This is a genomic window from Kitasatospora sp. NPDC058046 (assembly GCF_042885595.1).
GTDB lineage: Bacteria > Actinomycetota > Actinomycetes > Streptomycetales > Streptomycetaceae > Kitasatospora.
Window position 1 is genome coordinate 1 of sequence record NZ_JBHVRS010000024.1, and the last position, 55756, is coordinate 55756.

At 74.9% G+C, this 55756-nt stretch carries 50 protein-coding genes (1 of these 50 cut by a window edge); 18 read left to right on the forward strand and 32 right to left on the reverse strand.

Annotation, left to right across the window (positions count from 1 at the left end; all coding sequences use genetic code 11):
* Positions 1–162: 162 nt before the first annotated feature.
* From ACFVU7_RS35725 to ACFVU7_RS35745, 5 genes are all read right to left on the reverse strand, one after another.
* Positions 163–501, reverse strand: coding sequence for a hypothetical protein (locus ACFVU7_RS35725; RefSeq protein ID WP_117486557.1), 339 nt, complete (start codon positions 499–501; stop codon positions 163–165).
* Between the two features lie 103 nt (positions 502–604).
* Entirely contained in the window at positions 605–769 is a 165-nt protein-coding gene (locus ACFVU7_RS35730) for a hypothetical protein (RefSeq protein WP_158077733.1), read from the reverse strand.
* A gap of 169 nt (positions 770–938) precedes the next feature.
* A complete protein-coding gene (locus ACFVU7_RS35735) occupies positions 939–2153 on the reverse strand; it encodes a cytochrome P450 (RefSeq protein ID WP_388049508.1) in 1215 nt (404 codons plus the stop codon).
* A gap of 110 nt (positions 2154–2263) precedes the next feature.
* Complete coding sequence (locus tag ACFVU7_RS35740; protein WP_074003623.1) at positions 2264–2497, reverse strand: ferredoxin; 234 nt, start codon at positions 2495–2497, stop codon at positions 2264–2266.
* Between the two features lie 247 nt (positions 2498–2744).
* A complete protein-coding gene (locus ACFVU7_RS35745) occupies positions 2745–4289 on the reverse strand; it encodes an ATP-dependent DNA ligase (protein WP_388049511.1) in 1545 nt (514 codons plus the stop codon).
* 321 nt (positions 4290–4610) lie between these two features.
* Between ACFVU7_RS35745 and ACFVU7_RS35750 the strand changes: the two genes are divergently transcribed.
* The 3 genes from ACFVU7_RS35750 (at position 4611) to ACFVU7_RS35760 (ending at position 8055) form a co-directional block, all read left to right on the forward strand.
* Positions 4611–5090 carry a GNAT family N-acetyltransferase gene (locus ACFVU7_RS35750; protein ID WP_388049514.1) on the forward strand — a complete coding sequence of 160 codons (480 nt, stop codon included), beginning with the start codon at positions 4611–4613 and terminating at the stop codon, positions 5088–5090.
* Between the two features lie 115 nt (positions 5091–5205).
* Positions 5206–6243 carry a CAP domain-containing protein gene (locus ACFVU7_RS35755; RefSeq protein ID WP_388049517.1) on the forward strand — a complete coding sequence of 346 codons (1038 nt, stop codon included), beginning with the start codon at positions 5206–5208 and terminating at the stop codon, positions 6241–6243.
* 231 nt (positions 6244–6474) lie between these two features.
* The gene (locus ACFVU7_RS35760; protein ID WP_388049520.1) at positions 6475–8055 is read left to right on the forward strand and encodes a sigma-70 family RNA polymerase sigma factor; all 1581 of its coding nucleotides are present in this window, start codon (positions 6475–6477) and stop codon (positions 8053–8055) included.
* A 14-nt stretch (positions 8056–8069) separates the two neighbouring features.
* Here ACFVU7_RS35760 and ACFVU7_RS35765 read toward each other — a convergent pair whose 3' ends face one another.
* The 3 genes from ACFVU7_RS35765 to ACFVU7_RS35775 form a co-directional block, all read right to left on the reverse strand.
* Positions 8070–8306 (reverse strand): hypothetical protein, encoded by a 237-nt coding sequence (locus ACFVU7_RS35765; RefSeq protein WP_049659354.1) that lies wholly within the window; start codon positions 8304–8306, stop codon positions 8070–8072.
* Between the two features lie 86 nt (positions 8307–8392).
* A complete protein-coding gene (locus ACFVU7_RS35770) occupies positions 8393–8899 on the reverse strand; it encodes an NUDIX hydrolase (RefSeq protein WP_074003825.1) in 507 nt (168 codons plus the stop codon).
* Between the two features lie 171 nt (positions 8900–9070).
* Complete coding sequence (locus tag ACFVU7_RS35775; protein WP_388049523.1) at positions 9071–10669, reverse strand: M1 family metallopeptidase; 1599 nt, start codon at positions 10667–10669, stop codon at positions 9071–9073.
* A gap of 375 nt (positions 10670–11044) precedes the next feature.
* Here ACFVU7_RS35775 and ACFVU7_RS35780 point away from each other — a divergent pair, with 375 nt between their 5' ends.
* Positions 11045–11929, forward strand: a complete 885-nt coding sequence (locus tag ACFVU7_RS35780) for a carbohydrate kinase (protein ID WP_388049526.1) — start codon at positions 11045–11047, stop codon at positions 11927–11929.
* A gap of 63 nt (positions 11930–11992) precedes the next feature.
* Here the strand turns inward: ACFVU7_RS35780 and ACFVU7_RS35785 are convergent, their stop codons facing one another.
* Complete coding sequence (locus ACFVU7_RS35785) at positions 11993–12520, reverse strand: GNAT family N-acetyltransferase (RefSeq protein ID WP_117486546.1); 528 nt, start codon at positions 12518–12520, stop codon at positions 11993–11995.
* Between the two features lie 241 nt (positions 12521–12761).
* Between ACFVU7_RS35785 and ACFVU7_RS35790 the strand changes: the two genes are divergently transcribed.
* A complete protein-coding gene (locus ACFVU7_RS35790) occupies positions 12762–13703 on the forward strand; it encodes a polysaccharide deacetylase family protein (RefSeq protein WP_388049529.1) in 942 nt (313 codons plus the stop codon).
* 49 nt (positions 13704–13752) lie between these two features.
* On the opposite strand, the gene ACFVU7_RS35795 is transcribed toward ACFVU7_RS35790, so the two are convergent.
* The 3 genes from ACFVU7_RS35795 to ACFVU7_RS35805 all read right to left on the reverse strand — a co-directional run bounded on the left by ACFVU7_RS35795 (position 13753) and on the right by ACFVU7_RS35805 (position 16507).
* Complete coding sequence (locus ACFVU7_RS35795; protein ID WP_049657121.1) at positions 13753–14184, reverse strand: YchJ family protein; 432 nt, start codon at positions 14182–14184, stop codon at positions 13753–13755.
* A 119-nt stretch (positions 14185–14303) separates the two neighbouring features.
* Positions 14304–15848, reverse strand: coding sequence for an FAD-dependent monooxygenase (locus tag ACFVU7_RS35800; RefSeq protein WP_388049532.1), 1545 nt, complete (start codon positions 15846–15848; stop codon positions 14304–14306).
* Positions 15849–15892: 44 nt separating this feature from the next.
* Positions 15893–16507, reverse strand: a complete 615-nt coding sequence (locus ACFVU7_RS35805) for a TetR family transcriptional regulator (RefSeq protein ID WP_049657124.1) — start codon at positions 16505–16507, stop codon at positions 15893–15895.
* 204 nt (positions 16508–16711) lie between these two features.
* Here ACFVU7_RS35805 and ACFVU7_RS35810 point away from each other — a divergent pair, with 204 nt between their 5' ends.
* A complete protein-coding gene (locus tag ACFVU7_RS35810; protein ID WP_375874991.1) occupies positions 16712–17113 on the forward strand; it encodes a cytochrome C oxidase subunit I in 402 nt (133 codons plus the stop codon).
* 93 nt (positions 17114–17206) lie between these two features.
* Here the strand turns inward: ACFVU7_RS35810 and ACFVU7_RS35815 are convergent, their stop codons facing one another.
* Positions 17207–18829, reverse strand: coding sequence for a ubiquinol-cytochrome c reductase cytochrome b subunit (locus ACFVU7_RS35815; RefSeq protein WP_074003822.1), 1623 nt, complete (start codon positions 18827–18829; stop codon positions 17207–17209).
* Between the two features lie 408 nt (positions 18830–19237).
* Between ACFVU7_RS35815 and ACFVU7_RS35820 the strand changes: the two genes are divergently transcribed.
* The 3 genes from ACFVU7_RS35820 (at position 19238) to efeB (ending at position 23231) form a co-directional block, all read left to right on the forward strand.
* Positions 19238–19564, forward strand: coding sequence for a hypothetical protein (locus ACFVU7_RS35820; protein ID WP_049657126.1), 327 nt, complete (start codon positions 19238–19240; stop codon positions 19562–19564).
* 242 nt (positions 19565–19806) lie between these two features.
* A complete protein-coding gene (efeU, locus tag ACFVU7_RS35825) occupies positions 19807–21897 on the forward strand; it encodes an iron uptake transporter permease EfeU (RefSeq protein WP_388049535.1) in 2091 nt (696 codons plus the stop codon).
* Positions 21897–23231, forward strand: coding sequence for an iron uptake transporter deferrochelatase/peroxidase subunit (gene efeB, locus ACFVU7_RS35830; RefSeq protein WP_388049537.1), 1335 nt, complete (start codon positions 21897–21899; stop codon positions 23229–23231). The genes efeU and efeB overlap by 1 nt, the downstream gene beginning before the upstream one ends.
* 54 nt (positions 23232–23285) lie before the next feature.
* On the opposite strand, the gene ACFVU7_RS35835 is transcribed toward efeB, so the two are convergent.
* Together ACFVU7_RS35835 and ACFVU7_RS35840 are read right to left on the reverse strand one after the other, a co-directional pair.
* Positions 23286–24764 (reverse strand): sensor histidine kinase, encoded by a 1479-nt coding sequence (locus ACFVU7_RS35835; RefSeq protein WP_388049539.1) that lies wholly within the window; start codon positions 24762–24764, stop codon positions 23286–23288.
* On the reverse strand, positions 24761–25441 hold the full coding sequence (locus tag ACFVU7_RS35840; protein ID WP_049654967.1) for a response regulator transcription factor: 681 nt from the start codon (positions 25439–25441) through the stop codon (positions 24761–24763). The genes ACFVU7_RS35835 and ACFVU7_RS35840 overlap by 4 nt, the downstream gene beginning before the upstream one ends.
* Before the next feature lie 198 nt (positions 25442–25639).
* On the opposite strand from ACFVU7_RS35840, the gene ACFVU7_RS35845 reads away from it, so the two are divergent.
* Positions 25640–27178, forward strand: coding sequence for a glutamate synthase subunit beta (locus tag ACFVU7_RS35845; protein WP_388049542.1), 1539 nt, complete (start codon positions 25640–25642; stop codon positions 27176–27178).
* A gap of 51 nt (positions 27179–27229) precedes the next feature.
* Here ACFVU7_RS35845 and ACFVU7_RS35850 read toward each other — a convergent pair whose 3' ends face one another.
* On the reverse strand, positions 27230–28747 hold the full coding sequence (locus ACFVU7_RS35850; protein ID WP_388049544.1) for a hypothetical protein: 1518 nt from the start codon (positions 28745–28747) through the stop codon (positions 27230–27232).
* 249 nt (positions 28748–28996) lie between these two features.
* On the opposite strand from ACFVU7_RS35850, the gene ACFVU7_RS35855 reads away from it, so the two are divergent.
* On the forward strand, positions 28997–29524 hold the full coding sequence (locus ACFVU7_RS35855; RefSeq protein WP_380777567.1) for a YcxB family protein: 528 nt from the start codon (positions 28997–28999) through the stop codon (positions 29522–29524).
* Between the two features lie 29 nt (positions 29525–29553).
* Here ACFVU7_RS35855 and ACFVU7_RS35860 read toward each other — a convergent pair whose 3' ends face one another.
* On the reverse strand, positions 29554–30903 hold the full coding sequence (locus ACFVU7_RS35860; protein WP_388049546.1) for an MFS transporter: 1350 nt from the start codon (positions 30901–30903) through the stop codon (positions 29554–29556).
* Between the two features lie 127 nt (positions 30904–31030).
* Here ACFVU7_RS35860 and ACFVU7_RS35865 point away from each other — a divergent pair, with 127 nt between their 5' ends.
* Both ACFVU7_RS35865 and ACFVU7_RS35870 read left to right on the forward strand, forming a co-directional pair.
* Positions 31031–31786 (forward strand): TetR/AcrR family transcriptional regulator C-terminal domain-containing protein, encoded by a 756-nt coding sequence (locus ACFVU7_RS35865; RefSeq protein ID WP_388049548.1) that lies wholly within the window; start codon positions 31031–31033, stop codon positions 31784–31786.
* 5 nt (positions 31787–31791) lie between these two features.
* Positions 31792–32304: an isochorismatase family protein gene (locus ACFVU7_RS35870; RefSeq protein ID WP_388049551.1), complete on the forward strand. Its 513-nt coding sequence runs from the start codon at positions 31792–31794 to the stop codon at positions 32302–32304.
* Between the two features lie 58 nt (positions 32305–32362).
* Here ACFVU7_RS35870 and murQ read toward each other — a convergent pair whose 3' ends face one another.
* A complete protein-coding gene (gene murQ, locus ACFVU7_RS35875) occupies positions 32363–33268 on the reverse strand; it encodes an N-acetylmuramic acid 6-phosphate etherase (RefSeq protein ID WP_074003611.1) in 906 nt (301 codons plus the stop codon).
* Positions 33269–33415: 147 nt separating this feature from the next.
* On the opposite strand from murQ, the gene ACFVU7_RS35880 reads away from it, so the two are divergent.
* Positions 33416–33592: a hypothetical protein gene (locus ACFVU7_RS35880; RefSeq protein ID WP_387971145.1), complete on the forward strand. Its 177-nt coding sequence runs from the start codon at positions 33416–33418 to the stop codon at positions 33590–33592.
* Positions 33593–33622: 30 nt separating this feature from the next.
* Here the strand turns inward: ACFVU7_RS35880 and ACFVU7_RS35885 are convergent, their stop codons facing one another.
* Both ACFVU7_RS35885 and ACFVU7_RS35890 read right to left on the reverse strand, forming a co-directional pair.
* On the reverse strand, positions 33623–34303 hold the full coding sequence (locus ACFVU7_RS35885) for a DUF6445 family protein (RefSeq protein ID WP_074003610.1): 681 nt from the start codon (positions 34301–34303) through the stop codon (positions 33623–33625).
* A gap of 118 nt (positions 34304–34421) precedes the next feature.
* On the reverse strand, positions 34422–35069 hold the full coding sequence (locus ACFVU7_RS35890; RefSeq protein WP_388049554.1) for a TetR/AcrR family transcriptional regulator: 648 nt from the start codon (positions 35067–35069) through the stop codon (positions 34422–34424).
* A 195-nt stretch (positions 35070–35264) separates the two neighbouring features.
* Between ACFVU7_RS35890 and ACFVU7_RS35895 the strand changes: the two genes are divergently transcribed.
* A complete protein-coding gene (locus tag ACFVU7_RS35895; protein WP_388049557.1) occupies positions 35265–36710 on the forward strand; it encodes an MDR family MFS transporter in 1446 nt (481 codons plus the stop codon).
* Between the two features lie 28 nt (positions 36711–36738).
* Positions 36739–37662, forward strand: coding sequence for a mycothiol conjugate amidase Mca (mca, locus tag ACFVU7_RS35900; RefSeq protein ID WP_388049559.1), 924 nt, complete (start codon positions 36739–36741; stop codon positions 37660–37662).
* Between the two features lie 113 nt (positions 37663–37775).
* Here mca and ACFVU7_RS35905 read toward each other — a convergent pair whose 3' ends face one another.
* Entirely contained in the window at positions 37776–39263 is a 1488-nt protein-coding gene (locus ACFVU7_RS35905; RefSeq protein WP_388049562.1) for a PHB depolymerase family esterase, read from the reverse strand.
* Between the two features lie 200 nt (positions 39264–39463).
* Here ACFVU7_RS35905 and ACFVU7_RS35910 point away from each other — a divergent pair, with 200 nt between their 5' ends.
* Complete coding sequence (locus ACFVU7_RS35910; RefSeq protein ID WP_388049565.1) at positions 39464–40027, forward strand: PaaI family thioesterase; 564 nt, start codon at positions 39464–39466, stop codon at positions 40025–40027.
* A 128-nt stretch (positions 40028–40155) separates the two neighbouring features.
* Here ACFVU7_RS35910 and ACFVU7_RS35915 read toward each other — a convergent pair whose 3' ends face one another.
* From ACFVU7_RS35915 to ACFVU7_RS35925, 3 genes are all read right to left on the reverse strand, one after another.
* Entirely contained in the window at positions 40156–41154 is a 999-nt protein-coding gene (locus ACFVU7_RS35915) for a YdcF family protein (protein WP_387971158.1), read from the reverse strand.
* Between the two features lie 72 nt (positions 41155–41226).
* Positions 41227–42189 carry a prolyl aminopeptidase gene (pip, locus tag ACFVU7_RS35920; RefSeq protein ID WP_388049568.1) on the reverse strand — a complete coding sequence of 321 codons (963 nt, stop codon included), beginning with the start codon at positions 42187–42189 and terminating at the stop codon, positions 41227–41229.
* 130 nt (positions 42190–42319) lie between these two features.
* Positions 42320–43018: a TetR/AcrR family transcriptional regulator gene (locus ACFVU7_RS35925; protein WP_388049571.1), complete on the reverse strand. Its 699-nt coding sequence runs from the start codon at positions 43016–43018 to the stop codon at positions 42320–42322.
* Between the two features lie 124 nt (positions 43019–43142).
* Here ACFVU7_RS35925 and ACFVU7_RS35930 point away from each other — a divergent pair, with 124 nt between their 5' ends.
* Positions 43143–44708 (forward strand): MFS transporter, encoded by a 1566-nt coding sequence (locus ACFVU7_RS35930; protein WP_388049573.1) that lies wholly within the window; start codon positions 43143–43145, stop codon positions 44706–44708.
* Positions 44709–44784: 76 nt separating this feature from the next.
* Here ACFVU7_RS35930 and ACFVU7_RS35935 read toward each other — a convergent pair whose 3' ends face one another.
* The 8 genes from ACFVU7_RS35935 to ACFVU7_RS35970 form a co-directional block, all read right to left on the reverse strand.
* The gene (locus tag ACFVU7_RS35935) at positions 44785–45606 is read right to left on the reverse strand and encodes a lysophospholipid acyltransferase family protein (RefSeq protein WP_388049576.1); all 822 of its coding nucleotides are present in this window, start codon (positions 45604–45606) and stop codon (positions 44785–44787) included.
* A complete protein-coding gene (locus ACFVU7_RS35940) occupies positions 45603–46439 on the reverse strand; it encodes a GNAT family N-acetyltransferase (RefSeq protein ID WP_387824381.1) in 837 nt (278 codons plus the stop codon). Before ACFVU7_RS35940 ends, ACFVU7_RS35935 begins: the two co-directional genes overlap by 4 nt.
* Before the next feature lie 381 nt (positions 46440–46820).
* Complete coding sequence (locus tag ACFVU7_RS35945) at positions 46821–48200, reverse strand: serine hydrolase domain-containing protein (RefSeq protein WP_388049579.1); 1380 nt, start codon at positions 48198–48200, stop codon at positions 46821–46823.
* 140 nt (positions 48201–48340) lie between these two features.
* Positions 48341–49666, reverse strand: a complete 1326-nt coding sequence (locus ACFVU7_RS35950) for a M1 family metallopeptidase (RefSeq protein ID WP_049658093.1) — start codon at positions 49664–49666, stop codon at positions 48341–48343.
* A 47-nt stretch (positions 49667–49713) separates the two neighbouring features.
* Positions 49714–53676 (reverse strand): Pls/PosA family non-ribosomal peptide synthetase, encoded by a 3963-nt coding sequence (locus ACFVU7_RS35955; protein ID WP_388049582.1) that lies wholly within the window; start codon positions 53674–53676, stop codon positions 49714–49716.
* A gap of 392 nt (positions 53677–54068) precedes the next feature.
* Positions 54069–54935 (reverse strand): NmrA family NAD(P)-binding protein, encoded by an 867-nt coding sequence (locus ACFVU7_RS35960; protein ID WP_388049585.1) that lies wholly within the window; start codon positions 54933–54935, stop codon positions 54069–54071.
* On the reverse strand, positions 54932–55420 hold the full coding sequence (locus ACFVU7_RS35965; RefSeq protein WP_181970462.1) for a hypothetical protein: 489 nt from the start codon (positions 55418–55420) through the stop codon (positions 54932–54934). The genes ACFVU7_RS35960 and ACFVU7_RS35965 overlap by 4 nt, the downstream gene beginning before the upstream one ends.
* Positions 55421–55534: 114 nt before the next feature.
* Positions 55535–55756 carry the end of a MarR family winged helix-turn-helix transcriptional regulator gene (locus tag ACFVU7_RS35970; RefSeq protein WP_049656412.1) on the reverse strand. 300 nt of this gene lie beyond the right edge of the window, so the window shows 222 of its 522 coding nt (coding positions 301–522); the start codon falls outside the window, past its right edge; it ends in the stop codon at positions 55535–55537.

Here is a 55756-nt window from a genome sequence, read left to right on the forward strand (position 1 = left end):
CCCCGGGGGCCGCGCCCGCGCCGCCGCGTCGGGGGGCGCCGGCCCCGCGCCCCCGGGGGGCGGTGCCCCGGGCGCCCCGGGCCCGGGGGCGGGCCCCGGGCGCGCCTGTCGCCGGAGGCTCGGGAACCCCGGGCGTCGAGGGGCCTGGGGTTCCTGGTGTTCCTAGGGTTTCGGCGGCGCCGGGGCACCCGCGCCCCGGCCGGCCTTGACGCCGTTCACCATCGCCTGGTGGATCGCCCGAGCGGTGGTCTCGTCCTGCGCCGGCACCGGGCTGCCGGTGACCGTGTACCAGTCCAGCGCGCCGGTGTACTGGACGGTCAGCCTCGCCTCGCCGTCCACCCAGGTGGTGTGCACGGTGAGGTCGCCGGAGATCGGGCCGATCTCGGTGGTGGTCACCCCGCCGGGGCCGCTGATGATCGATTGGGTGGTCCAGGTCGCCCACGACGTGCGCGGGTCCGCGGGCGGCTGGGCCTGGCGGTTTCCTTGGTCGTGTTCGGTCATGCGCCTATCCTCCCCCGCGGGTGGCCCGCCGCCGGAGCAGCGACACCTGCGGTCGCGGCGACCGCCCGGCGGCACCGGGCGGTCGAGTCGGTACGGCGGACGGTCAGCCGGGCTGGCCGGGCTCGTCCAGCATGGGGGCGCCCTCCGCCTGGGAGGTGTCCTGTGCGTGCAGGTTCTGCATCGAGGGGACGCCCTCCTCGGGGTCCGCGGCGCGGATGTCCTCGTCGTCCTCGGTACTCACCTTGGACCGGTCACTCATGTCGGTCATCGCGGGCTCCGTCTCCTCGGCCGGTCCTGGCGCGCCGGGCCGGAGGCGCGGCGGGACCGGTGGTGGCTCTTCGCCCCTCCAGCCTGCCTCCGCCCCGGCGCGAGGGCCAGCCGGGTGACCCGGGAAGCGCCCCGCGGACCCCACCCGGGCGTCAGGAGACCCCCGGGCGTCACCAGGCGACGGGCAGCGACCGCATGCCGTAGATGAACGCGTCGGTGCGGAACGCCAGCTCGTCGCGCGGGACGGTCAGCCGCAGCCCCGGCAGCCGCCGGAACAGCGTGGCCAGCGCGATCTGGAGCTCGGCGCGGGCCAGCGGCTGGCCGAGGCACTGGTGCACGCCGAAGCCGAAGGCCATGTGCCGCCGGGCGTCCCGGTCCAGGTCCAGTTCGTCGGCCGGCAGCCGGTCGGCGCCGCCGAACACCGCCCCGTCCCGGTTGGCGGTGGAGAGCATCGCTACCACGCCCTCCCCGGCCCGGACGGTCGTACCGCCCAGCTCCACGTCCTCCAGCGCCACCCGGAGCACCCCGGTGTGGATGATGGTGAGGAGGCGCAGCAGCTCCTCCACCGCGCCGGGCACCGCGGCCGGGTCGGCCAGCCTGGCGATCTGCTCGGGCCGGTCCAGCAGCAGGGCGGTGGAGAGCGAGATCATGTTCGCGGTCGTCTCGTGCCCGGCGACCAGCAGCAGGAAGCCGGTGCTGGCGACCTCGCGCGGGGTGAGGTCGTCGCGGACGGCGAGCCGGCTGAGGATGTCGTCCCGCGGCTCCTCCCGCTTGCGGGCGGTCAGCGCCTCCAGGTACTCCAGCATCTCGTCCCGGGCCGCCAGGAGCTCCTCGAACGGCCTGGTGTTGCTGAGCAGCGTCCGGCTGATGCCCTGGAAGAACTCGTGGTCCTCGTACGGGACTCCGAGCAGCAGGCAGATCACCAGCGAGGGGACGGGCAGCGCGAAGTCGGCGACCAGGTCGGCCTCGGCGCGGCCCGCGGTCATCCCGTCCAGCGCCTCGTCCACGATCCGCTGGATGTCCGGGCGCATCGCCTCGACCCGTTTGACCAGGAAGTCCCCGGTGACCATCCGGCGCAGCCGGGCGTGCTCGGGGTCGTCGAGGTTCAGGAAGTTCGGGTTCTCGCCGATCCGGTCCCGGCTGCCGGCGATCAGCAGCGGGAAGGTCGGGTGGCGCAGGTCCGCGCTGAACCGGCGGTCGGACAGGATGGCGCGGACCTCGGCGTAGCCGGTGGCCAGCCAGCAGGACTCGCCCCCGGGCAGCTCGGCGCGGCTCAGGTTCGCGGTGGCGGCGGCCTCGGTGTAGGCGGGCGGCGGGCCGAACGGGCAGCCGGCGGAGTGCCGGGCCGGCAGCGGGACGGCGGGCACGGTGGGTGTGCTCGTCAAGGCGGGGTCTCCTTGCGTCGCGATGGTTCTCCGGTGGGGGGTGGGGTTGCCGGACGTCCGCCGGTCCCGGGTGCGGTTCCGGTCCGCGGCCGGCCCGGACCGGCGTACGGTCAGCCGTCGACCGAGGCGGCCCCGGCCTCCGCCGGCCCGTCCTCGACCACGGTGATGGCGCCGCCCGGGCAGAGCTGGGCGGCCAGCCTGAGATCCTCGAACTGGTCGGGCCTGAAGGCGGTCTGACGGAGCCTCACCAGACTGTCGTCGTCGTCCTGGTCGAAGACCTCGGGAACGTTCGTGACGCACATCCCGGAGCTGCAACAGCGGTCCCGGTCGACACTCACCCGCATGGTCGGGCACCTCTCGCCAGTGCGCCGCCGGCTGCCCGGCGGCCGCCTCTCGTTGTCATTGCCAACCTAACCGCCGCTACTCCGTCCACGGAGGGCGCGGTGGCGGGATCGCCGAGAATGGCCGATTCGGCTCCCGTCGGAGCCGCCGGAGCGGCGCCGGAGGTTTGAACCGGCATCACCCCAACAAGCCTGTACCGTACGGTGGTTCACGGCCTCCGGGCGCTGCCCGTAGCCGCCCGCTCCCGGCTCAGAGCCCCTCGGCGGCGGCGATCTCCCGCACGGTCGCGACGGTGTCCGCCTCGGCGGCGTCCTTGTCCGGCCGGTAGCGCACCACCCGGGCGAAGCGCAGGGCGAGCCCGGCCGGATAGCGGGAGCTGCGCTGCACCCCGTCGAAGGCGATCTCGACGACCAGTTCCGGCCGGACCCGCACCGTCCAGGCGTCCCGTCCGGTCTCCCGGGCCAGCAGTTCGACGGTCTGCCGGGCGAGCGTCTCGTCGGTCAGGCCCTTGAAGGTCTTGCCGAGCATCACCCACGGGCCCAGCCCCGGCTCGCCCGCCGCCCGGGCGCCCAGGTGCAGGTTGCTGAGGAAGCCGCGCCGCCGCCCGCTGCCCCACTCGGCGGCCAGCACCACCAGGTCCAGGGTGTGCCGGGGCTTCACCTTGATCCAGCCCGCGCCGCGCCGCCCGGCCGCGTACGGGGCCGACGGGTCCTTCACCAGCACGCCCTCGTGGCCGAGCGCCAGTGTGTCGCGGAAGAAGGCCAGCGCCCGGTCGCGGTCCCCGGTCTCGGTGCGGGCCACCCGCAGGCCGTCCGGCACCGCCTCGGCCAGCGCCGCCCAGCGCTCCCGGCCGGGACGGTCCACCAGGTCCTCGCCGTCCCGGTGCAGCAGGTCGAAGAAGTAGGCGTCGAGCGGGACCTCGGCGCGCAGCCGGTCCGGGTCCCGCCGGGAGGCGGTGCGCGCGGCGGTCTCCTGGAACGGGCGCGGCCGGCCGTCCGGACCGAGCGCGATCGCCTCGCCGTCCAGCACCGCCGAACGCAGCGGCAGCGCCAGCGCGGCCTCGACCACCTCGGGGACGCGGGCGGCGATGTCCTCCAGGCCGCGGGTGAACACCGCGACCTCCCCGCCCTCCCGGTGCACCTGCACCCGGATGCCGTCCAGCTTCCACTCCAGCGCGGCCGGACCGGTGCGCTCCAGCGCCGTCGCCACGTCCGGCGCCGAGGCGGCCAGCATCGGCCGCACCGCCCGCCCCACCTCCAGCCGGAACGCCGCCAGCGCCGCCTCCCCGCCGGTCAGCGCCGCCTCCGCCACCGCGCGCGCCGACCCCCGGAACATCAGCGCCCGCCGCACCGCCGCCGACGGCACCCCCGCCGCCCGCGCCACCGCGTCCCCGACCACCGCGTCCAGCGCCCCCTGCCGCAGGTCCCCGACCAGCACCGCCCGCAGGAACCCCTGCTCCTCCGCCGTCGCCCGCGCGAACAGCCCGTGCAGCAGCCGCCGCCGCTCCGCCTGCGCCCCGGCCCCGTGCACCCCCGCGATCCGCTCCAGCTCCGGCTCCACCTCCCGCACCCCGAGCGAGGCCTCCGCCGCGGCCCCGGGCAACCCCCGCAACGCCGCCGGCCCGATCCCGGTCCGCAACCGCTGCGACTCCCCGGACAGCAACGCCACCGCCGCCGCCCCCTCCACCGGCCCCAGCCCCCGCAGACAGCCGGCCAACAGCCCCGTCTTCGCCCGCCGGCCCGCATCCGCCGCCACCTCCCGCGACACCGACGCCAAGCTCGACAACCCCGCCACACCACCACCTCCACCCCCCTCAGCATCCGCCCCCACCCCCACCCCCGCACCCGCGCAGCCGTCGCCCAGCCGGGCCCGGCCCGGCCCCCGTGTTCACCCGCTCGCGTGCCGATCGGGCCGGTGTCCGAGGCCGCCCCTGCCCCCGCCCCGGGCGGGTTGGGCTGATCGGGGCGGTGCTGCGTCCGGGGGTCCCGGCCGGGGAGGCAAGGCGCCGGAGTGGCGTAGCGGGTACGTGCTCTTGGCCGGGGCGGTGATCCGCGGCGGGGCGACGGGGCGTCATGCTGGGTGGCTCGTACCGCCCCCTGAGTGATGGAGACCGAGATGAACGACACCTCCACGGCCCGTTGGAGCGTCGGCGTGCCCGAGGCCGGTGACTACCCGGCTTGGCGTGAACTCTTCCGTGGGTACTGCGAGTTCTACCGGGTGCCGATTCCGGAGGAGAAGGCCGAGCTGGTGTGGTCCTGGGTGATGGATCCGGGGCACGAGGTGGCGGGGCTGCTGGTGCGGGACGCGGACGGACGGCCGGTCGGGCTGGCGCACTACCGGCCGTTCTCGCGGCCGTTGCACGGGGCGGTCGGGTGCTTCCTGGACGATCTGTTCGTGGCGCCGGAGGTCCGCGGCGGCGGGGCGGTGGACGCGTTGTTGGGCCGGCTGCGGGAAATCGCGGCGGAACGCGGGTGGAACACCGTCCGCTGGATCACCTCTGAAGACAATTACCGGGCCCGTGGAAAATATGACAAGGTCGCCAATCAGACCAGGTTCATCACCTACGACATGGCTCCGGAGGCACCGGCCGGCTGAGACCGCGGCCTGGCCTCCGGACATTCGTTCGGAATTTCTGTTATCGGCGCCCCGCCGGGAGGTCTCCCATGTGTCGACACCCGACCAGTCGACCCGGAACAGAAAGCGTGGCCACGTGAACAGCGACGACAGGACGACCATCCTCCCGGCGAGCGGGGGCGGCGCCGGCAGCGACAGCGGGCACGGGGCCCGCGGCCGCTCCGGTGGCCGGGCGGCGCGGCGGGCTGCCGAGCGGCACGCCGGCCGGGGCCGCCGGGCGCGGCGGGGCGGCGGGATCGTGCCGGTGACCGCGGTCGTCGTCGCCGTGGCCGGGACGGGGCTGTTCGCCGCGCTGGCCGGCGCGGGCTACGCGGCGTACGGCGGCAAGCAGACCGACCGCGACATGGCGGGCCAGTCGCTGGCCGCCGACATGCTGATCTCGGCGGAGCTGGGCACGCACGACGGCATCCAGGTGCCCGGCGCCGGGGGGACGAACCCGGACGTTCCGCTGCCGGCCACCCCCACCGCGGCCGACCCGGCGGCCACCCAGGGCGCCTCCGCCACGCCGACCGCTCCGGCCTCCCCGACGGCTTCGGCCGCCGCCTCCCCGACGGCCGTCCCCACTCCCACGGCCTCCACGGGCAAGGCGACCCCGACCGCCGCCGGTGCCTCCACCGCCGGCCAGGGCACCGCCAAGCGGGGCATCCCGGGGATGCCGGGGGGCGGCAGCTTCCCGGGGAGCGGGGGCATGCCTGGGGGAGGGGGCGTCCCGGCCGGCGGAGGCGCGGCCCCGTCGTACGCCCAGCAGGTCGTCGACCTGGTCAACGTCGAGCGCGGCAAGGCCGGCTGCGGGCCGGTCAGCGCCGAGCCCCGGCTGACGAGTGCGGCCCAGTCGCACAGCGACGACATGGCCGACCGCAACTACTTCGACCACGCCAGCCCCGAGGGCAAGCACGCCGACTACCGGATCGAGGCCGCCGGGTACAGCTGGAGCACCTGGGGCGAGAACATCGCCCGCGGCCAGAAGGACCCGGCCGCCGTGATGGACTCCTGGATGAACAGCCCCGGCCACCGGGCCAACATCCTGAACTGCGCGTTCAAGCAGCTCGGCGTGGGCGTGCGGACCGGCAACAACGGCCCGTGGTGGACCCAGGTGTTCGCCTCCCCGGCGTGAACCGACCCTGGTCCGGCCCCATTCGGCCCCCGTTCGGCCCCGCTCCGACCGTGGTCCACGCCTGATCGTCCCGGCTTCCGCTCCTGCCCAGGCCCGGTCTGACCCCCAGACCGGGCCCGCCGATCCGGGCCGATTTTCCGATTCCGTGCACATTGTTGTTATCTGATCACTCCCCACGGGTCTCCGAGGAGGCAGCGGCGGACGGATACACGGCAACACGGAGTGCGGACCATGAACGCTGAGGTGCAGAACAGGACCGGGACCACCCTGGTGCTCGCGGCGCAGGCAGGTGACCGGCAGGCTCGGGAGGCGCTGGTCGCCGCCTGGCTGCCGCTCGTCTACAACGTGGCCGGCCGTGCCCTCGGCGGCCACGCCGACGTGGACGACGTCGCGCAGGAGACCATGATCCGGGCCCTGGACGGCCTGGACGGGCTCCGCGACCCGGAGTCCTTCCGGTCCTGGCTGGTCGCCATCACCATGAACCAGGTGCGCCGTCGGCACGCCGCCGGTCAGCAGCAGCCGACCGTCGGCGGCCTGGACGAGACCTGGGAGGTCGCCGACCCCCGGGCCGACTTCACCGACCTCACCATCCTGCGCCTCGGCCTGTCCGGCCAGCGCCGCGAGGTGGCCGAGGCCACCCGCTGGCTGGACCCCGACGACCGCGAGCTGCTCGCCCTCTGGTGGCTGGAGGCCGCCGGCGATCTGACCCGCGCCGAACTCGCCGAGGCCCTCGACCTGAGCCCGCAGCACACCGCCGTGCGCGTGCAGCGGATGAAGAAGCAGCTCGAAGCGGGCCGCATCGTCGTCCGCGCGCTCTGCGCCTACCCCCGCTGCCCCGGACTGACCGAGCTCACCGCGGGCTTCGACGGCACCCCGAACTCGGTCTGGCGCAAGCGCATCGCCCGTCACATCCGGGACTGCGCGGACTGCGGCGGCCTCGGCCGGGACCTGTTCCCGGCCGAAGGGCTGCTGGCGGGCCTCGCCCTGGTGCCGATCCCGCTCGGCTCGCCCGTGCTGCTGCACTTCCAGCACACGGCGGCCGCCGTCGCCTCCTCGGCCGCCACCGGAGCGGGCTCGGGCGCGGGAGCCGGGGCCTCTACCGGTACCGGCGCGCACGCGGCGGCGGGAGGGCACGGCGGCTGGGCCGGCACCGCGGCCCGCAAGGCCGTCCTGGTGAGCGGCGCGGCCGCGGCGGTCGCCGTGACCACCCTCGCCCTGGTCTGGCCGCAGGCCGGCGAGCCGCCGCGGCCGACGGCACCCGAGCCCACCGCCCCGGCCGCGGCCCAGGACGTCCCGACGGCCGCCGCCGCACCCGCCGCCACCGCCCCGACACCGGTGCCGACCCCGCTGCCCGCGGAGAGCCCGACGCCCACGGCGACGGCCACACCGACCGCGACCCGCACCGCCACCGCGACACCGCAGCCCAACGCGGAGCGCCAGCTGGTGGACCTGGTCAACGCCGAACGCGCCAGGGCCGGCTGCGCCCCGCTGCGGATCGACCCCCGGCTGCACGGCTCGGCCCAGAAGCACGCGGACGACATGGCCACCCGCGGCTTCTTCGACCACGTCAACCCGGACGGCGTCCGGACCGAGGCCCGGATCACCGCCGCCGGCTACCGCTGGTCCCAGTGGGGCGAGAACCTCGACCGGGGCCCGACCACCCCGGCCGCCGTCTTCGCCCGCTGGATGGACGGCGGAATCCACCAGTCCAACATGCTCGACTGCGGATTCAAGGACATCGGGGTCGGCTTCGCCACCAACGCGGCCGGCACCCCCTACTGGACCCAGGACCTCGGAGCACCGATGTCCTGAGCCATGGGCGGGGACTACGCCGGAGTGGCCGCCACCAGGCCGTTCGCCGACCCGGTCACGTAGCCCGTGGCATCCCCGAGGACGCCGCCCGCGTCACCGACCTGCCCGGGCACCAGGTCCGGAGCGCTGCTCAGCGGCCCGGGCAGTCCCTCCTGCCCGCCCACGGCACTGGCGTGCGCGCTCGGCGCGGTGAGGGAGGCCACGACACCGACGGCGATCGAGGCGACGGCAAGCATGCTGCGCTTCTTCATGGCCGGTCCAACGACGCTGCGCCGGAAGGGTTACGGCGCGGCGTGCCCGAGCGGCGTGCCCCACCGGCGTGCCCGAGCGGCGGTCCTCAGTGATGCCAGGGCAGCTGGACCGGATCAGTGGGGACACGCCCGGCCACCAGCTCGGCCGCCAACCCGGCCAGGCCGAGCGGGTAGACCGTCTCGCCGGTGGCCGCGAGGTCGGTGACGGACCACCAGCGATGGCCGGCGTGGTACGTGCGCTCGTTCGCCTCCTGGCCGCTGACGTCGACCTGGTGGCCCGTGACGCGAAGCCGGAAGAAGACGTCCCGGAAGATCCCTTCGGCCCAGCCGACATCCGCGTATCCGGAGGTCTCCGCGACGGCTGACCGCAAGGCCTCCGGCTCCACGGACAGGCCGGTCTCCTCGCGAAGCTCGCGGGCTGCCGCCTCTGCCAGGGTCTCCCCGTCCTCGACACCACCGCCGGGCGTGCACCATCCGTGACCGCTCTCGGGAGCGTCCGGGTCGACATGGAACTTCAGCAGGAGCAGGCGGTCCAGCTCGTCGATCAACAGGACACGGGCGGATTCGCGGCGGTAGCTTCCCTGATCGGACATGCCGGCAGCGTAACCCTGGACGGCCCGCGAGCCGACCGGGACTCTGCCGGGCGGCGGGCGGGCCGTGGGAACCACCATGGCCCCACCCGCCCCTGCCGGTCAGGGGCGTGCGAGCCGCGACCGGACGCACGGCGGCGCGCCGGGCGTGCACCAGCAGTCCCAGCCGCGCCGTCAGAGCGTTCCGGAGCCCCGCGCCACCGCGGGCCCGCCCGCCTCCGCGGCCCCACTCTCCCAGAGCGACGCCCCGGGAACCGGTGCCCCGGGAGCCCCCGGAGCCGCCCCCGCCAGGCCCACCGGGCCCACCACCCAGTCCGGGTGACCGGGCATCGGCGGCGTCCGCAGCCCGTACAGCCAGTCGTCGAGGAAGCCCCGCAGGTCCTGGCCGGACACCGCCGAGGCCGTCCGCACGTAGTCCTCGGTGGTCGCGTTCCCGGACCGGTAGGTGCGCAGGAACGCCCGCTCGATCCGGTCGAAGGCGGCCGCCCCGACCTTCTCCCGGAGCGCGAACAGCACCAGCGCGCCGCCCGTGTACCGCTGGCTGTCGAAGAGGTCGGCGGCGGTGGGGGAGGCGACCGGCCCGGAGTCGTGCCGCCACTGGTCGCCCAGCCCGTAGAGGTAGCGCATCCGGTCGGTCAGCGTGGTGTAGCCCCAGGCGTCCGGCCATCCGCGCTCGTAGCGGTACAGCAGTCCGTAGAAGTCGGCGTGGCCCTCGTTGAGCCAGAGGTCGGACCACCTGGCGGGGGAGACGCTGTTGCCGAACCAGGAGTGGACCAGCTCGTGCATCATGTGCGAGCCGATCGCCGGCTCCGCCTGCCGCAGGAAGTTCGGCTTGTAGAGGGTGAGCGTCTGGGTCTCCAGGCCGGTGAAGGCGAACGCGGCCGGATCGTCCGTGTTGGCCGGCAGGAGCCCGTACGTCTCGAACGGGAAGGGCCCCAGGTGCGCTTCGGCCCAGGCGAGCTGGCCGGGGGTGAGGGCGAGCGCGGGTTCCAGTTCGGCGGCGCGCGCGGTCGGCACGACGTCGCGCAGCGGCAGGCCGTGCGGGCCGGTGCGCTCGCGCACGGTGTAGTCGCCGACCGAGACCTGGACCAGCTCCGTGGCCATCGGCTCGCGGGACACGTACCGGCGGGTGGTGCGGCCGTCGCCGCGCCGTTCGGTGGCCGTCAGCTCGCCGTTGGCGACGCCGCGGAGAGCGTCCGGGGCGGTCACCGAGATGGTGAACCGGGCCTTGTCGCTGGGGTGGTCGTTGCACGGGAAGACGGTGTGCGCGCTGTTCGGCTGGCCGGCCACCGCGAAGCCGTCCGGGGTGGGGACCCAGCCGGTGTGCGGCAGCGCGGCGCGCGGGTCGGCGGTGTACTCGACGGTCAGTCGGGCGACGGCGCCCGGGCGGAACGGCCTGGCCGGAGTGACCGTCAGCTTCTCGTCGTGGGCGGCGAAGCCCGCCGGCCGCCCGTCGACCCGGACGGCGCGCACGGCCAGGCCGAGCGCGTCCAGGTCCAGCCGGGCGAGCGCGCGGTCGGGCCGGACGGTGAGCACGGCCGTGCCGTCCACCGTCCGGGGCCCGGCCCGGTAGTCGAAGGCCAGGTCGTACCCGAGCACCCGGTACCCGGTGTTCCCGAGCGAGGGGAAGACCGGATCGCCCAGCCCGTCGGCGGCGCCGGCCGTCGGCACGCTCGCGGACAGCAGCACCGCGCTGAGCGCGAGTGACGGGACGAGACGGGCGCGGGGCCTGAGAAGCCTGAAGGGCCTGAGGAGGCCGAGGGGCCTGGACAAGGGTGATCACCGCACTTCACGAGCGGGAGCGGAGGCGGAGCCCCCGGGACGGGGAGAGCCTGGCCCACGGATGCTAGTGGACCGTCGGGCCGGCGCGGGCGCGATCGGTGCGGTCCGCCGGCGCGGCGTGGTGCGACGGTGGACCACGGCCCCGGCGACACACCGTGTCCCCCGGACGGCCCACGGTGATGGCGCGGCGCCCGTACGCGGTCTAACGTCAGGAGTGCATCGTCCCCTGACGGACGAGCCACGGCCGTCGGAAAACCTGGCCAGGTCCGGCGGCCGTACTTTCCTGCCCGGGCGCCGTGCGCCCGGAGGCACCCCGTAGGCTTGGCGGTCGAGACGACGCCCGCGTACCGGATGCCAGGAGCCGCCGTGACCAGCCCAGCCTCGCCCGTTCTGGTGATCGGCGAGTGCGTCGCCGACATCGTCCGAACGAGTGACGTCCCGGACCGGGTGCACCCCGGCGGCAGCCCCGCGAACGTCGCGTACGGCCTCGCCCGGCTGGGCCGACCGGCCACCCTGCTCACCGAACTGGGGCCGGACGCCAACGGCCGGCTGATCCGGCGGCACCTGGAGTCGGCGGGGGTGCGGGTCCGGGCCGCCGAGGTCGCCCGGACGCCCTCGGCGGTGGTGGAGCTGGACGGGCAGGGGCGGGCCCGCTACACCTTCGACATCCACTGGACGCTCCCGCCCACCGAACTCGCCGAGCCGCCCGCCGCGATCCACCTCGGTTCGATCGCGGCGGTGACCGAGCCCGGCGCGGGTTCGGTGCTGGCACTGGTGGAGCGCTGGCGCGGGCACGCGCGGATCAGCTACGACCCGAACGTGCGCCCGGCGCTGATGGGCGACCGGGCCGGGGCCGTCCGCCGGGTCGAGCGCTGGGTGGCGCTGAGCGACCTGGTCAAGGTCAGCGACGAGGACCTGGACTGGCTCTACCCGGGCGAGCGGCCCGAGGCGGTCGCCGAGCGCTGGCTGGCCCTCGGCCCGGCCGTGGTCGCGGTCACCCTCGGCGCCGAGGGCGCGTTCGCCCGCACCGCCGGGGGCGAGCGCGCCGAGGCCGCGGCCCTTCCGGTACCGGTCGCGGACACGGTCGGCGCCGGCGACGCCTTCATGGCCGCCTTCCTGCACGCCCACGCGTCCGGCGCCGATCTCGCGGTCTGCCTCACCCAGTCGGTGACGGCGGCGGCGCTGACCGTCGCGCGCCCGGGCGCCAACCCGCCCTCGGCGGCCGAACTCGCCGCCGCCCTGACGGACTGACCGAAGCCCTCCCGGCGCGTCGGCGCGGTGTGAACCCGGTCCGTTCCCTCCGGGCCGACGCGGCTACTCGACGGGGGCGAGGTCCTTGCCGTACCAGACCTGGGCGTACGGCCCGCTGCTGTAGGCGGGGATCTCCCGGTACCCGTTGCGCAGGTAGAGCGCGCGGGCCTCGACCAGGTCGAGGCGGGTGTCGAGGACGATCCGCTCGGCGCCCAGGGAGCGGGCGGCCCGGTCGACGGCGGCCAGCAGCACGGCGCCGCCGCCGGTGCCGCGCAGGCCGGGCCGGACGAAGACCCGGGTGAGTTCGACGGTGGCGGCGTCGAGTCGCCGCAGCCCGGCGCAGGAGTGGGCGGCGCCGTCGTGGCGGCCGATCAGGAAGTGGCCGTCCGGGGCGGCGAGGTCGTCGCTGGGGGAGTCGGCCAGGCCGGACTCCAGCTCCTCGGGTGTGCCCTCCCGGTCGAAGTGCAGGCGGTAGTAGCGGTTGGCCACGTCGTAGTAGTACTCGCGCAGCAGATCCAGGGCCTCGGGGGCGGTCACATCGGCCGTGGTGACGGTCCAGAGGTCGGAGCGGCGGGGCGCGGTGTTCGTCATGCGCGCATGATCCGATTCGGGGGCCGTCGCCGCAATCGGTTTTCCCGGCGGCCCCACCCGGCCCGCTCCGCCCCGGCCGTCGGACCGGCGGTCACCCGGTCGCCCCGCCACCCGGGCAAAGGAACGGCAAGGACCCGGTGCGTCGTTGCCCCGCACGGGTGACGCGGGGGTTGGCGGTGGTGCACGGCAGGGGAGCAGTGCACCTATGAACAGACCATCAGTTTGTCGTAATAATGGGGGTTTGAGGGGAAGCCAGCACCACCGGGGCGGTGTACGGACCGGCCTGCTGGCCGCCGTCTGCCTCTCCGCCGTCCTCGCCGGCTGCGCCGCTCCGGCCGCTCCCGCCGGGCCGAAGGCCGCCCCGGCGCCCGAGGCGAACGGGGCGCCCGAGGCGAACGCGGCGCCCGCCGCCCCGGACGCCGACCACGCCGGCGCCCCGCCCCTGGCGGAGGAGGCGAACAGCGCCGAGGCCGTGGCCCGTCAGGAGGCGGCCGCGCAGCACTGGGGCCTGGAGCGCCCGCCGCTGAAGGCCCCGCCGCGTCCGGCGACCAAGCCCGAGCTCACCCCGGTGCAGGGCGTCAAGCTCGCGGACGGCCGCCCGCCCGTCGTCTTCCGGGTGCCGACCGACGACAAGGTGGTCTTCCTGACCGTCGACGACGGTGACGAGAAGGACCCCGAGTTCTCCCGGATGGCCGCGGACCTGGGCATCCCGCTCAGCACCTACGTCTCCGACTACCTCGCCCGCGAGAACTACGGCTACTTCCGCGACCTGCACGCCCAGGGCGTGGAGATCAACAACCACACGATCAACCACCGCAACCTGAAGGTGCTGGACTACGACACCCAGCGCGAGGAGATCTGCACCCAGCAGGACCAGCTGGAGAAGCAGATCGGCGTCCGCCCCCGGCTGTTCCGGCCGCCGTACGGCGAGTACAACGACGACACCCTGCGCGCGGCGGCCTCCTGCGGGGTGCAGGCGGTGCCGATGTGGAACGAGGAGGCCTTCCCGGACCACATGGAGTGGCGCTACGACGACCGGAAGCTGCACCCGGGCGACATCATCCTGACCCACTTCCGGGGCACCGACATCTGGAAGGCCTCGATGCCGGACCTGCTGCGCAAGGTCGTCAACGACGTCACCGCGCAGGGCTTCGCACTGGCCCGGCTGGACGACTACCTGTAGCGGCGGCCCGGAGCGGCCACCCGACCGCGGCCGCCGCGGGTCGGGTGGCTCAGCCGAGCGAGAGGGCGTCCAGGTACACCCAGGCGCCCTCGTGCCGCACGAAGCGGCTGTTCTCGCTGAGCACGCCCTCCTCGCCGCCCTCGGTCCAGTGCGCCCGGAAGGCGACGGTGCCCTGCGCGTGGAAGGCGCCGCCCTCGGTGGTGTCGACCACCTCCAGCCCGGTCCAGCGCAGCCCCGGGTCGAAGTCGACCTCGGCCGGCCGGGTGTCCGGGTGCCAGGTGCGCAGCAGGTACGCCTCGTCCTGCGCGGCGAAGGCGCTGAACCGGGAGCGCATCAGGGACTCGGCGGTGGTGGCCGCCGCCTGGCCCCGGTGCAGCCGGCCGCAGCAGTCGCCGTAAGCGGCGGGCAGGCCGCACGGGCAGGGGGACGAGGGCAGCAGCCGGGGCGCGGCGGCGCGGGGCGCGGAACGACGTCGGGACATGCCGCCATTCTCCCCCACCCGTCCGGCGCCTCCCCGGCGGCCCCGCGGACGGCGGGTACGGGCCCGGCCGCGTCGTCGTGGAACCCGTCGCCGGGGAGCCCGTCCGCGGGTGCGCGTCCTCAGGAGGAGGCGGCGCCGAACCAGGTGCGCAGCGCCCGGGCCAGCCCCTCCCGGTCCGCCCGGTCGGGCCCGGTCGCCCAGGCGACGTAGCCGTCCGGGCGCAGCAGCAGGGCGCCGGCCGGCGGCTGCGGGCAGTCGGCCGTGACGAGGTCGACCCGGTCCTTCCAGCCCGCCGCCGGGTCCGCGAGGCCGAGCCGGCCGCCGGTGAGGTCGACGAGCAACGGGCGTCCGGTGCGGGCGAGTTCGGCGATCCGGGCGGGGCCGTTCGGGGTGGTCGCCGCGAGCTCCGGCACGAACCGCCCGGCCAGCGGGTGCGGGCAGCCGACGTCGTGGCGGACGTCGCTGCCGGCCATCAGCGCGGCGATCCGGCCGAGGTTGTCCGGGTGCGCCAGCAGCTCGTCGAACAGGGCGCGCACCGCGGTGGTCCCGGGGCCGGGGGCCATCAGGGCGGTCTGGGCCTGGGAGTGCATGAACACCCGCTCGCCGACCGGGCGGCGCTCGTTCTGGTAGCTGTCCAGCAGGCCGGGCGGGGCCCAGCCGTGCAGGTCGGCGGCGAGCTTCCAGCCGAGGTTGGCGGCGTCCTGGAGGCCGAGGTTGAGGCCCGGGCCGCCGGTCGCGGCGTGCACGTGGGCGGCGTCGCCGACGAGCAGGACCCGGCCGTCGCGGTAGCGCTCGGCGAGCCGGGTGTTGTGGCCGACGGTGCGGCGCGGGGTGAACGGTCCGGCGGTACGGGCCGGGGCGAGCGGCAGGTCGGCGCCGGTCACCCGGCGGACGCTGGCGCGCAGCTCGTCCAGGGTGAGCGGGGTCCGCTGGTCCACCGGCGGGCCGCCCCACTCCATGGTGGCGATCATGACGGCGTCCGGGCCGAACGGGGAGATGACGAACACGCCGTGGTCGGTGCGGGTGTGGGTGAAGACGCGGAACGGGGTCGGGCAGCCGGGCAGCAGGACGTCGCCGTTGTCGGTGGTGCGCACCCCCTCGGGCGGCAGCACGTGTGCGACGCGGGAGACGGGGTCGGGCGAGGTGACGCCGGGGAAGCCGATCCCGGCGAGCTTGCGGACGGTGCTGCGGCCGCCGTCCGCGCCGACCAGGTAGCGGGCGCGCAACTGTCCGGCGCCGTCGGGTCCTTGGACGTCGACGGTCACCCCGGTCGGGTCCTGGCGCAGGCCGGTGACCTCGCGGTCGCGGCGCACGGTGACGCCCAGGTCGAGGAGGCGTTCCTCCAGTACCTCCTCGATCCGGTGCTGGGGTACGGGCACGGCGTGCAGCGGGTTCCGGTCGAGCCGGTGCAGTTCCAGCGGGAAGGCGCCGAACACGAAGCGCGGTACGGGCCGCGGCGCGCCCGGGACGCCGCTGAGCGGCTGGTACAGGCCGCGGTGGTCGAGCAGCCGGAGCACCTGGCCGACCAGCCCGTTGGCCTTCTGCTCGCCCGAGCGCGCGGGCAGCCGGTCCAGGACCACCGGCCGGATTCCGGCCAGCGCCAGTTCACCGGCCAGGAACAGCCCGACCGGGCCGGCGCCGACGATGACGACATCGCTGTTCATCTCAAGTCCCCGTTCATGTCGAATGCCCCTCGGATGCGGTGGGGTCACCGTGACGAAGGATCGGGCAGCCCGGCCGCCAGCTGGCGCAGCGCCTCGGTGAGCAGCGGCTGGAACGGCACCACCGGGTCGGCGGCCAGGTAGTGCTCGTTGGCGGCCTGCAGCGCGGAGAGCGCGGCCGAGGCGACCAGGTTCGGGTAGAGGTCCCGGTCGGCGTCGGTCCCGGTCCGGGCGGCCACCGCCGCCGCCAGCTCCCTCCGGACCCCGGCGCTGTCGCGGAGCAGTTCGGCCTGGAGCGCCGGTTCGCGCAGCAGCAGCCGCACGGCGGCGGTCCAGCGCGGGTCGGGTTCCTCGGGCGCGCCGACGTACGGTGCGACGAGGGAGCGGGTCAGCGCCTCCCAGAGCGGCTCCTGCGCCGGGCGGGCCCGCAGCTCCCCGGCGGCTTGCAGGACCCGGTCGCGGTGCCGGGAGACGATCGCCTCGGCCTTGCTGGAGAAGTAGTTGTTGTAGGTGCGCGGGGAGACCCCGGCCGCGGCCGCGATGTCCTCCACCCGGACGTTCTCCAGCCCCCGCTCCACCGCGAGCCGCAGTGCGGCCCAGCCCAGTGCCTCCCGCGTCGCGGCCTTCTTCCGTTCCCGCAGGCCGGGCTGGTCCTTCGTCATGGCCACCACTGTCCCGCGAAAGGTGCGCGGTGCGCAATAGTGCGCGGCACGCAAGTTTTTCCCGGCCGCGCGGGCTGTGGCGAGCCGCCCGCCACCTGCGGTTTGTCGCTGGTAGTAGTTGCCTGGTCGCGGAGCGATCCCCGTCGGGAGCCCGACCCCGCAGGCTTTCCGGCGGGACGACTCGACAGGACTGGAGGAGCGGTCATGGGTGGCAGACAGCGTCCGCCGAGAGCGCGGACGCCCCGGCAGGGCAGGCCCGCCGGCGTCGGTGCCCGGGTGAACTCCCGGGCGGAGTTCGCCCGCATCGAGGGGTTCCTGGCCTGGGAGGCGGAGGTCGCGGCGGCCGAACGGGACGCCCGCGCGTTCGTCGCGCAGTTCCCGTGGCTGCCGGCGGCGGAGCGGGAGAGCCTCGAACAGGCCTACGCCGCCGACCGGTTGCGCTACGCCGAGGAGGTCGTCGACCGCGCGGTCGAGCGCTGCCGCCGGCTGGCCGCCCGGTACCGCGTCGAGTGCCGCCGGATCTGCGCCCGCTGGGCGGCGCTCTGCCTCTCCGTCACCGTGACGGCGGCGCTGTTCGCCGTGGTCCCGGCCGTCCTGCGCGGCTGAGCGGCCCGGGCCCGCCGTCGACGGGCCCCGGCACGACGAGGGCCCGCCGCACCGTTCCCGGTGCGGCGGGCCCTTTCCAGCTGCGGGAGGGGATCAGTGGTGGCCGTGGCCGCTGCCGATCTCCTCGTGCTCCTCGACGGTGGGCTTGGCGATCTGGCTGTACTCGCCGTAGAAGCCGCGGGAGAGCTTGACCCGCGCGCGGGTCCACAGCCCGGCCTTGCGGGCCACGCCGTTCTCGTCCACCTCGGGCGGCAGCTCGGAGGGCTGCGGCTGGTCGTGCGAGGTGAGGGTGTAGAGCCGGCCCTTCGGCAGCGGGGCGTGCACCTCGACGAACTCGCCGTGCTGGAGGCGGTTGATGACGCCGGTCTCCCGGCCGTGCAGCACCTTCTCCTTGTCCCGCCGCTGGAGGCCCAGGCACCAGCGCTTGGTGATCACGAACACGACGACCGGCACGGTGAAGAAGCCGATCCGCACCGCGTAGGTGATCGCGTTGATCGAGAGGTGGAAGTGGGTGGCCAGCAGGTCGTTACCGCCGCCGGCCAGCAGGATCAGGTAGAGGCTGATCCAGGCCGCGCCGAAGGCGGTGCGGACCGGGGCGTTGCGCGGCCGGTCGGCGATGTGGTGCTCGCCCCGGTCCCCGGTGATCCAGGCCTCCAGGAACGGGTAGCACCAGATGGCCAGCAGGACGGTCGGGAAGACCATCAGCGGGACGAACACCCCGAGGTTGAGGGTGTGGCCGCCCCAGACGCTGATCTCCCAGCCGGGCATCACGCGGATCAGGCCCTCGGAGAAGCCCATGTACCAGTCGGGCTGGGCGTTGGTGGTCACCTGGTCCGGTCGGTACGGGCCGTACATCCAGATCGGGTTGACGGTGGCGATCGCCGCCATCACCGAGACCACGCCGAAGACCAGGAAGAAGAAGCCGCCCGCCTTGGCGGTGTAGACCGGCAGCAGCGGCATGCCGACCACGTTGCTGTTGGTCCGGCCGGGCCCGGCGAACTGGGTGTGCTTGTGGTAGAAGACCAGGATCAGGTGCGCCGCCAGCAGGCCCACCATGATCCCGGGGATCAGCAGGACGTGGACGGTGAACAGCCGGGGGATGATGTCGTGCCCCGGGAACTCGCCGCCGTAGAGGAAGAACTGCAGGTACGTCCCGACGATCGGGACGGCGAGGACCGCGCCCTCCATGAAGCGGATGCCGGTGCCGGAGAGCAGGTCGTCGGGCAGCGAGTAGCCCATGAAGCCGTCGAACATGCCGAGGATCAGCAGGAGCGCCCCGAAGACCCAGTTGATCTCGCGCGGCTTGCGGAACGCGCCGGTGAAGAAGACGCGCATCATGTGGGTCAGCATCGAGGCGACGAACACGATCGCGGCCCAGTGGTGGATCTGCCGCATCAGCAGGCCGCCGCGCACGTCGAAGCTGATCTTGACGGTCGAGGAGAAGGCCTCGGACATCGGGATGCCCCTGAGCGGGACGTACGACCCGTCGTAGACGACCTCGCCCATGCTCGGCACGAAGAACAGGGTGAGCCAGACGCCGGTGAGGATGATGATGACGAAGGTGTAGAGCGCGATCTCGCCCAGCATGAAGGACCAGTGGTCGGGAAAGATCTTGCGCAGGTTGGCCTTGGCCAGGGAGTAGATGCCGAGCCGGCCGTCCGCCCAGTCGGCGAGCGCCTCGGCCTTGTTGGCGGGGTCGGCGCGCGTGGTGGTCACCGGTCCCGGCTGCGACTGCTGGTCGGCTCTCACGACGGGCTCCCCGGCGTCCGCGGCGTACCGTGCCGGAGGCCCGCCGGCGGGAACGGCGGCCGGCGAAGTGTTGTGATCATGGGACCTCTCGATACGGGCCCGCCGGCGGGACCGGCGCGCGGACCAGCTGTTCCGCTGGGCCCGTTGCTCAGGGTGATGGAGCGCTTACTCTGTCATGCTGTCGGCAGGGGGCCGACTGTGCACGTCCATCGGCCCGTCCGGCCGTGCGTGTCGGGCCGGACGGGGGTTCCTGACGCCCGATCGGCTGGCCGCCGCTCGGCCCAACGGGTGCCGATGCTGCGGTCGGGTGCCGCTGAAGCGTTTCGGCGCGCGCCGCGTCCGGGGGTCGCGAGGTCCGGGGCCTACGCTGCGCCAATGGTGGATCACCGTGAACTCTTCGAGGACGTCACCGAGGCCCTGGCCCGCGCCGGGTTCGACACCGGACCGGGCCCCTCACCGCTGTGGATCGACCGCCACCCCGAGGGCGTGGTGGTCGGCTGGACGCCGGGCGCGGAGCCGGGCGGGCCGCCCTCCCGGGAGGCGCTCGCGGCGCTGAGCGGCGCGGCCGCGGTCGTGCTGCGCGAGTGCGGCTACCTCGTCGCCGGAACGGAGGAGGGTGATCTCCTGGTGCGTTGCGCCGAACCGGTGACGGTGCCGGAGTCGCCCGAGCCGGAGGCGGTGCCGGAGCAGTGGTGGGGGTGACCCCGGGCTCCTGACGGTCCCTCCGGCCTGCGGGTTTGGTCAACACGAGGGCGAGCTCATACCGAACCCTTACCCGAACCGGGGGTGCGGTTGACCTGCGCGGCTCTAAGGTTTGCCTAAGCTAAGCCGTGGCGCCCTGGACCGCAGTGTCCGGGGCGTTCGGCTGTGCCGCCCCGCCGCCACCGCGGCGGGGTCGAGGACAGGTGAACGACCCGGGCCGGCCCGGGGGAGGAGCCCGCCGCATGTGGGATGAGGCGTTTCCCAGCTTCCTGATCGGTCTGCGCGAGGGCCTGGAAGCCGGACTGATCGTGTCGATCCTGGTCGCCACGCTGGTGCGGGCGGACCAGAAGGCCCGGCTGCCCCAGGTGTGGTCGGGCGTCGCGGCGGCCGTCGCGCTCAGCCTGAGCTTCGGCGCGGTGCTCACCTTCACCGCCGCCAACCTCTCCGGCCACGCCCAGGAGGCGTTCGGCGGGGTGCTCAGCCTGATCGCGGTCTGCTTCGTCACCGCGATGGTGTTCTGGATGCGGCGCTCGGCGCGCACCCTCTCCGCCGAGATCAAGGAGAAGGTCCAGGCCTCGCTGGCGATGGGCGCCGGCGCGCTGGTGCTCACCAGCTTCCTCGCGGTCGCCCGCGAGGGCCTGGAGACCTCGCTCTTCCTGTGGACCAACGTGCGCACCGCCGGCGAGTCCACCGGGCCGCTGATCGGCGCGGCCGTCGGCCTGGTGCTCTCGGCCGGGCTCTGCTGGGGCCTGTACCGGCGGGCCCTGAAGATGAACCTCACCCGGTTCTTCACCATCACCGGCGTCGGACTGATCGTCGTCGCGGCGGGCGTCCTCGGCTACGGCCTGCGGGACCTCCAGGAGTCCGGCCTGGTCGGCGGCGGCACCTCGTACGCCTTCGACCTGAGCGGGCACCTGGACGCCTCGTCCTGGTACGCGACGCTGGTCCAGGGCACCCTCAACCTGACCGTCACCATGACGGTGCTCCAGGTCGTCGGCTACGTCGCGTACCTGGGCGTCGTGATGACGCTGTTCGTCGAGGGGGTCCGCAGTGGCGGGCGCGCCCAGGCGGCCCCGGCCGCCGCTCCCGCCGCTCCCGCCGCTCCCGCCGAGGCGAAGCCCGCCGCGGGCGGGGCCGAGGGCGAGGGCGGGGGTACGGCCGGACCGGCGCGGGCGGGCCGGCCGCGCTGGGTGCTGCCGACCGCGGCGATCGCCGTGCCGGTGGTGGTGGCCGGCGTGGTGATCGCGGTCAGCGAGGGCAAGCAGGGCGGCTCCGCCACCGTCGCCGTCTCCGAGCAGGAGTGCGGCAAGGGCTTCGCCGACCCGCGGCCCGGCCAGCAGGTGTTCCAGATGCGCAACACCGGCGACAAGGTCGCCGAGGTCTACCTGGTCGACCCGGGCAGCGGCGCGGTCTACGGGGAGATCGAGGGCCTGGCCCCCGGCACCACCCGCGCCCTGACCGCCACCATCGGCTCCGGCGACTACGCCTGGCGCTGCGTGCCCACCGGCGGCAGGTCCGTCACCTCGGCCGCCGTGCACGTCAGCGGCGCCGCCGTGGTCAAGGCCGTCAAGCCGGTCGCCGAGGAGGACCTCAAGGCCCCGCTGGACAGCTACAAGGAGTACGTCGACCAGGGCCTCGCGACACTCGTGACGGAGAGCCGGAAGCTCCAGGCCGACGTGCGCTCCGGGGACCTCGCCACGGCGAAGGCCGACTGGCTCACCGCCCACCTCCGGTACGCCTCGCTCGGCGCCGCGTACGGCACCTTCGCCGACCTCGACGGCAAGATCGACGGCCGCCCGGACGGACTCGCCGAGAAGGAGCGGGACCCGGGCTTCACCGGCTTCCTGCGGCTGGAGTACGGCCTCTGGCACGACCAGTCCGCCGCCGAGCTGACGCCCGTCGCCGACGACCTGGCGCAGAACGTGGAGAAGCTGGCGCACGACTTCCCCGGCCAGGACTTCGCCCCCGGCGACCTGCCGCTGCGCGCCCACGAGATCCTGGAGAACACCCTCCAGTTCGAGCTGACCGGCGACACCGACATGGGCAGCGGCACCAACCTGGCCACCGCCCAGGCCAACCTGACCGGCACCCAGGAACTGCTGACCCTGCTCCAGCCGCTGCTCGACGAGCGGGACCCGCAGGTGCTCGTCAAGGTGAACGCCGGGATGAAGCGGGTCGGCGACCTGGTCGCCGCCGCCCACCGGCCCGAGGGCTGGACCCCGGTCGACCGGCTGCCCGCCGACGCCCGCCGACAGCTCAACGGCGCCACCGGTGAACTGCTCGAAGACCTCGCCCCCGTCCCCGCCCTGCTCGAGATCCGGAAGGCCGCCTGATGACCGACCACACCGCAGCCACCGGGTCCTGCCCGTTCCCGCACGCCGCTGCCGTCGCCACCGAGGCCGCTGCCGCCGCGGAGGGCGGCTGCCCGGCCGGACCGGCCCGGCGCAGCTTCGTCCGGGCCGCGCTCGGCGCGGGCGCCGGAGCGGCCGTGCTGGCCGGCGGCGGCCTCGCCCTCGCCGCCGGACCGGCCGCCGCCGGGGACGGCACGCAGGAGAAGGCCGGTGCGGTGCCGTTCCACGGGGCCCACCAGGCCGGCGTCACCACGGCCGCCCCCGGCTTCGCGGCCTTCGTCTCCTGCCAGGTGATCGCCCAGGACCGCAAGGGCCTCGAAACGCTGTTCCGGACCCTGACCGAGCGGATCCGCTTCCTCACCGCCGGCGGCACCCCGCCGGACCTCGGCGTCGGCGCGCCGCCCTCGGACAGCGGCATCCTCGGCCCGACCGTCCCCGCCGACCACCTGACCGTCACGGTCGGCGTCGGCGCCTCGCTCTTCGACGACCGCTACGGGCTGGCCAAGGCCAAGCCCGTCAGGCTCGCGCCGATGAAGACCTTCCCGAACGACAACCTCCAGGCCGCCGAACTGCACGGCGACCTCTCGCTGCAGATCTGCGCCGACCGCCAGGACACCGTGCTGCACGCGCTGCGCGACATCACCCGGCACACCCGGGGCGCGCTGCAGATCCTCTGGCGGATCGACGGCTTCCAGAACCAGTCCCGCCCGGACGGCGCCCAGCGCAACCTGCTCGGCTTCAAGGACGGCATCGTCAACCCGGACACCGGCTCCGCGCGCGAGATGGACCGGCTGGTCTGGGTCACCGACGGGACGGGCGAGCCGGCCTGGGCGACCGGTGGCAGCTACCAGGTGATCCGGATCATCCGGATGCTGATCGAGTTCTGGGACCGCGTCACCCTCACCGAGCAGGAGAAGATGTTCGGCCGCCGCCGGGACACCGGCGCACCGCTGGACGGCGCCCGGGAGACCGACGCGCCGGACTACGCCAAGGACCCGGACGGCAAGGCGATCCCGCTCGACGCCCACATCCGGCTGGCCAACCCGCGCACCGCCGACACCGACAACTCGCGCATCCTGCGCCGGGGCTTCAACTACGACCGGGGCGTCGACCGGGCCGGGAACCTGGACATGGGTCTGGTGTTCTGCTGCTACCAGCAGGACGTGGTGCGGCAGTTCGAGGCCACCCAGACCCGGCTGATCGGCGAGCCGCTGGTGGACTACATCTCGCCGACCGGCGGCGGCTACTTCTTCGTCCTGCCGGGGGTGAAGGACGAGGCCGACTGGCTCGGGCGGGGGCTGCTGGCCGCCGTCTGACGGTCGGTTCCACCGCGGGCCCGGCGCTGCCACGCGCCGGGCCCGTCCGCGTGCTCAGCCGTCGGGCCCGTCCGCTCCGTCGGCGCCGAGGGTGAAGCCGATCACCGCGCCGCCGCCCTCGCGGTTGGCGGCGAAAGCCGTACCGCCGTGCGAGCGGGCCACCTCGTGCACGATGGCCAGGCCCAGGCCGGAGCCGGGCAGGCCGCGGGCGGCGGTGGCCCGGTAGAAGCGGTCGAAGACCCGGTCGAGGTCGGCCGCGTCGATGCCCGGGCCGCGGTCGCGCACCTCCACCCGCGGGCCGCGCACCACCACCTCGATCGGGCCCGTCCCGGCGGGGTCGAACTTGGCGGCGTTGTCCAGCAGGTTGCCCACCGCGCGGGCCAGCGCGTCCGGCCGGGCGGTGACCACGGTCGCGTCCGCGTCCACCACGACCTCCCGGTCGCTGCGCCGCCGGGCCTGGGCGGCGGCCTGCCGGACCACGTCGGCGAGCAGCACCTCGGTCGGCTGCTCGTCCGCCCTTCGGTCCGCCGCGAGCGCCACCAGCTCCTCCACCAGCTGGGTCAACTCGCGGGTCTCCTCGACCAGATCGGCCATCAGCGCGGCGCGTTCGGCGGGCGGCAGCCGGTCCAGGCTGGGGAGCACCGAGAGGTTGGTGCGCAGGCTGGTCAGCGGGGTGCGCAGCTCGTGCCCGGCGTCCTGGACCAGTCGGCGCTGGTTCTCCTTGGCGGTGGCGAGCCGGCCCAGCATCCGGTCGAAGGCCCGGCCGAGCCGGCCCACCTCGTCCGTGCCGGCGGCGGGCACCGGGACGTCCAACCGCCCACTGGCGGCGACCAGTTCGGCCGCGTGGGTGAGCCGGACCAGCCGGCGGGTGATCCGTCGGGCGAGCAGTCGGCCGGCCCCGCCGGCGAGCACCGCGACGATCGCCACCAGGGCGACCGTACGGGTCCGCAGGGTGGTCAGCAGCTTCTCGGTGGGCCCGACCTGCTGGATGATCTGGACCGCCCCGCGCCGGCCGCCGAGCGAGACCACGCCGACCCGGTAGGCCTCGCGGTGCTCGTGGCGCAGCCCGATCGAGGTGCGGCCCGGCTGGTCGGCGTGGGCGAGCTCGTGGTCGGACGGGCTCGGCGGCAGGTCGAGCCGGGCGGTGCCGGGCAGCACCGCGCCGTCGGGGTCGAGCGACTGGGTGGTGACCCGGATCGGGCGGACCAGGTCGGCGCTCAGGCCGCTCGGGCCGGCGAAGTCGCCCGGGAAGAGGACCTCCCGCTGGACCTGGCGGCCGACGGAGTCGACGGCGGCGCCGAAGTCGGCGGTCTCGTCGTCCCGGATCAGCCGCGCGGCGGCGTCGTAGCCGAGTGCGCCGATCAGCACCGCGACCAGCGCGGCGATTGCGGCGAAGGCCAGCGCGAAGGTGGTGGGCAGGCCGGGGCGCGGCAGCCGGGGGAGGCGGGGGAGCCTGCCGGTCGGGCGCGGCGGCCGGGGCGTGCGGCGGGCCGGGCGCGGGAACCGGGGGAGGCGGCGGGCCTGGCCGGTCACGGCTCGCGCAGCGTGTAGCCGACGCCGCGGACGGTGTGGATCAGCGGGGCCAGGCCGGGGCGGTCGAGCTTGCGGCGCAGGTAGCCGATGAACACCGCGAGGTTCTTCGAGCCGGGGCCGAAGTCGTAGCCCCAGATCCGCTCGTACAGGGTGGCCTGGTCGAGGACGGCGCCGGCGTGCCGGGCGAGGAGCTCCAGCAGGTCGAACTCGGTGCGGGACAGTTCGAGCTCCTGGGCGGCGCGCCAGGCCCGACGGGCGGGCGGCTCGATCCGCAGGTCGGCGACGGTCAGCACCTCGGTGGCGGACTCCGGCGGACGGCGGCGCAGCATGGCGCGCAGGCGGGCGAACAGCTCGTCCACGTCGAAGGGCTTGACCAGGTAGTCGTCCGCGCCCGCGTCGAGGCCGGCGATCCGGTCGGGCACCTCGACCCGGGCGGTGAGCATCAGCACCGGGGTGCGGTCGCCGGCCGCGCGCAGCCGGCGGCAGACCTCCAGGCCGTCCGGCTCGGGCATCATCACGTCGAGCACCAGGACGTCCGGGCGCTGCTCCGCGAGGACGGCCAGGGTCTGGGTGCCGTCGGCGGCGACCCGCACCCGGTAGCCCTGCAGCATCAGCGCGCGGGCGAGCGAGTCGCGGATGGCCCGGTCGTCCTCGGCGATCAGCACGGTGTGGGTCATGGCGGAGATTCTCCCTGGCGTGCTCACGGCGGTTTCGGGCGGGGGCGGGGTGTCCGGGCCCGCTCCGCGGCCGCTCCGGGGCGGTCCGTGACGGCCGGGGCTGTCGCGGGGTGCTTCGCGGGCGTACGGTGGCCGTACGGTGGCGCGCCGCCGGGTGGGCCGCCTGATCCGAGTCGGCACGCCCTGCCGGAGGCCGCGATGGCAGACCGGATGGCCTTCTTCACCACCCCGCGCGAAGAGCGGGTGCGGCGTGATGCGCGGGAGCGGCTGGGGGACTGGCGGGAGGTGTACCGGCCCGGCCCGCTGCTGCCGGTGGTGGGCGGGCAGGCGGGGCGGTGCATGGACTGCGGGCTGCCGTTCTGCCACAGCGCCTGTCCGCTCGGGAACCTGGTGCCGGAGTGGAACCGGCTGGTGGCGGAGTCGGGGACGGGTTCCGGGGAGGGGGCCGGAGCGGGCGCGGAGGTCGGCGCGGCGGCCGGCGCGGATTGGCGGGCGGCCGCGGCACGGCTGCTGGCGACCAACAACTTCCCGGAGTTCACCGGGCGGCTCTGCCCGGCGCCCTGCGAGAGCGCCTGCGTGCTGGCCATCGACGGCGCGGCGGTGACGATCAAGAACGTGGAACTGGCGATCGCCGACCGGGCGCTGGACGCGGGCTGGGACGGGCCCCGGCCGCCCGACCGCGCCGAGCGCTCCGGTGGGCGGCGGGTCGCGGTGATCGGCTCGGGCCCGGCCGGGCTGGCCGCCGCCCAGCAGCTGACCAGGGCCGGGCACGCCACCACGGTGTACGAGCGGGCCGACCGCGCGGGCGGGCTGCTGCGGTACGGCATCCCGCCGTTCCGGCTGGAGAAGCACCGGCTGGAGCGCCGGCTGGACCAGCTGCGGGCCGAGGGCACCGACTTCCGCACCGGGGTGTGGGTCGGCCGGGACGTCCCGGGCGAGGAACTGCGGGCCGGGTACGACGCGGTGGTGGTCGCGGTGGGCGCGACCGCCTGCCGGGAGCTGCCGGTGCCGGGGCGGGAGCTGACCGGGGTGCACCAGGCGATCGAGTACCTGACCTGGGCGAACCGGGTGGACGAGGGCGACTGCCCGGTCTCGCCGCTGTCCGCCGAGGGGCGGCACGTGGTGATCGTCGGCGGCGGCGACACGGCGGCGGACTGCCTGGGGACGGCGCTGCGCCAGCGCGCCGCCTCCGTCACCCAGCTGGACATCAACCCGCGGCCGCCGCGGGACCGGGCCGACGGGCAGCCCTGGCCGGTGTACCCCAAGGTGTACCGGGAGACCACCTCGCACGAGGAGTCCGGTGCGGCGGAGGCCGGGCCCCGGGTGTTCGCGGCCGCCACCGTCGGCTTCGAGCCCGGCCCGGACGGCCGGCTGGCCGCCGTCCGCTTCGCCGAGGCCGAGCCCGCCGACCGCAGCCCGCGGGCGGGCACCGAGCGGAGGCTGCCGGCGCAGCTGGTGCTGCTCGCGCTGGGCTTCACCGGGCCGGACCCGGACCGGCCGTTGTTCGCCCAACTCGGCCTCGCCACCGGGCCGGAGGGCACCCTGGCCCGGGACGACGGCTTCGCCACGGCGGCGGAGGGCGTGTTCGTCGCGGGGGACGCCGGACGCGGGCAGTCGCTGATCGTCTGGGCGATCGCCGAGGGGCGGGCGGTGGCCGCGGCGGTGGACCGGTACCTGCGGGGGTGGACGGAACTGCCGGCGCCGATCCGGGCCTCGGCGCGGGCGCTCACGGTGTGAGACCGGGAGCACCCGCGCCGGTCGGGGTGGTGAGGGTGGTCGGGGCGGGTGTCAGAACAGCGGGAGGCGGCGGAGGAACACGTCCTCGGCGTTGTTGGTGTCCCCCGGGACGAGGGTGCCGTCGGACGAGGTGAACACCACCGCGGTGCCGAAGGCGTCGGGGAACGGGGCGTACGAGGAGCCGGTGGTCTGGGAACCGTCGCCCGCCACGCTGACCCGCTCGGTGCGGCCGGTCCACAGGTCGCGCCGGAACACGTCCTCGGCGTTGTTGGTGTCGCCGGGGACGAGGTTCTCTGCCGCCGAGCTGAAGTAGACCCACCGGCCGTCCGCCGTCAGCCGGCCGCCGAAGGAGTCGAGGGTGGTCTTCGTCCCGGGCAGGCCGACGCTGACCAGTGTCTCGGTGCCCTGCCGGAGGTTGCGGACGTAGAGCTCGAAGTGGCGGTCCCAGGAGGTCTCGCCGTGGACGACCCAGGAGGAGTAGACGGCATAGCGGCCGTCCGGGCTGATCGACGGGTCGGCCGCGCCCTTGTAGCCGCCGTCGGGGGCCGAGGAGGCCAGGCTGGTCCGCCCGGCGCGCAGGTCGCGGGCGTACAGCGGGTAGAGGCGCGGCTTGAGGAGCTCTGCGCGGGCGTCTGAGCGGGTGTCCGGGCGGGAGTCTGAGCGGGCTTCCGGGCGGAGGGAGTCGGCGGCGACCTCCTCGTCGGAGCCGGCCCTGAGCTCGGCGACGGCGGCCGGGGAGAGGGTGTCGGGCCGGCCCGGGCCGATGAGGTTGGTCGCCTTGGAGATGAAGACGACCGTGCTGCCGTCGCCGCTGATCTCCGGCGATGCGGAGGAGGCATCGGCCTCCTTGCCGTCCGCGCCGACGCTGACCAGGCGGGTGTCGCCGGTCCAGAGGTCGGTGACGTAGATGTTGCCGCCGAACCAGGTGACCGTGCCGGGGGCGAGGTCGCTGCGGTTGGACTGGTAGGCGACGTAGCGGCCGTCCCAGCTGATCGAGGGGACGTCGGACACCCGGTCGGTCTGCGGGGCTCCCGGCGCCTTGCCGACGCTGACCAGCCGGGTCTCGCCGGTCCGGCGGTCGTGGACGTAGACGTCCTGGTAGCCGCGGTTGGCGCCGGGGGCGAGGTTCGTGGCGCTGGAACCGAACGCCACGTAACGGCCGTCGCCGCTGATCGCGGCGTGGTGGGCGGCGCCGTCGGCCTGGACGCCGCCCGGACCGGTGTCGACCCGTTCGGTGCGGCCGGTCCACAGGTCGCGGACGAAGACGTCGACGGCACCGTTGGTGTCGCCGGGCACCAGGTCGGCCGCCTCCGAGGTGAAGACGGCGTAGCGCCCGTCGGCGCTCAGGCCGTGGGCCTGTGAGGCGCCGGTGGCCTGCGCCTGGCCGGGGCCGACGGAGACGCGTTCGGTGCCCGTGCCGCCCGGCCAGGTGGACGGTCGTGTGGTGGACGGTTGTGTGGTGGACGGGGCCGCCTGGGCGGGGGCGGCGACGGTGATGGTGACGGCGGCGGCCAGTGCGGCGGCCGCGAGGGTGCGGGCCGCGCGCAGTGGGCGGCGGATGCGGGTCATCGGGTTCCCTCCCCTGGGATCGGGCCGTGCCGCGTCGGCGGTGGACGCCGAACTCCCCGGCGGCCGGCTCGGGGTGAGCCAACCGCCGGGCGGGGTGGTCGGTCAACGGGTGGGTGCCGGGAGCGGCGCATTCACGCCGGAGGGCCGGGAGGCCGTGGACGCGGTCGCATCGGGTACGTACGGTCTTTGCTACGATCCGGCGAAGCTGGTGTCAGGAGTTGTGCGTACATGGGTCGGAGGGTGTGGGACGTGGGTTCCGACGAGCGGGCGGTGACGTCGGTCGAGGTCCGCTACACCCCGACGGCCGAGGACTTCCGGGAGGCCTTCGCGGCGTGGGAGCGGTGCACGGCGGCCGGACGCCGGTCGCGGCGGGCCGTGTACACGGTGGCCGTCGGCGGGACGGCGGTCGTCGGGCTGCTCGCCGTCCTCGGCGGGACGGTGCTGCGGTTTGTCGCCCTGCTGGTGGCGGTCGTGCTGCTCGTGGTTCTCGCGGGGCCCGCGACGCGGGTGCGGCGGGTGACGAGGACGGCGAGGGAGAAGGGCGAGTTCAGGGTCCTGCTGGACGACCAGGGGGTGGTCGTGAGCACCGAGGCCTCGGTCACCGAGTTCGCCTGGTCGGAGCAGCGGTACTACCTGGAGACGCCCCGGCTGTTCCTGCTGTTGAAGGGCAGCGAGGAGACCGGTGTGCTGACCATGCTGCCCAAGCGCGGGGTCGACGACCTCCGGGGGCTGGGCGAGCTGATCGACCGGCACGCGACGGCGCTCGTCCGGGACTGAGCAGTCGTGGGGTGGGTGCGGCGGGCGCGTCACGGGGTGGGCTCCGGCGCGACCGGCCCGGTGCGGTGCGTCCGCTGGTCGTAGCGCCAGAGTGCGGGGAGCGCGGCGGACACGGCGGCCGAGCTGCCGAGGCAGAGCAGGCCCCCCGTGCGCAGTGCCGCCCGGATGCCCTGGCGGGCCGCGAGCCCGCCCGCCCGCAGGTCGCCCAGGGCCGGCCCGGCGGAGCCGATCAGCATCTCCAACCCGGCTGCTCGGCCCCGGAGTTCGTCCGGAATGGACTGGTTCCAGATGGCGCTGCGGAAGGTGTCGCCGACCCAGTGCGCGCCGCCCGCGACGGTCAGGCAGAGCAGGACGGCCCACAGGCCCGGGGCGAAGGCGGCCGCCGCCGTCGCCGCGCCGACCAGGGCGGCGGAGAGCAGGACCAGCCGGCCGTGCCGGTGCACCCGCTCCGCCCACCCGCCGGTCGCGGCGGCGATCAGGCTGCCGGCCGCACCGGCCGAGTAGAGCAGGCCGAGCGCCCAGGTGGCGTCCAACTCCGCGGCGAGGAACGGGAAGAGCGCGGTGGGCAGGGCGAAGACGGTGGCCGCGAGGTCGGCCAGGTAGGTGCCGACCAGGTCGGGCCGCCGGGCCGCGTACCGGGCGCCGTCGAGGAACTCGGTGAGCTGCGGCGCCTCGGCGTCCCGCTCCGAGGGGACCGGCCGGACCCGGGCGAGCAGGGCGATCGAGAGCAGGAAGGTGCCAAGGTCGACCAGGTAGGCGGCAGGGACGCCGGCGGTCGCGATCAGCAGGCCGGCCGCCGCCGGGGCGGCCACGCCGCCGATGCTCCAGCGCAGGGAGAGCAGGGCGCCCGCCGCCACCAGCTGGTCCTGGGGCACCAGGCGGGGGACCATCGCCTCGACCGAGGGCTGCTGGATGCCCTGGATCGCCGCCGCCACCCCGGCGGCGACGTAGAGCGGCCAGACGGCGGGGGTGCCGAGCAGCGCGTTGGCCAGCAGTAAGGCGCTGAGCGCGGCCAGGGCGACCTCGGTGGCCAGGGTGACGGTGCGGCGGTCGGCGCGGTCGGCGAGGACGCCGCCGTAGAGGCCGAACAGGATGACGGGCACGAGCTCGACCGCGCCGACCGCGCCCACGGCCAGCGGCGAGCCGGTGAGGTCGGCGATCTGGAGCGGGATCGCGGTCATGGTGAAGATCGAGCCGAGCAGGGTGACGGTGCCGGAGGTCCAGGTCAGCCGGAAGTCCCGGGAGGAGCGCCAGGGGGCGGTGTTCGGGAGCAGGCGGGACCGGGGGCGGTCGGGGCTGGAGGTGGGGTTTGGTCCGGAGGTCGGGTTCTGGTCGGGGCTTGGGTCGGGTCCGGAGGTGGGGTTCGGGTTGGAGGTCACGAGGGGTGGGATCCCTTCGCGGTCGTCGGCGTCGCGACGGCCGTCCTTATCGCTGATAAATTCCAGCTCGGGAACTTATCGGCGATAAGGTGGGTCTGGCAAGCGGATAACCCAGGAGGGCGATCGGATGGCGCTGCAACGCGACGAGGTTGTGCGCACGGCGCTGCGCCTGCTCGACGAGGAGGGCATCGACGGGCTGACCACCCGCCGGCTCGCCCGTGAACTCGGCGTCCAGTCACCGGCGTTGTACTGGCACTTCAAGAACAAGCGGGAACTGCTCGATCTGATGGCCGAGGCGATGCTCGCCGAGGCCCTCCCGCCCGACCGCGAGCCGGACCCGGCGCACTGGCCCGAGTGGATCGCCGCCGACGCCCGCGCCAAGCGCGGCGCCCTGCTCGCCTACCGCGACGGCGCCCGGGTGCACGCCGGCACCCTGCCCAGCGAGGACGAACTCCCGGCGGTCGAGGCCCAGCTGACCGCCCTGTGCGGGGCCGGGCTGCGCCCGCGCACGGCGCTGCGGCTGCTGCTGACCGTCGACCGGTACATCATGGGCTGGGTCACCGAGGAGCAGGCCTGGCGGCAGGACACCGCGGACCGCGACCGGCCGCCGTTCCCGGACGAGGCGCTGCGCGAACTGCCGCTGCTGCGCGAGGCGGTGGACGTGCTGCGGATGACCGACCACGACGCGGACTTCGAGTACGGGCTGCGGGTGCTGATCGAGGGGTTCCGGGCGGAGATCGCGCGGGAGGCGGCGGAGGGTGTTCCGGCGTCAGGGGAGGGCGCTCCGGCGTCCGAGGCCCGGGCCTCGGAGGGCCGGGCGCAGGAGGGGCGGTCGTCGGACGGGCCGGTCGTCGGACGGGCCGGCGTGACTGGACTAGCGTGACGTCCATGACCACCCTTGATCCCCGCAGTACGGCCCTGGTCCTGATCGACCTGATGGACCGGATCGTCGCCAACCCGCTCGCGCCGCGCACCGGTTCGGAGGTGGTGGAGGCCTCGCTGGAGCTGGCCCGGGAGTTCCGGGCGGCGGGCGCGCCCGTGGTCGCGGTGCGGGTCGAGCGGCCGAACGTCGCCGAGCAGCCGCCCGGGAGCGGGCTGGTCGCGGAGGTCGCGGCGGTGGCCGACGAGGTCGTGGTGAAGCGCACCATCGGCGCCTTCCAAGGCACCGGCCTGGACGGGCTGCTGCGGGCGCGGGGCGTGGAGACCCTGGTGTTCACCGGGATCGCCACCAACCTCGGCGTGGAATCCAGCGCCCGGGCCGCCGGCGACCACGGGTACCGGCTGGTGTTCGTCGAGGACGCGATGGCCGCGCTCACGGCGGAGGAGCACCGGGCGTCGGTGGACCTGGACTTCCCGCGCTTCGGCGAGGTCGTCGTGGCGGCGGACGTGCGGTTGGGATGAGTCGGCGGGGGCGGGGCTACGGCCGGGCGGGGTTTTGGCCGGGCGCGGTGCAGGGCTGTTACGGCCGGGCGAGGCGGAGGGCTTCGCGCAGCCGTCCCTCCGAGGCCGTGAGCAGGCGCGCTGCGGTGGGGGCGTCCACGTCCGCGAGCAGGGAGAGGATGGCGTCCTTGACCCGGCCGCCGGTCGCGCTCAGGGCGCGGTCGACCGCGGTCCCGTCGGCGCCGGTCGCCTCGGCGACGATCCGTCGGGCACGGTCGCGCAGCTTGTCGTTGGTGGCGCGGAGGTCGACCATCAGATTTCCGTACGTCCGGCCGAGCCGGACCATCACGGCCGTGGACAGCAGGTTGAGCACCAGCTTCTGCGCCGTGCCCGCCTTGAGCCGGGTCGATCCGGCCAGCACTTCGGGGCCGACCTCCACCTCGATGCCCAACTCGGCCGCGGCCGCGAGCGCCGAGCCGCGGTTGCACGCCAGCCCGACGGTCAGCGCCCCCGCCGCGCGCGCGGCGCGGACGGCGGCCAGCGGGTAGGGCGTACGGCCGGAGGCGGAGACGCCCACCAGGGTGTCGGCGGAGGTGAGGGCGAGTGCGGCCACATCGGCCTCGGCGAGGTCGGTGCGGTCCTCGGCGCCCTCGGCCGCCGCCGTGACGGCCGGGCGCCCGCCCGCGATCAGGCCGACGACCAGCGCCGGATCGGTGCCGAAGGTCGGCGGGCACTCGACGGCGTCCAGCACGCCGAGCCGCCCGGCCGTCCCGGCGCCCGCGTAGACCAGCCGGCCACCACGCGCCATCCGGGCGGCCACGGCGTCGACCACGGCGGCGATCCGCTCCAACTCCCCGGCGACGGCCTCGGGCACCGTACGGTCCTCGGCGTTCATCAGCCGGAGCAGCTCGACCGTGGGCAACTCGTCGATCGCGGCCCACTCGGGGCGGATGGTCTCGGTCGCGGGAACGGTGTCACGACTCATGCGCCCGCCTCGCTTCGCGCGGCAGTGCTATTCGCCCAGGCACATCGTCCGATGATTCGCTCGTTCATGCGGCCAGCCTCCCCGGGTGCGGGGTGCCCGAATCCGGGCAAGCGTGGATGGCGGGCATGAGGGGGCCGGCGCGAGGCGATGGCGGTCTGGCCCTCGCTGCGGCCGTACTTCGACGAGCGGGTGCCGGCGGAGGCCCGGACGCTCGGGCTGCCGGGTGAACCGGCCGCACTGGGGGCGCTGGTCGGGCCGGCGGACCAGGCCCGGTTGGCGGCGGCGCTGACCAGGGCGAGTCTGGCGCACGTGGGCGCCGGCTGAGGGGCGGGTCGTCCGGAGAGCGGGTGGGGGTCAGGCCATCCAGAAGAAGACCGCCGTCATCCGCCGCTCGGCCAGGTCGGTGCCGTAGTAGCCGGTGGCGCTGTGGATCAGGTTGGCGTGGTAGAGGAGCAGCTGGTTGTAGCGGTTGGGGACGCGGACGTCCTCGGTGAAGTGGTCGCCGGGAACGTGGCGGGTGCCGAGTGCCTCGACCAGGTTGTTGTGCGGGGCGTTGACCAGGTTGCCGCCGAGGCGGCCGCCGGGGAACTGCTGGCGGTAGAAGCTGGTGCCGGCGTCCTTCGGGGCGCCGGGGCTGAGGTAGAGGACGGCGGCGTAGCGGCAGAGCGCGCGGGAGTCGGTGTGGGGGCGGGACTCGGACTCCCCGGCACCGACGACCTGGACGCAGTTGTGGTTGAGCGTGCCGCCGCCCGGGGTGCTCTGCACCCAGAGCCGGGAGGCGCCGGTGGCCTTGCGGACCAGCGACTCGACCCGGGCGAGTTCCCCGGGTTCCAGGCCCGGCATGGTGCGCAGCCCTGGCCAGGTCTCGGGGCGGTGCGGGTAGCCCTCGGTCCAGTCCCCGCGGGCCAGACAGCGCTCCCGGACGGCGTCCGGGTCGGGCAGCACGTTGTCCAGGACCCAGTAGTCCCGGCCCCGGGTGGGCTTGCGGTAGGGCAGGACCGGCAGGGTGGTGGGCCTGATGGGCTGTGAGGGCATGGGCCGACGATAGAGGCGGCCATCGCCAACCTTCTGCCGTGAGCAGGTCAACCTTTCGTCAAGGGTGCTCCGGCCCGGACACGTGGTTGAGCCCCTGGTCGGAGGCCGGGCCCGCGGCCTAGGCCTCCCGTACGGCGAAGCTCCCGAGGGCGCCCTCCAGACGGTCGTAGGCCCGGACCGCCGAGGGGCGGACGGCGGTGGCGATCGCCGTCTGCTCCTCGCCCGCCAGGGTGCGGCGGAACACCTCGGCGAACACCGCGCGGTCGACGGCGGCGAGCAGCGCGGCGGCGACGCGGCACTCGAAGCCGACGGGTCTCTCGTGCACCGCCTCGGCCAGCGCCTCGGCGAGCGCCGTCTCGCCCTGCTCGTGCAGCTCGCGCAGCCGGGCGCCCAGGGCGGGGCTGTCGAAGACGGTGCGGGCGAACTCCGGGCCGGAGAAGCCGAGCCGGGCGTCCTGCCGGTCGAGCCCGGCGAGGCAGTCGCGGCGCAGCGCGGCGAGCGCGGACTCGCCCGGCGCGCGCCCCGCGACGGTCGCGGCGAGCCGGACGACGAGCTCCTCGTGCAGGTCGAAGAAGAGGTCCTCCTTGCGCGGGAAGTGGTTGGTGACGGTCATCTTGGCGACGCCCGCGGCGGCCGCGACCTCGGCGATGGTCGTGCGGTCGAAGCCCTGCTCGATGAAGAGCCTGGTCGCGGCGTGCGAGATCGCCTCTCGGGTGCGGCGCTTGTTGAGCTCGCGCAGGCTCGGCGTGGTCGCGTTCTCGGTCATGCCGGGAGCGTAGCGCAGATTGCTGGGTCGGGTACAGGAATTAGGCTTGACCCAATCAGTGGGTCCGGCCTAAGTTCTTCTCGGGCGGCCGGAGCGGCTGCCCGGGTGAGCGTCCGAGAGTGTGCCGAGCGAGTGTCGGGGTGCCGCACGCGGGTTCGGGGGGCGCTGGCCCGACTGCGACTAGGGGAGGGGCGCATGACGACATCCGTCGCCGCGAAGGACCAGCCGGGAGGAGTCCGGGAGGGGGCGCCGGAGCCGATTCCGGCGGGCCTGTGGAAGATGGCCTCGGTGCTCGCGCTGGGGCCGGTGCTCGCGCTGTTGGACAGCACGATCGTCAACGTCGGCATCGACTCCGTCGGCCGCGATCTGCACGGCTCGATCGCGGAGATGCAGTGGGTGGCCACGGGGTACCTGCTGGCGATCTCGCTGACCATGCCGCTCTCGGGTTGGGCCGCCGGCCGCTTCGGCGGGCGGCGGGCGTGGCTCGCCTCGGTCGTCCTGTTCGTGCTCGGATCGGCGCTGTGCGGCCTGGCCTGGTCGACGGGCAGTCTGATCGCCTTCCGGGTGCTGCAGGGGATCGGCGGCGGGATGATTCAACCGCTCGGCCAGGCGATCATCATACAAGCGGCCGGGCCGTCCAGGGTCGGGCGGGTGATGGGCACGCTGATGCTCCCGATCAGCATGGCCCCGGTCCTGGGGCCGATCCTCGGCGGGCTGGTGCTGGAGCACTTCGACTGGCGTTGGATGTTCCTGCTGAACGTGCCGGTCGGGCTGGTGATCCTGCTGCTCGCCGCCCGCTGGCTGCCGACTGACGAGGCGTCGGACATACCGAAGCCCCGGCTGGACGTGACGGGGCTGGTGCTGCTCTCGCCCGGTCTGACCGGGCTGGTCTACGGGCTCTCGACGATCGGTGACGGCGCGACGGCCGGCTGGGTCGCGCTGGTGGTGGGCACGGTGCTGGTGGCGGTCTACGGCTGGCACGCGCTGCGGGTGGGCCGCAAGGCCGGCCGGGCGCCGCTGATCGACCTGCGGCTGTTCGCCCGGCGCGGGTTCTCCGTGGCGACGGCGAACAGCTTCCTCCAGGGCGCCGCGCTCTACAGCTCGATGTTCCTGGTGCCGCTGTACTACCAGCAGGTGAAGCACGCCGGGGCGGTGGAGGCCGGTCTGCTGCTGGCGCCGCAGGCCCTCGGTACGGCGGTCACCGCCATGCTGGCCGCCCGGATCACCGACCGCTTCGCGCCGCGTCCGCTGATCATGATCGGCATCGCCTGCTCCCTGGTCGGCACGCTCGCGTTCACCCGGCTGGGCAGCGGCTCCGAACCGGCGGCCTGGCTGATCGCCGGCTCGCTGGCGCTGCGCGGCGCGGGCATGGGGCTGATCGCGATCCCCGGCCTGGCGGCGGTGTACGGGAGCGTCGAGAAGGCCCAGGTGCCGGCGGCGGCGGGCGCGGTCAACGTGCTCAACCGGCTCGGCGGGGCGCTCGGCACGGCGGTGCTGACGCTGGCGCTCCAGCAGGCGCAGGGCGGGCACCCCGACCAGCCGGGTGCGGCCTTCGGCGAGACCTTCTGGTGGGTCCTGGCCCTGTCGGCACTCGCCATCGCCCCGGCACTGCTCTACCCGAACACCCGCCCGTCCCGCTGACCGCCGAGCGGCTCCCGACCACCCAAGCATGGAGGTACCCGTGTCCACCCGTCACCCCGGCGCTCTCCGCCTGCTCAGCGTGCACGCGCACCCCGACGACGAGTCCAGCAAGGGCGCGGCCACCCTCGCCCGGTACGCGGCCGAGGGCGTGGACGTCCTGGTCGCCACCTGCACCGGCGGCGAGCGCGGCTCGGTGCTCAACCCGGCCATGGATCGGCCCGAGGTCCGGGCCGACATCGCCCGTGTCCGCCGCGAGGAGATGGCGGCCGCCCGGGAGATCCTCGGTGTGCGCCAGAGGTTCCTCGGCTTCGTCGACTCCGGGATGCCCGGGCCGGGCGAACCGCTCCCGGAGGACTGCTTCGCGGCCCGGCCGGTGGAGCTGGCGGCGGCGCCGCTGGTCGCGCTGATCCGGGAGTTCCGCCCCCAGGTGGTCGTCACCTACGACGAGACCGGCGGGTACCCGCACCCGGACCACGTGATGACCCACCGGGTCACCGTGGCGGCCGTAGAAGCCGCCGCTGACCCGCAGCGCCACCCCGGGCAGGGCGAGCCCTGGCAGGTGTCCAAGCTCTACTACCACCTGGCGCTCTCCCGGGCCTGGTTCCAGGCCCTGCACACGGCGATGACGGAACGCGGAGTCCCCTCGGAGATGGGCGAGCTGCTGGCCGGCTGGCCCGACACCCCGCCCGCCCTGGCCGCCACCACCCGGATCGCGTGCGCCGAGCAGTTCGCCGTACGGGACGCGGCGATGCTGGCGCACGCCACCCAGGTGCAGCCGGGTGTGGCCTTCATGGCCCACCCGCGGGACATCGAGCGCGAGGTCTGGCCGACGGAGGACTACCACCTCGCCTGGAGTCTGCTGCCGGAGGCCGGTGCGGCGGCCGCGGCGGGCGGGATCGAGACCGACCTGTTCGCCGGGCTCCGGGCGGAGGTGGAGGTGGGGGCGGGATGAGCCTCACGGTCGGCGTGGCGGCGCGGGCCGTCGTGCTGCGGGCCGTCGCGCTGTGGGCCGTTGTGGGGCGGGTGGTCGTGGTGCTGCTCGGTGGCGGGCGGGCTGCCGTCCGTTCAGCACTGGCCGTCGGCGAGCACGTAGAAGCCCGGGCCGGTCTGCTTCAGGGTGTGGGTGACGAAGGTGTTCCAGAGCCCCATGCTCTGGCCCGAGCCCAGCGCGAAGGTCAGGCCGCCGCTCTGGGTGGCACGGCCGGCCAGGACCTGGTCGTAGTTGCTGGCGGTGAAGCACTTTGGCGTGCCCCCGCCCGGGGTGGTCGCCGTCACCGCCGCCGAGCGGGCGCCGACCGTGCCCGAGCCGTCGACCGCCGCCACGGTGTAGCCGTACGTGGTGCCGGCCGCGAGTCCGGTGTCGGTGAAGGTCGTGCCGGTCGTGGTGCCGACCTGACCGCCGTTGCGGAAGACCTGGTAGGAGGCCGCGCCGCTGACGGCCTGCCAGCCGAGGGCGATCGAACCGGCGGTCGCGCTCGCCGTCAGGCCGGTCGGGGCCGGCAGCCCGGGGTCGGTGGGGCCGGAACCGCCGTCCAGCCCCCAGAACTGCGCGGTGTAGTAGCCGGAGCAGATCGTGTCGAGGAAGTAGGCGCCGGTCGCTCCGCACTGGTCGGCCCCGGAGCCCGGGTGGACGGCCAGGCCGTGGCCCATCCCGCTGATCGTGAACACGGCCACGGCGGGCTTTCCGCTCGCGTCGGCGTAGAGCTCCTGGGTGGTGCCGCCGGGGAGGCTCCGGGTGCCGGTCGGCTGGCGGCCGACGCCCTGGACGTTCGTCCACTGGTCCCGCAGCTCGGTCGCGTTCACCGGCCTGACCACGGTGTCGGCCGTGCCCTGCCAGATCGCCACCCTGGGCCACGGTCCGGTGTAACCCGGGTACGCGGCCCGGACCTTGTCGCCCCACTGGGCCGGGGTGAGCCCCTGGTCGGAGTTCTGGCAGCCGGAGGCGGCGGCCTGGGTGGCGGCGCAGTGGGCGGGCAGCCCGGAGTCGATCGCCCCGCCGGCGAACACGTCGGGGTAGTCGGCCAGCAGGTCGGCGGCCATCCCGCCGCCGGCCGAGAGCCCGGTGACGAACACCCGGCGGGCGTCCGAGCCGTACAGGGACTCGGCCTTGGTGACCATCTCGACCACCGACCTGGCCTCGCCGACGCCCCGGGCGGCCTTGCCCGCGTCGAACCAACTGAAGCAGGAGAGGCTGTTGTTGACGCTGCTGGTCTGCGGGAACACCACCGCGAAGCCGTACTGGTCGGCGAACTTGGTCCAGCCCGAGCTGCGGTAGTAGTCGGTGGCGCTCTGGACGCAGCCGTGCAGCGCGACCACCAGAGGAGCGCCGCTGGGCAGCCCGGCGGGGGTGTAGGTGTACATTGCGAGGTTGCCCGGGTTGGTGCCGAACCCGGTGACCTGCTGGAAGCTGCCGCTCGCAGTCGCGGTTGCGGCTGCGGCTGCGGACGGCAGGGTGGAAACCGTGTCGGAGGCCGCGGCCGCGCCGGGTGCGGCGGTACCGAGCGCGAGGACGGCGGCGGTGAACAACGCCGCGGCGGTGGGGCGCAGTGGCATGGGGACTCCTGGGTGGGGGAGGAGTGGGGGCCGGTCCCGTGCAGCGTGGCGCGCCAGGAGCCCCGGTGCCATGTGGCGGTCATCCGGGGTCCGCCGCCCGGGCATGGCACGGGCCGCCATGGTCCGGCGGCCGCGGCCCCGTACCCACCGCGCGCCGTAAGGCACTTGAGGCAGGCGGCCGGACCAGGCAGGTTGATCCCATGACCACCGATGAGATCGCCGCCGAAGGCCCCCAGCCCACGAACGGCCCGGAGCGGCGGACCCGGACCCACACCTGGACGCCCGGCCCGCCGATCGCCGAGTTCACCCACCTGAGCGGAGAGGAGATCCTGCTGGAGTGGATCGCCGGGCGGATCCCGGAGCCCTCGATCTGCGGCACCATGGGCTTTCACCTGACCGAGGTGAAGCCGGGGACGGCGGTGTTCCGGGGCGAACCCGGAGACCACCTCCACAACCCGATGAACACCGTGCACGGCGGCTACCTGGCGGCCCTGCTCGACTCGGCCCTCGGCTGCGCCGTGCTGAGCAGGCTGCCGGCCGGGGTGGGCTACACCACCACCCAGCTCAACGTCCACATGCTGCGCCCGCTGTTCGCCGACTCCGGGACGCTGCGCTGCGAGGGCGTGGTGCTGCACCTGGGCCGGACGATGGCGACGGCGGAGGCCAGGGTGGTGGGCGCGGAGAACGGCAAGCTCTACGCGCACGCCACCACCACCTGCGCGATCCTGGCCCCCGCCCGGAGGCCTGACCGCCCAGAGTCCTGACCGAGCGGGTGGCCCGGCCGGGCGGCCGCCGTACCCGCCCCGGAACGGGCCGGCCCCGGCCGCTGTGGCGACCGGGGCCCGAACCTGGCACTCGGAGCAGCCGGAGGGGTCTGAGCGGTAGGAGCCGCTCAGAGTGCCCCGAGCAGGCCGCAGAGGGCGATGAGGCCGCAGATGCCGAAGTTGACCAGCTTGTGGGACAGGAAGATCGCGGCGAACTCGCGGATGGTCGCGCTCGGCCAGTAGTAGCGGGCGGTGGGGGAGCCGAAGACGTGGCCGTTGACGCCGGTCTCGCGGGCGAGCAGGGCGGCCCGGAAGGCGTGGAAGTTGTTGGTGACCACGACACAGCGGTAGTCGGGCTTGGCCTGTTCCATGATGGCCTTGCTGAACCGCAGGTTCTCCTCGGTGGTGCGCGAGCGGTCCTCCCGTTCGATGTGCTCGGCGGGGAAGCCGTGTTCGACCAGGTAGTCGGCCATCGCGTGGGACTCCGGCAGCTTCTCGTCCGGCCCCTGGCCGCCGGAGGTGATGAGCACCGGCGGGTTGCCGCGGGCGGCCTGCTCCTCGTACACCTCGCGGCCCCGGTTCAGCCGGCTGGCGAGCAGCGGTGGGACGCGCTCGCCGCCGATCAGTCCGGAGCCGAGCACGACCACGAAGTCCACGTCCTGGCGGGGCCGGTGGCGGCCGTAGAGGAAGGCGTAGCCGATGAAGCAGGTGAAGAGGAAGGAGACGTAGCCGATCACCAGGAGCAGGGTGCCGACCACGATGCCCAGTCGGGCCGAGCGGAGGGCGAGGGCCACGAACAGCATCAGGATGACGGCGACGATGCCCAGACCGGCGAGCAGGGAGAGCAGGTTGGCCGGCCGTCTGCCCTCCTTGCGGATCATGGTCAGGCCGTTGGCGATGAGGAACCAGATCAGGGCCACCGTTCCGACGGTCGGCAGGAGGAAGATCGCCACCATCGCGATCTCCACCACCAGGGTGGGGGCTCTGCGCAGTTCGGCGAGCACGGCGAGGGAGAGCAGTGAGACGGCGATGCCGAGCAGGATGGCGTTGCTGAACTGGCGACGGTCGCGTAGTACCCCGAGTCCGAACAGGACGAAGAACAGGGCGGCTGGGGCATAGGCGATCATGCGCCGTATTCTACGGTCGCCGTAGGGTCGGGCCGTTGGCCGGAACGGCCCGACCCCGAGGTCGGGGAGCGCTCAGGCGAAGCGTTCGATCGCGGCCAGGACTGCCTCCCGCATCCGCGGACTCCCCGTGTGCCCGGACTCGTCGATGACCGTGAGCCGTGCGTCCGGCCAGGCCTTGGCCAGCTGCCAGGCGGTGGCGAGCGGTCCGCCGAGGTCCAGTCGGCCGTGGATCAGCTCGCCGGGGATTCCGGCCAGCCGTCCGGCGTCGCGCAGCAGTTGGCCGTCCGGCAGGAAGGCCTGGTGCGAGAAGTAGTGGGCGGTGATCCGGGTGAAGCCCATCAGCGCCTCGGAGGGGCGGTCGGTGTACGCGTTCGGCTTGCCCAGCGACTCGTGGGAGATGACCGCGTCCTCCCAGGTGGCCCAGGCGTTGGCGGCGGCCCGGCGGACGGACTCGTCGGCGCTGTTGAGCAGCCGGCTGTAGGCGGCGAGCAGTTCGGCGGTGTCCCCGTCCCGGTCGGCGGGCGGAAGGAAGTCCCGGAACTCCTCCCAGGGCCCGGGCAGGAAGCGGCCCACGCCCCGGTAGAGCCAGTCGGTCTCCTCGGGGCGGGTCATGGTGACCCCGCAGATCACGATCGCGGAGACCCGTTCCGGGTGCGCCTGCGCGTACGCGAGGATCAGCGTGGAGCCCCACGAGCCGCCGTACAGCAGCCACTTGTCGATGCCGAGGTGCTCGCGCAGCCGCTCCATGTCGGCGATCAGGTGCGCCGTGGTGTTGTGCTCCAGGCTGGTCGACGGGTCGGCGGCGTGCGGCCGGCTGAGCCCGCAGCCGCGCTGGTCGAACTGGACGAGGTGGTAGCGCTCCGGGTCGAAGTACCGTCGGGCGCCCGGGCTGTGGCCGGAGCCGGGCCCGCCGTGCACCACCGCGGCCGGCCTGCCGGCCGGGTCGCCGGAGGCGTTCCAGTGGATCAGCTGACCGTCGCCGACGTCCAACAGGCCTTGTGCGTAGGGTTCGTAGAGGGGGTACGGCTCGGGCATCGGTGACTCCTCCGTGGTCGTACGGGCGGGGCCCGGTGAGCCTACCCGTTGCCGGAGGCCGAGGTCCGGCCCGAGGGAGGCGGCGTGGAAGGAGGCCGAGGACCGGGAAGGGCGGCCCCGGGCCCCGGGCTCAGCGCCGCTCCGGCGGCAGCAGGGCCGCGAGGCCGTCGAGGATCCGCTGGACGCCGAACTCGAAGCGGGCGTCCATGTTCGGCTCGGTGAGGTCGTCGGCGAGGTCGACCAGGTTGGGGAAGGTCTCGGCGGGCAGGGCGCGGAACAGGTCGCCGGCGGCGTCGGCGATGTCCCGGCGGCTGGTGCCGAGGACCTCGGAGGCCGAGATCGGCGACTGCTCCTGGAGCACGAAGCCCTGGACGAAGGCGCCGAGCAGGTAGCTGGCCATGGCGGCGTCGGCGTCGGTGAAGCCGGCCGCGCGGAGCCGGTCCAGCTGGTCCTCCATGAGCCCGAGCAGGTTGGGTCCGGGGGCGAGCCGGCCGGCGACGACCTTGGCCGCGTCCCGGTTGTCGAGCAGCAGGCGGCGGTAGCGCCAGCAGTACGCGTGGAACTGTTCGCGCCAGTCGCCCTCGCGCGGCGGGGGCTCGGCGGAGCCCATCACCGCGTCGGTGAGCAGGTCGAGGAGTTCCTGCTTGTTGCGGACGTGCCAGTACAGCGAGGCCGCCTTGACGCCGACCTCGGCGGCGACCTTGCGCATGGACAGCCCGGCCAGGCCGTCCCGTTCCAGGACGCGCAGTGCGGCGTGGGCGAGGGCCTCCCTGGTCAGGGCGGGTGTCGCGTCGTCGGTTCCGGGTGTGTCGGTGTGGTTCTGCGGCATGGCTGTGCGGACGCCTCCGGTGGTGCGGTCGATTCCCGCTTGCAATCTAACACCGTTAGGTGCACTCTGTGGCTGTCACGCCGACCCCTAACACTGTTAGGGGCTCATGATCGGAAGGGAACCCATGGAGAAGTCGAGCGCCCGCCGCAAACGGCTCGCGCTGCTCACGCTCTGTATCGCCATGTTCATGGCCATGCTGGACAACGTCGTCGTCAATGTCGTCCTGCCCCGCATCGGGCAGGAGCTGGACGCCGGGATCAGCGGTCTCCAGTGGGTCGCGGAGGGCTACAGCCTGGTCTACGCCGCACTCGTCCTGACCGGCGGCGCGCTGGGCGACCGCCACGGCCGTACCCGGATGTTCGTACTGGGGCTCGGCCTGTTCACGCTCGGCTCCGCCGTGGCCGCGCTCGCCGGAACGATCGGCGTGCTGGTCGCGGGCCGGATGGTCCAGGGGGTCGGGGCCGCGCTGCTCACCCCCGGCAGCCTGACCCTGCTGGGGCACGTGTTCACCGACGAGCGCGAGCGGGCCAAGGCGATCGGCGTGTGGTCCGGGGTGTCCGCGATCGGCCTCTCGATCGGCCCGGTGATCGGCGGCCCGCTGGTCGAACACTTCGGTTGGGCCAGCGTGTTCTGGATCAACGTGCCGATCGGCGTGGCCGGCGTCCTGCTCGCCGCCAAGGTCCTCCCGGAGATCCCGCCGCGCGCCCGGCGGATCGACTTCGGCGGGTTCGCGCTCTCGGCGGCGGGCCTCGGCCTGCTCGTCTACGCCTTGATCGAGGGCCCCGCACGAGGCTGGACCGACCCCCGGGTGACCGGCTGCGGCGCTGCCGCCGCCGTCCTGCTGGCCGCCTTCCTGCTGCTCGAACTGCGCCTGGCCGAGCCGATGCTGGAGCTGAGGCTGTTCCGGGACGGCGCGTTGAGCGGTGCGCTGCTCAGCGGGTTCATGGTGAGCTTCGGGATGTTCGGGGCGCTGTTCTTCCTGCCGCTGATGATGCAGGGCGTGCTCGGCTGGTCCCCGTCCGGCGCGGGGTACGCCGGGCTGGCGATGACCGCGATGCTGGTGGTCGCCGGGCCGCTGTCCGGCCGGTTCGCCGCCCGGTACGGCCCCCGGCCGCCGATGGTGCTGGGCCTCGCGCTGTGCGCGCTCGGTCTCGGCGGGCTGTCGCTGTACGGCGACCACGCCCGCTACCCGGAGTACCTGTGGACGCTGTTCACGATGGGCTTCGGCATGGGGCTGACCTTCACCCCGGTCTCGGTCGCGGTGCTCCAGCGGGTCGCCCCGGCGCAGACCGGGATGGCCTCGGCGACCGTCAACACCCTGCGCGAACTCGGCGGCGTGCTCGGGATCGCGGTGCTCGGCGCCGTCCTGACCAACCGGATGACCGACGGGTTGACCTCGGCCCTGCACCGGCTCGGCGTCCCGCCGGAGGCCGTCGGCCCGATCGCGGACGCGCCGACCAGTGCGGCCCACGGTGGTGGCGGCGCGGCCGGCGCACTGCCCGAGCCGGTGCGCCAGGCGGTGGACGGGGCCTTCGTCGACGGCATCCACCTCGCGCTGCGCTGCGGCTCGGCCGCGCTCGCCGTCACCGCGGTCCTGGTCGCCGTCCTGGTCGGCCGGGCCCGCCCGCTCGCCCCGGCGGCCTCCGGGGAGCCGCGGCCGGAGGACCTGGCCGGGGCGGGCGTCGCCTGAGCCGACCGGTGAGGTGCTGTCAGGAGGTCGCGGGAGGTCGCGGAAGGCCGGGAAGGTCACAGGAGGTCGCGCGAGGTCAGCGGATCCCTTCCACCGCCGCCTGCGCCGTGCGGGCCAGTTCGCGCCGGGCGCCCGCCCGGCCGGGCCGGGGCCCGGGCGGCGGTATCGGCGGCAGGAAGGTCACGTCGGCGACCAGCCCGCGGGCCGCGACCACCCGGGCGAGCGAGGTGAGCAGCCCGTCGTCCCCGATGAAGGCGGGCACGCTGGTCGGCCGTCCGTCCGCCAGCCGGTAGCGGATCGTCACCGGCTGGACGTCGGCACCCGCCTCCACCGCCGCCTGGAACAGCGCGGGCCGGAACCGGCCGCTCTCCCGCCCGCACCAGGTCGACCCCTCCGGGAAGACGATCACCGGGTGGCCGGAGCGCAGCACCTCGGCCACCGTCGCGACGGTGTCCGGCAGCGTCCGCAGCCGGTCGCGGTCCAGGAAGACGGTGCCGCCCAAGGCGATCAGCGGTCCGAGCACCGGCCATCGGCGGACCTCGGTCTTGGCCAGCGACCGGCCCGGCCGCCCGGCGGCGAGCAGCGGTATGTCCAGCCAGGACACGTGGTTGGCCACCACCAGCACCCCGCCGTCCGCGCCGGGCCCCCAGCCGTCGGGCCCGGCGAGGTGGACCGTCACCCCGAGGGTGCGCAGCACGACCCGGGCCCAGAACCGGGCCAGCCGGTTCCGGGCGCGGTCCGGGAGCAGCCGGACCGGCGGGAGGAGCACGACCCCGGCCAGCACTGCCGCCAGACAGGCCGTCAGCCGCAGCGCCCGCCGGGGGTGGGAGACCCTCGGCGGGACGTCGGCCAGGCAGGTCTCGGGCCGGCAGGTCGCGGTGGGCAGCCAGACGCTCACGACGAGGCGCCCGAGGCGGGTCCGCCGGACAGGAAGTGCCGCAGGTAGCGCGGGTCGGTGCGCTCCAGCGACAGCAGCACGTACAGGTCGGCGCAGTCGAAGTCCGGGTCGTACGCGGGCGCGCCGCAGACCCAGGCGCCGAGCCGCAGGTAGCCGCGGAGCAGGGCCGGCAGCGCGCCCCGCTCGGCGCGCGCCACCCCGGTGGCGTCCCAGGGACGGTGCGGGGTGACCCGGTACTCCTCGGGCGCCAGGTGCTTGGCGCTGACGGTGTCCCAGACCCGGGCCGCGGTGGCGCCGCCGTCCGCCAGCTCGATCGAGCAGCAGCCGCCGACCCAGGTGTTGCCGGTGTCGGCCAGGTAGCGCGCGATGCCGCCCCACATCAGGTTGATGACGGCGCCGTTGCCCCGGTGGTCCGGGTGGATGCAGGAGCGCCCGAGCTCGACCAGGCCGGGGCGGACCGGCGCGAGCGCGGAGAGGTCGAACTCGCCGTCGGAGTACAGCCGTCCGGCCCGGCGCGCGGCCTCGGGGCGCAGCAGCCGGTAGGTGCCGACGACGGTTCCCCGCTCGCCCTCGCGGACCAGCAGGTGGTCGCAGAACTCGTCGAACGGGTCGACGTCCAGGCCCGCGACCGGGCTGTGCAGTTCGGCGCCCAGCTCGGTGCCGAAGACCTGGTGGCGCAGCCGCTGGGCGGCGCGCACGTCGTCCTCGTCGCGGGCGAGGGAGACGGTGTACGAGGCCGGGGCGGCGGGCCGGTGGGGGCGGGGCGCGGGGACCGCCGGGGCGTCGTGGGTGGTGGTGACTGCGGACGGAGCGTACGTGGGGACGGTGGTCATGGCGGACCCTCCAGGGCAGCACGATCGGCGGTGCCGTGGATCACCACGGCACCGTCCCGGTCCGCAGGCGTTTGGGCATGGACGCGAACCGGTCCCCGTGTTTCTCTCCGAATCGGTTGGCATTCATGTTGCGGCCCGGAGGACCGCAGATGTGCACCTGTTGAATGGCACCACCCGTGGCCCGGCGGTCATCTGCCCGGCACCGGGCGCTCGTTCGCGGGGGGTGGACAACACGCACCACGGGGGCGTACGGCCGCACCGCACGCCCCCGTTGTCGCGACCCCGCGGTCGTCACGCGGCTGCTGTCACGCCGCTGTCGTCACGATCGCGCCGTCACGCCGCTCTCGTCACGTCGCCGTCGTGAGGAGAGCGGCGTGACGCTCAGAACGCCCGCCAGCCCTCCGGGTCGACCCCGCCCGGGACGGCGCCGGCCGGGCCGTACGGCTCGCGGGTGTAGACGAAGGAGCCGACGTCGAGGTGGCTGACCGTGCCGTCGGGGTGGCGGACCACCCGCAGGGTCTCGCCCGCGTAGTAGTTCTCCACACCGGTCCAGGTGCCGTCCGCCTCGGGCCGGAAGCGCGAGCCCCGGCCGCGGCCGGTGAGCGGGGCGAGCTCCAGCACCCGCCCGGGCCTCAGCCGCAGGGCGGCCGGCGCGGCGCCCCAGTACCAGGGACCGGTGAGCTCCAGCAGCTCCGCGTCCACCTCGGCGAGCGGGCGCCACGGTTCGGGCAGCCGGGGCTCCAGGTCGGCGGTGAGCGCGATCAACTCGGCGGCCAGCGACGGGGCGCTGGCGCCGCTGGTGGCGTTGGAGAGGGCGTACGCGGCCAGGCCGTCGGTCTCGCTGATCCACAGGCCCGCGGTGAAGCCGGGCATCGAGCCGGTGTGCCCGTACAGCAGCCGGCCCTCGTCGCGGCGCAGTTGCAGGCCGAGGCCGTAGCCGCTGGTCCACTCGGCGTCGTCCGGGGCGACGGCCGGGCGGCGCATCTCGGCGACGGTGGCGGCGGACAGCACCTTGTCGTCGCCGGCCGTCAGGAAGGCCGCCCAGCGGGCCAGGTCGGCGATGGTGGACCAGAGTTGGCCGGCCGGCGCCATCAGCCCGGTGTCGGTGAGCGGCTCGGGCAGCATGACGTCGGCCCAGGGGTGGACGGCGAAGCCCCCGGCGTGCGGGTGCTCGGGCAGCAGCGTGGTGCGGTCCATGCCGAGCGGGGCCAGCACCTCGCGGCGCAGCACCTCGCCCCAGGGCTCGCCGCGCAGCTTCGCGACCAGGGCGCCGAGCAGCGCGTAGCCGGGGTTGGAGTAGTGGTGCACCCGCCCGGCGGGGTGCTTCAGCGGCCGGTCGGCCTCCAGGACGTCGTCGAGGCCGGGCCGCAGCGAGCCCTCGGTCCGCTCCCACCACGGGCCGGGGGTCTCGGCGGTCAGGCCGGAGGAGTGCGCGAGCAGTTGGGCGACGGTCGCGTCGTCGGCGGGGGTGCCGGGCAGGTGGCGGGAGAGCGGGTCGGCGAGGTCGAGCAGGCCCTCGTCGCGCAGCCGCATCACGAGCACGGCGACGAAGGTCTTGGTGAGCGAGCCGATCCGGTACTGGACGTCCGGGGTCGGCGCGTGCCCGTCGACCATGCTGCGGGCGCCGCTCCACACCGGCCGCCCGTCGCGCAGCACGCCGGCGACCATCGAGGGCGTGCGCCCCTCGGCCTGGGCGACGGCGAGCCGGTGCAGCAGGGCTCGGCGGGTGGCGGGCAGCAGCTCGGAGGGGAGGTCGGTCATGTGGGCTTCTGGACTCATCGACATGTGCACGGACAGTAGTCCAGCCCGGCCGCGACGCCGACCCAATAATCCCGCGCACGGGCCCCATAACCCCGCGACCGGGCCCGGGCTTCGGATCGGGCCGGGCCCGGTGAACCGGATCAGCCCGGCAGCGGCGGCAGTTCCGGCCGCTCCAGCCAGGCCTCGAAGAGCGGGCCGAGCGGCGCGGCGGTGTACCTGGCGGCGTGCGCGCGCAGGTCGGCGGTGGCGACCACGCCGTGCCGGTTGGCGCCCGTCCAGTCCCGCAGCATCGCGAAGAACGCGTCGTCGCCGAGCGCCCGCCGCAGCGCGTGCACCACCAGCCCGCCGCGCTGGTACAGCCGGTCGTCGAACATCAGCCTGCGGCCCGGGTCGCCGAGCGTCAGGTCCTGTGGCAGCCCGGCCAGCAGCCGGTGCGCGGCGGCGGCGTGCACGGCCGCGCCCGGGCCGCCGGCGTGCTCGGACCAGAGCCACTCCGCGTACTTGGCGAAGCCCTCGTTGAGCCAGATGTGCCGCCAGTCGGCGATGGTGACGCTGTTGCCGAACCACTGGTGGGCCAGCTCGTGGGCGATCAGCCGCTCGCGTTCCCAGCCGCCGCCGAGGTGGTTGGTGCCGAAGGTGGCGACGCCCTGCGCCTCCACCGGGACGTCCAGCTCCTCGTCCGCGACGACCACCGCGTACTCGCCGAACGGGTACGGGCCGAAGACCTCGCCGAAGTAGGCCGCCATCTCCGGCTGCCGGGCGAAGTCCCGGGCGAAGGCGGCGGCCAGCCGCTCCGGCACGTAGCCGGTCTGCGGCACCGCCGGGCGCACCGCCAACGGCACCGGCCGGTAGTGCCCGATCGACACCGTCACCAGGTACGTCGGGGTCGGCGCGCTCTGCTCGTACACCCAGGTGGTGCTGGACGCCCGGGTGGTGCGGGTCAGCAGCCGGCCGCTCGCCACCACCGTGAACGGGGACGGCGTGGTGACCGCCAGCTGGTAGGTCGCCTTGTCGGCGGGGCGGTCGTTGCACGGGAACCAGGACGGCGCGCCGACCGGCTGGCTCGCCACCAGCGCGCCCTCGGTCAGCTCCTCCCAGCCCAGGCCGCCCCACGGGCTGCGCACCGGGCGCGGGTTGCCCGCGTAGTGCACCTCGACGGTGAACGCCGCGCCCGGCGCGAGCGCCCTGGCGGGGCGGATCCGCAGCTTGCCGCCGCGGTGGGTGTAGCGGGCGGCCTTGCCGTCGACCAGCACCCGGCCGATCCGGAACTCGGCCAGGTCGAGCGCGAACTCGGCCAGCGCCGCGTCCGCGACCGCGCTCAGCCGGGCCGAGCCGGCCAGCCGGTTGGGCCCGGGCCGGTAGTCCAGCGCCAGCTCGTAGCGGTGCACCCGGTAGCGGTGGTCGCCGCTGTTCGGGAAGTACGGGTCCGGGGCGCCGGCGGCCGCCGGGACGTGCTTGGGCTTCACGGGGACGTGCGCTTCCTGCGGGCCGGGACGGGGGGACGGGGAGGTGGTCACGGCGTGCTCTGCCACGCCTCGATCGGGTTGCCCAGCCACCGCGTGTCGGCGGGGACGGACTCGGCGCGCATCACCAGCGAGGCCGGGCCCAGCGTGCTGCGCGCGCCCACCGTGCTGCCGGGCAGCACGATGCCGCCCGGGCCCAAGGTGGCGCCCTCGCGGAGGACCACAGTATCCATCCGCATGATCCGGTCGTGGAAGAGGTGCGTCTGCACCACGCAGCCCCGGTTGATGGTGACCCCGTCGCCGAGGGTGACCAGGTCCGCCTCCGGCAGCCAGTAGCTCTCGCACCAGACCCCGTGCCCGACGTGCGCGCCGATCGAGCGCAGCCACAGGTTCAGCACCGGGGTGCCCGGCACCGCGCCGACCAGCCACGGCACCGCCAGCATCTCCACGAAGGTGTCCGCCAGCTCGTTGCGCCACACGAAGCCGCTCCACAGCGGGTGCTCCACCGCCCGGAACCGCCCGACCAGCAGCCACTTGGCGGCGGCCGAGACCAGGCAGGCCAGCGCGCCGGCCGCCAGCAGCACCAGGCCCGACAGCAGCGCGGCGGTCAGCGGCGAGCCGGCCGCCAGCCAGGACAGCGCCGCCGCGGTCAGCAGGCCCAGCGCCGCCGAGGCCAGCACCGGCACCAGCCGGGCCACCTCGACCAGCCCGCGCGCCCACAGCAGCCGGGCCGGCGGCTCGTAGGTCAGGCTCTGGTCGGCCAGGTCCGCCGAACGCGGCAGCCGCATCGGCGGCATGCCCAGGTACGAGCCGCCCTTCTTCGCCTTCGCCGGCGTCGCCGACAGCACGCCCACCAGGCCGCGCTTGGGCACCGAACGGCCCGGCGCGGTCATCCCCGAGTTCCCGAGGAACGCCCGCTCGCCGACCTTCGCCTCGCCCAGCCGCACCCAGCCGCCGCCCAGTTCGTACGGGGCGATCAGGGTGTCGTCGGCCAGGAACGCGCCGTCGCCGACCGTGGTCAGGCTGGGCAGCGCCAGCACCGTGGACACCTCCGCGCCCCGGCCGACCCGCATCCCGAGGGTGCGCAGCCACAGCGGCGTGACCAGCCCGGCGTAGAGCGGGAACAGCACCTCGCGGGCCCGGTCCATCAGCTGGGTGACGGTCCACGCCTGCCAGCCCACCCGGCCGTGCAGCGGGTGCGTCCCGGGCACCAGGCCGGTGCTCAGCAGCCGGACCAGCACCACCAGCTGCGCCGCGTACACCGCGCCGAACGCCAGCGTGGCGGGCAGCAGGCCGAGCAGCGCGCCGCCGAGCGCCGGGCCGAGCGCCGCGCCCTGGTCGACGAACCGGGACAGCACGGCCAGCGCGGCGAGCGCCGGCAGCGCCGGCAGCAGGCCGAGCACGGCACCGCTGGCGCCGTACAGCGAGGCCCAGCGGGCCCGGCGGGCGGGGCGCTCCTTGGGCCAGGCGCGTTCGGTGCGGCCCAGCTTGACGGCGGGCGCGCCGCCCCAGCGCTGGCCGGTCGGCACCTGCCCGGTGACGCTGGAGCCGGCCGCCACCTGGGCGCGCTTGCCGACCCGGGCGCCGGGCAGCAGCGTCGACCGGGTGCCGACCACGGCACCGGAGCCGATCTTGACCTGGCCGATCAGCAGCCGGTCGCCGTCCAGCCAGTAGCCGCACAGGTCCACCTCGGCCTCGACCGCGCAGCCGCGGCCCAGCTTCAGCATCCCGGTGACCGGCGGCAGCGAGTGCAGGTCCACCTCGGGCCCGACCTTGGCGCCCAGCGCCCGGGCGTAGCGCGTCAGCCAGGCGCCGGACAGCGAGTCCGCGCCGCTCAGCTCGGCCAGCCGCTCGGCGGTCCACAGCCGCAGGTGGACGGAGCCGCCGCGCGGGTGGCTGCCCGGGCGCACCCCGCGCAGCAGCAGCCGGGCGCCGCCCGCCGCGATGGCCAGCCGGCCCGCCGGGGTGTACAGCGCGAGCGCGCCCGCGCCGACCCACCACCAGGAGGCGGTCGGCGCCCACGGGTAGTCGCCGAGGTGGGTCAGCAGGTTCCCGGCGGCCAGCAGGGCGACCGTCCAGCGCAGGCCGACGACGGTGAACAGCGGGATCAGCAGGAGCAGCTGGAGCAGCTTGGCCCTGGTCGGCACCAGGGCGACGGTACGGGCCTCGGCGCTCTCGCCGGCGGAGCGCTCCAGGTGCCGGGCGAGCTTGCGCAGCGTCGGGTGCTGGTAGATGTCCAGCACGGCCGCGCTCGGGTAGCGGGTGCGCAGCAGGGTGGTCAGCCGGGCGGCGGCCAGGCTGCCGCCGCCGATCGCGAAGAAGTCGTCGCGCGGGCCGCCGACCCGCACGCCGAGGATCTCCGACCACTGCTCGGCCAGCCAGGCCTCGGTGCCGTACAGCTCCTCGCCGGGGCCCGCGTTCTCCAGCTCGGGCAGCGGCCAGGGCAGGGCGGCCCGGTCGACCTTGCCGGAGGTCCGGGTGGGCAGGGCCTCGACGGTCGCCAGCAGCGGCACGAGGGCGGCGGGCAGCTCGGCGCGCAGCCGCTCGACGGCCTGCTCGCGGTCGAAGCCGTCCTGGACCACCAGATAGCCGACCAGCAGCTGGTTGCCGCCGCGCGCGGTCCGGACGGCGGCCGCCGCGCCCGCCACGCCGGGCAGGGCCTGCAGGGCCGCGTCGACCTCGCCGAGCTCGATCCGGCGGCCGCCCAGCTTGATCTGCTCGTCGGTGCGGCCGAGGAACAGCAGGCCGGCCGGGTCCGCCTGGACCAGGTCGCCGCTGCGGTAGGCGCGCTCCCAGCCCAGCGAGGGCAGCGGCGCGTACTTCTCGGCGTCCTTCTCCGGGTCGAGGTAGCGGGCCAGGCCCACCCCGCCGATCACCAGCTGACCGGTGCCGCCGGGGGCGACCGGCAGGCCGGCCTCGTCCACCACGGCGAGGTCCCAGCCGTCCAGCGGAAGGCCGATCCGCACCAGGCCCTCGCCGGTCAGCAGGGCGGCGCAGGCGACCACGGTGGCCTCGGTGGGGCCGTAGGTGTTCCACAGCTCGCGGCCCTCGGTGACCAGGCGCTGCACCAGCTCGGGCGGGCAGGCCTCGCCGCCGAAGATCAGCAGCCGCACCTCGTTGAGGGCCTCGGCCGGCCACAGCGCGGCCAGGGTCGGGACGGTGGAGACCACGGTGATCTCCTGCTCGGCCAGCCAGGGGCCGAGGTCGGCGCCGCTGCGCACCTGGGAGCGGGGGACCGGCACCAGGCAGGCGCCGTGCCGCCAGGCCAGCCACATCTCCTCGCAGGAGGCGTCGAAGGCCACCGAGAGGCCGGCCATCACCCGGTCGCCGGGGCCGATCGGCTCCTCCTGGAGGAAGAGCGCGGCCTCGGCGTCCACGAAGGCGGCGGCGTTGTGGTGGGTGACGGCGACGCCCTTCGGCTTGCCGGTCGACCCGGAGGTGAAGATGATCCAGGCGTCGTCGGCGGGGGTGGGGCGGCGCTCCAGGGCGGGAGCGCGTTCGCCGGTGGTCGCCAGGCCGCGTTCGGCGCCGAGCACGGCGGCGACGGCGGCCTCGCCGAAGACCAGCTCGGCGCGCTCGTCCGGGTCCTCGGCGTCCACCGGGACGTAGGCGGCCCCGGCGGCGAGCACCGCGAGGATCGAGACGTACAGGTCGTTGGTGCCGGAGGGCACGCGCACGCCGACCCGGTCGCCCGGGCCGATCCCGGCGGCGGCCAGCCGGCGGCGCAGCTGCTCGACCTCGGCGGCCAGCGCGCGGTAGCTGAGCACGGTGCGCCCGTCGTCCAGGGCGGGCTCGTCGGGGTGGGCGGACACGGTGGCGTCCAGCACGTCGACCAGGGTGCGCGGGGCGGCGGCCGGGCGGCCGGGGAACAGGGCGAGGGCCGGTTCGGCCTGCGGCACCGGCCCCTGGACGGGTTCGGCGTGGGGCGTGGACCCCTGGACGGGGTCGGCGCGGGGCGTCGGATCCTGCGGTGGCGTGGGGTACTGCTCCGGGTGGCTCGGTTCAGCTGTCATGGCAGCCGTGCGCTCCTCGTCCTCGCCCCGTTCCGACCGATGCCCGGCCCCTGGGGCGGTGGGGGCACCGCCTGATCGGGTGACCCCACTCCGGGGCCGGAGCGGACAACCCGACCGATGGTAGCCCCGGCGCGGCGACCCGGCAGGAGCGGACGCACGGCCCAACTGGCGTCGGAGTGGCCGAATCTGACGCTTCGTCAGTCAATAACTGAGCCCCGTTGGAACCCATGTGACGAGGTGTCAGTGGAATTGACGGACCGTCAGGTCGATTCTTCGACCGTGATCCACACCACAGCGATTGCTGCTCCCTTCGGGTGGCGGGCCCGTCGGCGGGCCGGGTTTCGCGCTCCGGTCCCCTCGGTCCGGTCCCGGCCCGCCGTGCGGCCCGGCGGTCAGCGGAACCGGTGCAGGTTCTCGCCGAGGAAGGCCTCCAGGGTGCGCGGAGCGCGTCCGGCGAGGCGGAGGAAGGTGTCGTCCGGCGTCTCCTTGCGGACCACCGCGAGCTGCTGGATCTCCACCACGTGGGTGGCCAGCCAGTCCGGCATCCCGGCCCGGCCGACCAGGTGGGCGTGCAGCTCGGACGGGCCCAGGTCGAGGTAGCGGACCGGCCGGCCGAGCAGCTCGCCCAGCAGCGCGGTGAGCTCCGGGTAGCTGTAGGCCCGCCCGCCGGTGAGCGGATAGGTGCCACCGGCGAGCTCGGGGCGGGTGAGCACCTCGGCCGCCGCGTCCCCGATGTCCCGGGCGTCCACGTAGTTGCAACGCGCCTGTCCCAGCGCGCCGTGCACCATCCCGGCGGCGGCGATGCCGGGCGCCAGGAGTAGCAGCTTCTGCATGAACGCGTACGGCCGCAGGACGGTGATGGTGATGCCGGAGGAGCGCAGCCGCTCCTCGATCAGGTGGTGGCCGCGGGAGACGGCGACGGGGGAGTCCGGCTCGGCGGCGGGCGCGGAGACCTTGACGATGTGCTCCACGCCGCAGTCGACCGCCGCCTCGATCGCGTTCAGCTCGTACCGGACCTGCTGCGGGCCGTTGGCCATGGTGAGGAAGAGCTGGTGCGCGCCGCGGAAGGCCGCGCGCAGGGAGGCCGGGTCGGCGGCGTCCGCCGGGAGGGTGGCCGTGCGGGCGAGGGTGCGCTCGTCGAGTGCGGCGGCCAGCCGGGCGGGCTCGCGGCTGAGGGCGCGGCTCGGTGCGCCGAGGGCGGCGAGGCTGCGGAGGGTGGCGCCGCCGGTGGCGCCACCGGCGCCCATGATGACGATCATGACGTCTGCCTTTCGGGGAGGGGTGCGGTGGGGAGTCGGTGCTGTGCCGTGCGGGCCGGGCGGCTGCCGCGCCAGTGCCAGGTGGTGATGGTGGCGGCGATCGCCGAGGAGACCGGCAGGTCGATGGGGAGCCGGTGCGGCCACGGGCTGTCGGCCAGCCGGGGGACCTGCGGCAGCCAGTGGGCGGCGGCGAGGCCGACGGCCAGGCCGAGCGCGGCTCCGGCCAGGCCGAGTGCGGCGGCCGCGAGGGCGCGCGGGGTCCGGGCGGGCCGGGTGCGGACGGGGCGGCGGCGCAGTGCGGCGCCGAGGGCGGCGGCCACCAGGGCGGAGGTGCCGCCGATGGTGGTGAGCGCGGCGGCCACCAGCTGGGGCTGGCCGGTGACGGCTCCACCGGCCCCGGCCATGGCGGCGGGCATGGCGTAGGCGAGCAGGACCTCGCGCCACAGGACGAAGGGCGGGGGAGCGCCGGGGGCCTTCTTGCTCATCGGAGCGGATGTCCTTTCGTTGGTAGTTAGGTACCTAAGTATTTGTGCTTAGGTACCTAACTATTAGGGCTGAGGGGAGGCGGGCCGCCGAACGGCGGCCCGCCTGGGTGCGGATCAGTCTTCGGTGAGCGCGTCCATGCCCGCGACCACCCGGGCCAGCAGGTCGAGGAAGGTGGCGCGCTCCTCGGTGGAGAGCCCCCCGACCAGCGCCTGCATCCGGGCGAAGTGCTCGGGCGCCAGCTCCCGCAGCCGGTCGGCGCCCCGCGCGGTGAGGATCACCACGTTGCCGCGGCCGTCCTCGGTGGACGGCCGGCGGGCCACCAGGCCCTCCCGCTC

Coding starts and splice junctions, on each gene's coding strand:
- ACFVU7_RS35905 (WP_388049562.1), bottom strand. CDS start 39,263: ATGCCACTGCGCCCCACCGCCGCGGCGTTGTTCACCGCCGCCGTCCTC.
- pip (WP_388049568.1), bottom strand. CDS start 42,189: ATGCCCGAGCCGTACCCCCTCTACGAACCCTACGCACAAGGCCTGTTG.
- ACFVU7_RS35760 (WP_388049520.1), top strand. CDS start 6,475: ATGAACGCTGAGGTGCAGAACAGGACCGGGACCACCCTGGTGCTCGCG.
- ACFVU7_RS35940 (WP_387824381.1), bottom strand. CDS start 46,439: ATGACCACCGTCCCCACGTACGCTCCGTCCGCAGTCACCACCACCCAC.
- ACFVU7_RS35740 (WP_074003623.1), bottom strand. CDS start 2,497: ATGCGGGTGAGTGTCGACCGGGACCGCTGTTGCAGCTCCGGGATGTGC.
- ACFVU7_RS35770 (WP_074003825.1), bottom strand. CDS start 8,899: ATGTCCGATCAGGGAAGCTACCGCCGCGAATCCGCCCGTGTCCTGTTG.
- ACFVU7_RS35850 (WP_388049544.1), bottom strand. CDS start 28,747: ATGACCCGCATCCGCCGCCCACTGCGCGCGGCCCGCACCCTCGCGGCC.
- ACFVU7_RS35725 (WP_117486557.1), bottom strand. CDS start 501: ATGACCGAACACGACCAAGGAAACCGCCAGGCCCAGCCGCCCGCGGAC.
- ACFVU7_RS35840 (WP_049654967.1), bottom strand. CDS start 25,441: ATGACCCACACCGTGCTGATCGCCGAGGACGACCGGGCCATCCGCGAC.
- ACFVU7_RS35910 (WP_388049565.1), top strand. CDS start 39,464: ATGACCACCGATGAGATCGCCGCCGAAGGCCCCCAGCCCACGAACGGC.
- ACFVU7_RS35795 (WP_049657121.1), bottom strand. CDS start 14,184: ATGTCCCGACGTCGTTCCGCGCCCCGCGCCGCCGCGCCCCGGCTGCTG.
- ACFVU7_RS35885 (WP_074003610.1), bottom strand. CDS start 34,303: ATGCCCTCACAGCCCATCAGGCCCACCACCCTGCCGGTCCTGCCCTAC.
- efeU (WP_388049535.1), top strand. CDS start 19,807: ATGTGGGATGAGGCGTTTCCCAGCTTCCTGATCGGTCTGCGCGAGGGC.
- ACFVU7_RS35965 (WP_181970462.1), bottom strand. CDS start 55,420: ATGAGCAAGAAGGCCCCCGGCGCTCCCCCGCCCTTCGTCCTGTGGCGC.
- ACFVU7_RS35870 (WP_388049551.1), top strand. CDS start 31,792: ATGACCACCCTTGATCCCCGCAGTACGGCCCTGGTCCTGATCGACCTG.
- ACFVU7_RS35785 (WP_117486546.1), bottom strand. CDS start 12,520: ATGACGAACACCGCGCCCCGCCGCTCCGACCTCTGGACCGTCACCACG.
- efeB (WP_388049537.1), top strand. CDS start 21,897: ATGACCGACCACACCGCAGCCACCGGGTCCTGCCCGTTCCCGCACGCC.
- ACFVU7_RS35845 (WP_388049542.1), top strand. CDS start 25,640: ATGGCAGACCGGATGGCCTTCTTCACCACCCCGCGCGAAGAGCGGGTG.
- ACFVU7_RS35930 (WP_388049573.1), top strand. CDS start 43,143: ATGGAGAAGTCGAGCGCCCGCCGCAAACGGCTCGCGCTGCTCACGCTC.
- ACFVU7_RS35765 (WP_049659354.1), bottom strand. CDS start 8,306: ATGAAGAAGCGCAGCATGCTTGCCGTCGCCTCGATCGCCGTCGGTGTC.
- ACFVU7_RS35805 (WP_049657124.1), bottom strand. CDS start 16,507: ATGACGAAGGACCAGCCCGGCCTGCGGGAACGGAAGAAGGCCGCGACG.
- mca (WP_388049559.1), top strand. CDS start 36,739: ATGGAGGTACCCGTGTCCACCCGTCACCCCGGCGCTCTCCGCCTGCTC.
- murQ (WP_074003611.1), bottom strand. CDS start 33,268: ATGAGTCGTGACACCGTTCCCGCGACCGAGACCATCCGCCCCGAGTGG.
- ACFVU7_RS35915 (WP_387971158.1), bottom strand. CDS start 41,154: ATGATCGCCTATGCCCCAGCCGCCCTGTTCTTCGTCCTGTTCGGACTC.
- ACFVU7_RS35730 (WP_158077733.1), bottom strand. CDS start 769: ATGACCGACATGAGTGACCGGTCCAAGGTGAGTACCGAGGACGACGAG.
- ACFVU7_RS35890 (WP_388049554.1), bottom strand. CDS start 35,069: ATGACCGAGAACGCGACCACGCCGAGCCTGCGCGAGCTCAACAAGCGC.
- ACFVU7_RS35880 (WP_387971145.1), top strand. CDS start 33,416: ATGGCGGTCTGGCCCTCGCTGCGGCCGTACTTCGACGAGCGGGTGCCG.
- ACFVU7_RS35925 (WP_388049571.1), bottom strand. CDS start 43,018: ATGCCGCAGAACCACACCGACACACCCGGAACCGACGACGCGACACCC.
- ACFVU7_RS35955 (WP_388049582.1), bottom strand. CDS start 53,676: ATGACAGCTGAACCGAGCCACCCGGAGCAGTACCCCACGCCACCGCAG.
- ACFVU7_RS35800 (WP_388049532.1), bottom strand. CDS start 15,848: ATGAACAGCGATGTCGTCATCGTCGGCGCCGGCCCGGTCGGGCTGTTC.
- ACFVU7_RS35895 (WP_388049557.1), top strand. CDS start 35,265: ATGACGACATCCGTCGCCGCGAAGGACCAGCCGGGAGGAGTCCGGGAG.
- ACFVU7_RS35820 (WP_049657126.1), top strand. CDS start 19,238: ATGGTGGATCACCGTGAACTCTTCGAGGACGTCACCGAGGCCCTGGCC.
- ACFVU7_RS35750 (WP_388049514.1), top strand. CDS start 4,611: ATGAACGACACCTCCACGGCCCGTTGGAGCGTCGGCGTGCCCGAGGCC.
- ACFVU7_RS35810 (WP_375874991.1), top strand. CDS start 16,712: ATGGGTGGCAGACAGCGTCCGCCGAGAGCGCGGACGCCCCGGCAGGGC.
- ACFVU7_RS35945 (WP_388049579.1), bottom strand. CDS start 48,200: ATGACCGACCTCCCCTCCGAGCTGCTGCCCGCCACCCGCCGAGCCCTG.
- ACFVU7_RS35865 (WP_388049548.1), top strand. CDS start 31,031: ATGGCGCTGCAACGCGACGAGGTTGTGCGCACGGCGCTGCGCCTGCTC.
- ACFVU7_RS35960 (WP_388049585.1), bottom strand. CDS start 54,935: ATGATCGTCATCATGGGCGCCGGTGGCGCCACCGGCGGCGCCACCCTC.